Source organism: Patulibacter medicamentivorans (assembly GCF_000240225.1).
GTDB classification, from domain to species: Bacteria; Actinomycetota; Thermoleophilia; order Solirubrobacterales; family Solirubrobacteraceae; genus Patulibacter; species Patulibacter medicamentivorans.
This window is the reverse complement of sequence record NZ_AGUD01000292.1, coordinates 1-52,673: the sequence shown is the minus strand read 5'-3', so window position 1 is coordinate 52,673 and position 52,673 is coordinate 1. Positions and strand designations below refer to the sequence as shown.

67 protein-coding genes are annotated in these 52,673 nt (G+C 73.3%); 7 read left to right on the top strand and 60 right to left on the bottom strand.

All coding sequences use genetic code 11. The features are described from left to right. The 10 genes from PAI11_RS27565 to PAI11_RS24860 form a co-directional block, all read right to left on the bottom strand. On the bottom strand, positions 1 to 613 hold a 613-nt coding region (locus PAI11_RS27565), incomplete at its 3' end, for a hypothetical protein (RefSeq protein ID WP_050897331.1). Then, a complete protein-coding gene (locus tag PAI11_RS20055) occupies positions 610 to 1,866 on the bottom strand; it encodes a tyrosine-type recombinase/integrase (RefSeq protein WP_007578220.1) in 1,257 nt (418 codons plus the stop codon). The genes PAI11_RS27565 and PAI11_RS20055, both read right to left, overlap by 4 nt. Beyond that, positions 1,863 to 2,252, bottom strand: a complete 390-nt coding sequence (locus PAI11_RS20050) for a hypothetical protein (protein ID WP_007578219.1) — start codon at positions 2,250 to 2,252, stop codon at positions 1,863 to 1,865. Before PAI11_RS20050 ends, PAI11_RS20055 begins: the two co-directional genes overlap by 4 nt. 2 nt (positions 2,253 to 2,254) lie before the next feature. Further along, the gene (locus PAI11_RS20045) at positions 2,255 to 2,533 is read right to left on the bottom strand and encodes a hypothetical protein (RefSeq protein WP_007578218.1); all 279 of its coding nucleotides are present in this window, start codon (positions 2,531 to 2,533) and stop codon (positions 2,255 to 2,257) included. Continuing rightward, positions 2,533 to 3,501, bottom strand: a complete 969-nt coding sequence (locus PAI11_RS20040; protein ID WP_007578217.1) for a DUF2303 family protein — start codon at positions 3,499 to 3,501, stop codon at positions 2,533 to 2,535. The genes PAI11_RS20045 and PAI11_RS20040 overlap by 1 nt, the downstream gene beginning before the upstream one ends. Continuing rightward, positions 3,498 to 3,869 (bottom strand): hypothetical protein, encoded by a 372-nt coding sequence (locus tag PAI11_RS20035; protein WP_040601108.1) that lies wholly within the window; start codon positions 3,867 to 3,869, stop codon positions 3,498 to 3,500. The genes PAI11_RS20040 and PAI11_RS20035 overlap by 4 nt, the downstream gene beginning before the upstream one ends. Positions 3,870 to 4,173: 304 nt before the next feature. Next, entirely contained in the window at positions 4,174 to 4,596 is a 423-nt protein-coding gene (locus PAI11_RS20025) for a hypothetical protein (RefSeq protein WP_007578215.1), read from the bottom strand. Further along, entirely contained in the window at positions 4,593 to 5,306 is a 714-nt protein-coding gene (locus tag PAI11_RS24865) for a DUF2786 domain-containing protein (RefSeq protein ID WP_007578214.1), read from the bottom strand. Before PAI11_RS24865 ends, PAI11_RS20025 begins: the two co-directional genes overlap by 4 nt. Next, complete coding sequence (locus PAI11_RS20015) at positions 5,307 to 5,630, bottom strand: hypothetical protein (RefSeq protein ID WP_040601106.1); 324 nt, start codon at positions 5,628 to 5,630, stop codon at positions 5,307 to 5,309. 65 nt (positions 5,631 to 5,695) lie between these two features. Beyond that, positions 5,696 to 5,923 carry a helix-turn-helix transcriptional regulator gene (locus PAI11_RS24860; protein WP_170320763.1) on the bottom strand — a complete coding sequence of 76 codons (228 nt, stop codon included), beginning with the start codon at positions 5,921 to 5,923 and terminating at the stop codon, positions 5,696 to 5,698. Between the two features lie 92 nt (positions 5,924 to 6,015). On the opposite strand from PAI11_RS24860, the gene PAI11_RS20005 reads away from it, so the two are divergent. Both PAI11_RS20005 and PAI11_RS19995 read left to right on the top strand, forming a co-directional pair. Next, the gene (locus PAI11_RS20005) at positions 6,016 to 6,582 is read left to right on the top strand and encodes a helix-turn-helix domain-containing protein (protein WP_040601105.1); all 567 of its coding nucleotides are present in this window, start codon (positions 6,016 to 6,018) and stop codon (positions 6,580 to 6,582) included. Positions 6,583 to 7,047: 465 nt separating this feature from the next. Beyond that, complete coding sequence (locus PAI11_RS19995; protein WP_040601103.1) at positions 7,048 to 7,632, top strand: DUF4352 domain-containing protein; 585 nt, start codon at positions 7,048 to 7,050, stop codon at positions 7,630 to 7,632. Between the two features lie 130 nt (positions 7,633 to 7,762). Here the strand turns inward: PAI11_RS19995 and PAI11_RS19990 are convergent, their stop codons facing one another. From PAI11_RS19990 to PAI11_RS19780, 43 genes are all read right to left on the bottom strand, one after another. After that, entirely contained in the window at positions 7,763 to 8,017 is a 255-nt protein-coding gene (locus PAI11_RS19990) for a hypothetical protein (RefSeq protein WP_007578210.1), read from the bottom strand. A gap of 6 nt (positions 8,018 to 8,023) precedes the next feature. Further along, complete coding sequence (locus PAI11_RS19985; protein ID WP_007578209.1) at positions 8,024 to 8,827, bottom strand: N-acetylmuramoyl-L-alanine amidase; 804 nt, start codon at positions 8,825 to 8,827, stop codon at positions 8,024 to 8,026. A gap of 111 nt (positions 8,828 to 8,938) precedes the next feature. Then, on the bottom strand, positions 8,939 to 9,148 hold the full coding sequence (locus PAI11_RS19980; protein WP_007578208.1) for a hypothetical protein: 210 nt from the start codon (positions 9,146 to 9,148) through the stop codon (positions 8,939 to 8,941). A gap of 85 nt (positions 9,149 to 9,233) precedes the next feature. Further along, positions 9,234 to 9,500 (bottom strand): hypothetical protein, encoded by a 267-nt coding sequence (locus PAI11_RS19975; RefSeq protein ID WP_007578207.1) that lies wholly within the window; start codon positions 9,498 to 9,500, stop codon positions 9,234 to 9,236. Then, entirely contained in the window at positions 9,500 to 11,062 is a 1,563-nt protein-coding gene (locus PAI11_RS19970; protein WP_007578206.1) for a hypothetical protein, read from the bottom strand. The genes PAI11_RS19975 and PAI11_RS19970 overlap by 1 nt, the downstream gene beginning before the upstream one ends. Positions 11,063 to 11,069: 7 nt before the next feature. Then, on the bottom strand, positions 11,070 to 11,450 hold the full coding sequence (locus PAI11_RS19965) for a phage tail fiber protein (RefSeq protein ID WP_007578205.1): 381 nt from the start codon (positions 11,448 to 11,450) through the stop codon (positions 11,070 to 11,072). A 40-nt stretch (positions 11,451 to 11,490) separates the two neighbouring features. Beyond that, positions 11,491 to 11,730 carry a hypothetical protein gene (locus tag PAI11_RS19960; protein WP_007578204.1) on the bottom strand — a complete coding sequence of 80 codons (240 nt, stop codon included), beginning with the start codon at positions 11,728 to 11,730 and terminating at the stop codon, positions 11,491 to 11,493. A gap of 11 nt (positions 11,731 to 11,741) precedes the next feature. After that, positions 11,742 to 12,971 carry a hypothetical protein gene (locus PAI11_RS19955; RefSeq protein ID WP_007578203.1) on the bottom strand — a complete coding sequence of 410 codons (1,230 nt, stop codon included), beginning with the start codon at positions 12,969 to 12,971 and terminating at the stop codon, positions 11,742 to 11,744. Positions 12,972 to 12,980: 9 nt separating this feature from the next. Then, positions 12,981 to 13,595: a hypothetical protein gene (locus PAI11_RS19950; protein WP_007578202.1), complete on the bottom strand. Its 615-nt coding sequence runs from the start codon at positions 13,593 to 13,595 to the stop codon at positions 12,981 to 12,983. Next, entirely contained in the window at positions 13,592 to 14,770 is a 1,179-nt protein-coding gene (locus PAI11_RS19945) for a baseplate J/gp47 family protein (protein ID WP_007578201.1), read from the bottom strand. The genes PAI11_RS19950 and PAI11_RS19945 overlap by 4 nt, the downstream gene beginning before the upstream one ends. Beyond that, positions 14,770 to 15,093, bottom strand: coding sequence for a hypothetical protein (locus tag PAI11_RS19940; protein ID WP_138974444.1), 324 nt, complete (start codon positions 15,091 to 15,093; stop codon positions 14,770 to 14,772). Before PAI11_RS19940 ends, PAI11_RS19945 begins: the two co-directional genes overlap by 1 nt. Beyond that, positions 15,093 to 15,359, bottom strand: coding sequence for a hypothetical protein (locus PAI11_RS19935; protein WP_007578199.1), 267 nt, complete (start codon positions 15,357 to 15,359; stop codon positions 15,093 to 15,095). Before PAI11_RS19935 ends, PAI11_RS19940 begins: the two co-directional genes overlap by 1 nt. Beyond that, positions 15,356 to 17,290: a hypothetical protein gene (locus PAI11_RS19930; protein WP_138974443.1), complete on the bottom strand. Its 1,935-nt coding sequence runs from the start codon at positions 17,288 to 17,290 to the stop codon at positions 15,356 to 15,358. The genes PAI11_RS19935 and PAI11_RS19930 overlap by 4 nt, the downstream gene beginning before the upstream one ends. Further along, positions 17,283 to 18,086: a hypothetical protein gene (locus PAI11_RS19925; RefSeq protein WP_007578197.1), complete on the bottom strand. Its 804-nt coding sequence runs from the start codon at positions 18,084 to 18,086 to the stop codon at positions 17,283 to 17,285. The genes PAI11_RS19930 and PAI11_RS19925 overlap by 8 nt, the downstream gene beginning before the upstream one ends. Further along, a complete protein-coding gene (locus PAI11_RS19920) occupies positions 18,086 to 20,140 on the bottom strand; it encodes a phage tail tape measure protein (protein WP_007578196.1) in 2,055 nt (684 codons plus the stop codon). The genes PAI11_RS19925 and PAI11_RS19920 overlap by 1 nt, the downstream gene beginning before the upstream one ends. 59 nt (positions 20,141 to 20,199) lie before the next feature. Then, entirely contained in the window at positions 20,200 to 20,421 is a 222-nt protein-coding gene (locus tag PAI11_RS19915; RefSeq protein WP_007578195.1) for a hypothetical protein, read from the bottom strand. A 5-nt stretch (positions 20,422 to 20,426) separates the two neighbouring features. Beyond that, positions 20,427 to 21,086 (bottom strand): hypothetical protein, encoded by a 660-nt coding sequence (locus tag PAI11_RS19910; RefSeq protein ID WP_007578194.1) that lies wholly within the window; start codon positions 21,084 to 21,086, stop codon positions 20,427 to 20,429. Continuing rightward, positions 21,083 to 21,499: a hypothetical protein gene (locus tag PAI11_RS19905; protein ID WP_007578193.1), complete on the bottom strand. Its 417-nt coding sequence runs from the start codon at positions 21,497 to 21,499 to the stop codon at positions 21,083 to 21,085. Before PAI11_RS19905 ends, PAI11_RS19910 begins: the two co-directional genes overlap by 4 nt. Before the next feature lie 13 nt (positions 21,500 to 21,512). After that, positions 21,513 to 22,943: a hypothetical protein gene (locus tag PAI11_RS19900; protein WP_007578192.1), complete on the bottom strand. Its 1,431-nt coding sequence runs from the start codon at positions 22,941 to 22,943 to the stop codon at positions 21,513 to 21,515. Between the two features lie 2 nt (positions 22,944 to 22,945). After that, positions 22,946 to 23,242, bottom strand: coding sequence for a hypothetical protein (locus PAI11_RS27560; protein ID WP_007578191.1), 297 nt, complete (start codon positions 23,240 to 23,242; stop codon positions 22,946 to 22,948). Positions 23,243 to 23,250: 8 nt separating this feature from the next. Further along, on the bottom strand, positions 23,251 to 23,889 hold the full coding sequence (locus PAI11_RS19890; RefSeq protein ID WP_007578190.1) for a hypothetical protein: 639 nt from the start codon (positions 23,887 to 23,889) through the stop codon (positions 23,251 to 23,253). After that, a complete protein-coding gene (locus tag PAI11_RS19885) occupies positions 23,886 to 24,452 on the bottom strand; it encodes a hypothetical protein (RefSeq protein WP_007578189.1) in 567 nt (188 codons plus the stop codon). The genes PAI11_RS19890 and PAI11_RS19885 overlap by 4 nt, the downstream gene beginning before the upstream one ends. Continuing rightward, a complete protein-coding gene (locus tag PAI11_RS19880) occupies positions 24,449 to 24,835 on the bottom strand; it encodes a hypothetical protein (RefSeq protein ID WP_007578188.1) in 387 nt (128 codons plus the stop codon). Before PAI11_RS19880 ends, PAI11_RS19885 begins: the two co-directional genes overlap by 4 nt. A 2-nt stretch (positions 24,836 to 24,837) precedes the next feature. Next, a complete protein-coding gene (locus tag PAI11_RS19875; protein ID WP_007578187.1) occupies positions 24,838 to 25,278 on the bottom strand; it encodes a hypothetical protein in 441 nt (146 codons plus the stop codon). Positions 25,279 to 25,362: 84 nt separating this feature from the next. Continuing rightward, a complete protein-coding gene (locus PAI11_RS19870; protein ID WP_007578186.1) occupies positions 25,363 to 25,821 on the bottom strand; it encodes a hypothetical protein in 459 nt (152 codons plus the stop codon). 13 nt (positions 25,822 to 25,834) lie between these two features. After that, positions 25,835 to 26,722 carry a major capsid protein gene (locus PAI11_RS19865; protein WP_007578185.1) on the bottom strand — a complete coding sequence of 296 codons (888 nt, stop codon included), beginning with the start codon at positions 26,720 to 26,722 and terminating at the stop codon, positions 25,835 to 25,837. Positions 26,723 to 26,808: 86 nt separating this feature from the next. After that, positions 26,809 to 27,522 (bottom strand): hypothetical protein, encoded by a 714-nt coding sequence (locus PAI11_RS27915; RefSeq protein WP_007578184.1) that lies wholly within the window; start codon positions 27,520 to 27,522, stop codon positions 26,809 to 26,811. 116 nt (positions 27,523 to 27,638) lie between these two features. Then, positions 27,639 to 27,821, bottom strand: coding sequence for a hypothetical protein (locus PAI11_RS26550; RefSeq protein ID WP_007578183.1), 183 nt, complete (start codon positions 27,819 to 27,821; stop codon positions 27,639 to 27,641). Beyond that, on the bottom strand, positions 27,814 to 29,136 hold the full coding sequence (locus PAI11_RS19850) for a VG15 protein (RefSeq protein WP_007578182.1): 1,323 nt from the start codon (positions 29,134 to 29,136) through the stop codon (positions 27,814 to 27,816). The genes PAI11_RS26550 and PAI11_RS19850 overlap by 8 nt, the downstream gene beginning before the upstream one ends. Beyond that, a complete protein-coding gene (locus PAI11_RS19845; RefSeq protein WP_081488552.1) occupies positions 29,133 to 30,620 on the bottom strand; it encodes a phage portal protein in 1,488 nt (495 codons plus the stop codon). The genes PAI11_RS19850 and PAI11_RS19845 overlap by 4 nt, the downstream gene beginning before the upstream one ends. Then, a complete protein-coding gene (locus PAI11_RS24850) occupies positions 30,617 to 32,323 on the bottom strand; it encodes a hypothetical protein (RefSeq protein ID WP_007578180.1) in 1,707 nt (568 codons plus the stop codon). Before PAI11_RS24850 ends, PAI11_RS19845 begins: the two co-directional genes overlap by 4 nt. Then, positions 32,320 to 32,760, bottom strand: a complete 441-nt coding sequence (locus PAI11_RS19835; protein ID WP_007578179.1) for a phage terminase small subunit — start codon at positions 32,758 to 32,760, stop codon at positions 32,320 to 32,322. The genes PAI11_RS24850 and PAI11_RS19835 overlap by 4 nt, the downstream gene beginning before the upstream one ends. A gap of 250 nt (positions 32,761 to 33,010) precedes the next feature. Next, on the bottom strand, positions 33,011 to 33,298 hold the full coding sequence (locus tag PAI11_RS19830) for a hypothetical protein (RefSeq protein ID WP_007578178.1): 288 nt from the start codon (positions 33,296 to 33,298) through the stop codon (positions 33,011 to 33,013). Positions 33,299 to 33,301: 3 nt separating this feature from the next. Next, entirely contained in the window at positions 33,302 to 33,541 is a 240-nt protein-coding gene (locus tag PAI11_RS19825) for a hypothetical protein (protein ID WP_007578177.1), read from the bottom strand. Beyond that, positions 33,538 to 33,876 (bottom strand): HNH endonuclease, encoded by a 339-nt coding sequence (locus PAI11_RS19820; protein ID WP_007578176.1) that lies wholly within the window; start codon positions 33,874 to 33,876, stop codon positions 33,538 to 33,540. Before PAI11_RS19820 ends, PAI11_RS19825 begins: the two co-directional genes overlap by 4 nt. Before the next feature lie 328 nt (positions 33,877 to 34,204). Further along, positions 34,205 to 34,450, bottom strand: coding sequence for a hypothetical protein (locus tag PAI11_RS25965; protein WP_007578175.1), 246 nt, complete (start codon positions 34,448 to 34,450; stop codon positions 34,205 to 34,207). Next, a complete protein-coding gene (locus tag PAI11_RS19810) occupies positions 34,450 to 35,094 on the bottom strand; it encodes a helix-turn-helix domain-containing protein (protein ID WP_007578174.1) in 645 nt (214 codons plus the stop codon). The genes PAI11_RS25965 and PAI11_RS19810 overlap by 1 nt, the downstream gene beginning before the upstream one ends. Then, complete coding sequence (locus PAI11_RS19805) at positions 35,091 to 35,375, bottom strand: dATP/dGTP diphosphohydrolase domain-containing protein (RefSeq protein ID WP_007578173.1); 285 nt, start codon at positions 35,373 to 35,375, stop codon at positions 35,091 to 35,093. The genes PAI11_RS19810 and PAI11_RS19805 overlap by 4 nt, the downstream gene beginning before the upstream one ends. After that, the gene (locus PAI11_RS19800; RefSeq protein ID WP_007578172.1) at positions 35,372 to 36,535 is read right to left on the bottom strand and encodes a hypothetical protein; all 1,164 of its coding nucleotides are present in this window, start codon (positions 36,533 to 36,535) and stop codon (positions 35,372 to 35,374) included. Before PAI11_RS19800 ends, PAI11_RS19805 begins: the two co-directional genes overlap by 4 nt. Continuing rightward, a complete protein-coding gene (locus tag PAI11_RS19795; protein ID WP_040601101.1) occupies positions 36,535 to 36,786 on the bottom strand; it encodes a hypothetical protein in 252 nt (83 codons plus the stop codon). Before PAI11_RS19795 ends, PAI11_RS19800 begins: the two co-directional genes overlap by 1 nt. After that, positions 36,783 to 37,268, bottom strand: coding sequence for a hypothetical protein (locus PAI11_RS19790; RefSeq protein WP_138974442.1), 486 nt, complete (start codon positions 37,266 to 37,268; stop codon positions 36,783 to 36,785). Before PAI11_RS19790 ends, PAI11_RS19795 begins: the two co-directional genes overlap by 4 nt. Continuing rightward, on the bottom strand, positions 37,265 to 37,648 hold the full coding sequence (locus PAI11_RS19785; RefSeq protein ID WP_040601099.1) for a hypothetical protein: 384 nt from the start codon (positions 37,646 to 37,648) through the stop codon (positions 37,265 to 37,267). The genes PAI11_RS19790 and PAI11_RS19785 overlap by 4 nt, the downstream gene beginning before the upstream one ends. After that, a complete protein-coding gene (locus PAI11_RS19780; protein ID WP_040601098.1) occupies positions 37,641 to 38,108 on the bottom strand; it encodes a hypothetical protein in 468 nt (155 codons plus the stop codon). Before PAI11_RS19780 ends, PAI11_RS19785 begins: the two co-directional genes overlap by 8 nt. A gap of 209 nt (positions 38,109 to 38,317) precedes the next feature. Between PAI11_RS19780 and PAI11_RS25960 the strand changes: the two genes are divergently transcribed. Then, positions 38,318 to 39,055, top strand: coding sequence for an SHOCT domain-containing protein (locus PAI11_RS25960; RefSeq protein WP_007578165.1), 738 nt, complete (start codon positions 38,318 to 38,320; stop codon positions 39,053 to 39,055). A gap of 22 nt (positions 39,056 to 39,077) precedes the next feature. Here PAI11_RS25960 and PAI11_RS19770 read toward each other — a convergent pair whose 3' ends face one another. Then, positions 39,078 to 39,806 (bottom strand): hypothetical protein, encoded by a 729-nt coding sequence (locus tag PAI11_RS19770; protein WP_007578163.1) that lies wholly within the window; start codon positions 39,804 to 39,806, stop codon positions 39,078 to 39,080. 217 nt (positions 39,807 to 40,023) lie between these two features. Here PAI11_RS19770 and PAI11_RS19765 point away from each other — a divergent pair, with 217 nt between their 5' ends. Then, the gene (locus PAI11_RS19765; RefSeq protein ID WP_007578161.1) at positions 40,024 to 42,231 is read left to right on the top strand and encodes an NADP-dependent isocitrate dehydrogenase; all 2,208 of its coding nucleotides are present in this window, start codon (positions 40,024 to 40,026) and stop codon (positions 42,229 to 42,231) included. 26 nt (positions 42,232 to 42,257) lie between these two features. Here PAI11_RS19765 and PAI11_RS19760 read toward each other — a convergent pair whose 3' ends face one another. Beyond that, entirely contained in the window at positions 42,258 to 42,959 is a 702-nt protein-coding gene (locus PAI11_RS19760) for a TetR/AcrR family transcriptional regulator (protein WP_007578159.1), read from the bottom strand. A 146-nt stretch (positions 42,960 to 43,105) separates the two neighbouring features. Here PAI11_RS19760 and PAI11_RS19755 point away from each other — a divergent pair, with 146 nt between their 5' ends. Beyond that, a complete protein-coding gene (locus tag PAI11_RS19755; RefSeq protein WP_007578157.1) occupies positions 43,106 to 44,566 on the top strand; it encodes an MFS transporter in 1,461 nt (486 codons plus the stop codon). Positions 44,567 to 44,663: 97 nt separating this feature from the next. On the opposite strand, the gene PAI11_RS19750 is transcribed toward PAI11_RS19755, so the two are convergent. From PAI11_RS19750 to PAI11_RS19730, 5 genes are all read right to left on the bottom strand, one after another. Further along, on the bottom strand, positions 44,664 to 45,146 hold the full coding sequence (locus tag PAI11_RS19750; protein ID WP_007578156.1) for a limonene-1,2-epoxide hydrolase family protein: 483 nt from the start codon (positions 45,144 to 45,146) through the stop codon (positions 44,664 to 44,666). A 52-nt stretch (positions 45,147 to 45,198) separates the two neighbouring features. Continuing rightward, positions 45,199 to 46,761 carry a metallophosphoesterase family protein gene (locus tag PAI11_RS19745; protein ID WP_007578154.1) on the bottom strand — a complete coding sequence of 521 codons (1,563 nt, stop codon included), beginning with the start codon at positions 46,759 to 46,761 and terminating at the stop codon, positions 45,199 to 45,201. Positions 46,762 to 46,809: 48 nt separating this feature from the next. Beyond that, positions 46,810 to 48,231 carry an FAD-dependent oxidoreductase gene (locus PAI11_RS19740; protein ID WP_007578151.1) on the bottom strand — a complete coding sequence of 474 codons (1,422 nt, stop codon included), beginning with the start codon at positions 48,229 to 48,231 and terminating at the stop codon, positions 46,810 to 46,812. A 269-nt stretch (positions 48,232 to 48,500) separates the two neighbouring features. Then, complete coding sequence (locus PAI11_RS19735; protein WP_040601111.1) at positions 48,501 to 49,427, bottom strand: carbohydrate kinase family protein; 927 nt, start codon at positions 49,425 to 49,427, stop codon at positions 48,501 to 48,503. A gap of 5 nt (positions 49,428 to 49,432) precedes the next feature. Beyond that, positions 49,433 to 50,125: a class II aldolase/adducin family protein gene (locus PAI11_RS19730; RefSeq protein ID WP_040601110.1), complete on the bottom strand. Its 693-nt coding sequence runs from the start codon at positions 50,123 to 50,125 to the stop codon at positions 49,433 to 49,435. 143 nt (positions 50,126 to 50,268) lie between these two features. Here PAI11_RS19730 and PAI11_RS19725 point away from each other — a divergent pair, with 143 nt between their 5' ends. Both PAI11_RS19725 and PAI11_RS19720 read left to right on the top strand, forming a co-directional pair. Next, positions 50,269 to 50,961 (top strand): TetR/AcrR family transcriptional regulator, encoded by a 693-nt coding sequence (locus PAI11_RS19725; protein ID WP_007578143.1) that lies wholly within the window; start codon positions 50,269 to 50,271, stop codon positions 50,959 to 50,961. 20 nt (positions 50,962 to 50,981) lie between these two features. Continuing rightward, positions 50,982 to 52,499: a flavin monoamine oxidase family protein gene (locus tag PAI11_RS19720; RefSeq protein WP_007578142.1), complete on the top strand. Its 1,518-nt coding sequence runs from the start codon at positions 50,982 to 50,984 to the stop codon at positions 52,497 to 52,499. The last annotated feature ends 174 nt before the right edge of the window (positions 52,500 to 52,673 follow it).

Sequence of the window (52,673 nt, the reverse complement as noted above, 5' to 3'; positions counted from 1 at the left end):
CGGCCCAGGCGGCCCCGGCGGCCTCGGCGGCCCCGGCGGCCCAGGCGGCCCCGGCGGCCCAGGCGGCCCAGGCCTTGCGACGCTCCTCGAAGCGGCGCAGGAACTCGGCCTCGAACGTCTCGCGGGCTCGCATGCGCAGCGTCTGGGCGTGGTAGCGCACTTCTTGCGTGAGCGGCCGCGCAGCCGTCGCGGTCTGGTAGTCCACGATCGGCGCCAGGGCCTGGAGCTTGTCCGCGGCCACGTGCAACTCGTGGTCGGTGGTGTCGCGCAGCAGCGCGGGGAGCGCGGTCCGGATGGCCCAGTCGACCGCGAGGTAGGCGCGGCGAGCGGTGAGGTCGCTGGATCCGCGGGTCCCGACCATCAACGGCAGGACGGGGCGAAGGAAGCGGTTGCGGGTCGCGTCATCGGGCATCCGGTCGTTGAGGCCGCGACCGAACGCGGCGATGACCGGGTCGACGCACGCCGGGCTGTCGTTGGTACCCACGCCGCCGGCGAGCCAGTCGACGACCTCGAGCGCGCAGTGGCCGTCGTCCCAGTCGCGGTGGCCGCCGTAGTGCAGGTCGATGGTGTCCAGCGCGGCGAGCCGCGCGGGGTCGATCGTGACGTTGTTCATGAGCTCTTCTCCTTGGCCTTAGCGGCCTTCTGCTTGGCCTCGCGCGCGAGCACGTCGGACGCGAGCGGGATCGCCGCTGTGCGGGCGGCGGTGATGTGTTCGACCAGGTCGACCGGACCGGCGCCGGCGAGGTCGGCGATGATGTGGGAGTAGGTCTTGGCCAGCACCTCGACGGTGTGGCCCATCTCCTGCGCGATCTCCTGGAGCGACAGCCGCTGCTCGGCGAGCCGTAGCGACGCCCACAGGTGGCGCAGGTCGTAGGGGCGGAACAGCTCGGCGTCGAGCTGGGCGCGGGTGCGGGCGCGACGGAACGTCTTGGCGCGCCAGCGGCGGTAGCCGCCCTCAGTCATGTGCGCCCCGCTGGCCTGCGGGAACACGAACGCGCGGCCCGGCGGGGTGCCGTTGGCGTCGCGCCATGCGTCGAGGTCGCCACGGAGCGGAGCGATGATCTCGATCGTGCGCGGCGGCTTGCCCTTGGACTTCTGGCCGCCGATGAGACGGCCGGCCGAGATCCGCTGCTCGACGAGGATCGTCCGCTCGCGCACGTGGCGCCACTGGAGCGCGAGCGCTTCCTGCGGCCGCAGGCCGGCGTAGCCCATCACCGACATCAGCGTCCGCGACCACGCGCCGCCGGCGAGGAGGCGCATCACCTCGAGCTGTGCGGCCGTGGGCGGGTGGACGGCCCGCAGCGACGCGCCGGCGGCCGGCTTCTTGATCGGCTGGACGGCGTTGTAGTCGACGAGCTGCCAGCGCACGGCGTCGGTGAGGACGCTCTGGAGCACCGACATCGCCTTGCGGACCGTCGGGCCGCCGCGGCCGGGGCCGAGGCGCGCGTGGAGCGCGGCGGAGACGTCGGCCTTGAACACACTGATCGTCTTGGGCCGGATCTCGCGGACCTCCATGTCGCCGATCCGCGGCAGGATCTCGTTGTTGAGCATCCGCTGGTAGACCCGCTGCGTCGTCACGGCGAGGTCACCGGCGCGCTGCGGCCACCACGTCGACTCGACGAACACCCGCAGCGTCTCGCGGCCGCGGTCGAGATCGTCGAGCTGGCCACCGCGGCGCTGGAGCCGGATCTGCGCCTTGAAGTCGCGGGCGTCCTGGACGCGATCGAACGTCGCCGAGCGCTTCCGACCGGCGGCGTCGGCATAGCGAACGCGGTGCGTCTTGGTCTGCGTCCCGTCGCTCTTGTAGTAGACGGTCGTCTCGATCCCGCCGCGACTGGACCGCTCGCTGGTGCCCGCGCGACTCATCCGAGCGGGGCGATGATCGGCAGGTTCGCGTCGCCGACGGTGCCGCGGCGACGGCGCCGCGGGGCGCGAGGCGGCCGGTCGGCGATCTCGCGCAGCGGATCGATCACGGCCGCGGGCGGCCGGTGGCTGGTCGGTGGCGCCAGCGTGCCGGCGCCGCGGTCCTGCGCGGAGCAGTCCTCCAGGAACGCGTCGACCCACGAGCGACGGAACCGCCAGACGCCGTGCGCGGGCTTGGAGCAGCGCAGCAGCGGGTAGCCGGTCCGCGGCCGAGTCCACTTCTTGACGGTCGAAATCGCGACGCCGGTGTCGGCGGCGATCTCCTCCAGCCCGATCCACGGATCGAGCGCGGCCGGCGCGCTGCCGGTCGACTGCGTCGGCAGGTACACGGTCAGCCCCCTGACGGGCCGCCGAGGCGGCGTTGCTGGTTGAGGAAGTCCTGGGCCTCCGCGGCGACGTCCGCGCCACGCCGCGCGAGCGCGCGGTCGAGGTCGGCCATCAGGTCGCGGCGCGTGTCGAGGACGAGCTGGTCGTCCTGGTCACGCACCGCGATCCCGATCAGCAGCACGAGGACGGACACGCCCAGCAGACCCCACGGGCCCAGGGCCTGCCCTGCGCCGACCAGCAGGCCGATGCAGGACGCGAGGATGATCAGGCGGCCCGTCGTCATCAGCCGCGAACGTCGTAGGCGCGGACCTTCAGCTGCTCGTCACGCCGAACGGACCGGTCGGACCCGATCGGCGCGCCGCGGTAGACCCGCTCCGCGATCCCGCCGTCGAGCTTCGACAGCAGATCGGCGTGCAGCTTCTCGACGGCCTCCCGGACCGCGTCCTGGGGCCGCTCGAGCTTGTAGCCGATCTCCAGCCCGCCAGCGGACACCCGGTATCGCAGCCGCGCGGTCAGCGGGACGCGGTCGCCGCCGGGGAACACGGCGACCGCGAGCTTGAACCGCTCGGGGATCGTCAGGTTCCCGCGGTTGCCGGCCTTGGCGTCCTGCTGCTCCTTGTAGGCGAACTGGATCTGCCCGTCGGTGGTCCGCTGCGAGCTGGCGAACTCGACGTCGCGGTTGACGCTGATCGTCTGCACCACGTCGAGCAGGTCCGCAGCCGCCGGTTCGATCACCTCGGCGATCCCGTCCTCCAGGTGCTCAGCGAGCGCGAGCTGGTCGACGCGCTTGGCGTCGAGGCTCAGCCAGTGCCGCCACTCCGGGGTCGTGCGCAGCGCGAGCGTCGCGCGGTGCTCGCCCCACCCGGCCGTGCCGTTGACGCCGTCGTGGTCGTCGAGGATCCCGGTGATCGTGCCGATCGGCCGGTCGTCCTTGCCGAGCGCGCCGGCCTCGTGGTGCGTCCAGACCGTCGTGGCCGCCGACGTGTCGGTGTGGTGGGTGTTGACGTAGCGGGTGAACGGCTCCAGCTCGTCGAACGTCGCGGTGCCGCGACGCCGCAGCGGGTGCTCGGCCCAGTCGTCCGGCGCGCGGACGTCGGTCACGACGAGGTCGTGGCCGTACGGGCGCAGGTGCAGCCCGACGCCGTCGGCCAGCTCGACGGGCTCGCGGCTGGTGGCCTGGTAGGCGAGGTCGCGCACCTCGCGGATCGCGGCGGCCTGATCCGTCAGGCCATCGGGGGCGTTGGTGGTCATCGCTGCTGGGTCTCCTCGGGGTTCGCGGCGGCCGGCTGGAGCGCCGGGTCGGTCATCTGGCTGGGGTGATCGCGCGAGAGGCCGCCATCGCGCGTGACGAAGAACGTCGAGGCCGTCGGCTTCGGACGCGGCATCCTGGGAGTCATCTCGGGGACGATCTGGACCATCTCGTCGTTGCCCGCGATCGGCTGGACCGAGAACCGGATGACGATCGCGCCGGCCTTGCCCTGCCGCCGAACGGCGGTCGTGAGGTCGGCCATCGCCTCCGAGAGCTGGCGCAGGAACAGGCCGCTGTGGACGCCTTCGAGGACGTCGATGAACGACGGTGCCGGCGGCCTCGGCGGCGCGTCGGGTTCGGTGGTTTCCATCACGCAGATCTCCTCTGCTGGTGGTAGTGGGACATGACGTAGGGAAGGTCGGTGGCGCGCGGTGCCTCCCGCACCGCGCGCCGGGTGAACAGCACGTCGGACGGCGTCAGCCGGCCCGTCAGCAGCCCAGGCACGAGGTCGCCCTCGCACCGCGGCCGCGGGCGGGCTCTCCTTCTGGGCCACGCTTCGTCCTGACGGCCCCTCCTGACGGACTCACGGCCATCACGGAGGAGACCCAGCAGCCGCCGCCGGTGGTAGACCACGGCGACCAGGAGCAGCACCAGCACCCACGACGCGAGCGGGGTCACGAGACGAGCCCCTCGGACGGGAGGTAGGCGACAGGCGAGCAGGGGCCGTCGTGGCCCTGCGCCCGCCGGCAGATCGGGCCGAAGTCGTGGGCGCCCTGAGGCGTGACTGGCCGGCCGCAGGCCGATCGCGCCCGCTCGACGGGCGCTCCCCAACCGGGGACCCGCTGCCGGCGGCCGTGGTGGAAGAGGTAGAGCAGCAGGCTGAGCCAGCCGGCCTTGCGCTCGAGCGAGCCGTTGCGGCTGGACGCCTCGGCGCACCCGGCGACCTGGAGCACCAGCTCCTCGTCGATCTGTCCGGTCTCGACGAACTCGCGCAGCGGCGCCAGGAGCTCCGTCAGGTCCGGTTTCAGGTAGGTCGGGATGCCGGCCTTGGCGATGTCGAGCGCCTCGGCGTCGGTGATGATCGCCGTCGTCGTCACGAGGTCACCGCCGATCCGGCAGGCAGCGCACCGCGACCGCCGGAGACCTGGCTGTCGCCGAGACCCATCCGGGCACCAGCGCGGTCCCCGGCGGCAGCGGCAGCGGGGTCGACCGAGGCGCGGTAGTGGCCCTTCCGCAGGTTCGGGTGCAGGTCCTCGATCGCTCGGGTGACGGCGTCCTTCACCAGGACGATCGCGTGAGGGTTCGCCGTCTCCCGCTCGACCATCGTGCGACGAGCCTTGAAGCGTTCTTGCAGTCGGTCGACGGCTCCCAGGAGCCACGAGTTGCGCCAGGTGCGGGTCGGGACCCAGAACTCGTCGCGCGTCGCGGCGGCCAGCTTGGACTCGCGGTCGAGGTTGCGCTCCAGGTAGCGGTACAGCTCGACCATGCTCTCGGTCGAGCCGCGCGGCCCGTAGAAGTGCACGTGGGCGCCGGAGAGGTAGGTGATGTCGCCGCCGAGCGACCGCGCGACAGCGCCGGCGAGCGAGCGCCGCCACGGCACGGTGCACCCGGTGTCGCGGACGTAGGTGTCGTCGACGCCGATCTCCTGATCGGCGCTCGCCGCGACGGCCGCGAGGTCGAGGCCGTGCTTGAGGAGCAGCGCCTGGGCCTTCTCGGCGGCTGCGGTGGCCTCGTTCTCGTTCGGCGACTCGCTGAGCGCGAGGAGCTTCCGGATCCGGGCCGTGACGTTGTCGTCGTGGGTCGTCATCTAGCGGCCCGCCGATGCGGTAGCGATCGGTGCCTCGGCGCGCCACGGCGCGACCGGCGCGTGACCGAGCGCGGCCTCGGTCGCTGCGGTCCGGCACGCGCCGACGAACGTGCTCCACGTGCCATACGGGCCGGGGGGCGGGCCGAGCACGACGGCCGCGCGAACGTCCGCGAGACGCGTCAGCCGCGCCGCACGGGACTCGCGGTGCTGCGCGTCCTCGACCTCCGTGAACGCGGCCAGCCGCGCGTCCGCGCTGTAGAGCGCCGTCCGTCGGGCGGGCCTGCTCAGGTCGCCGGGTTCAGGGGTATCGTTGGTGCTGCTCACGGGACTTCTTCTCCTGTGGGTCATGCCCCCGGCCGATGCAACGGCGCGGGGGCGTTTCGTTGGGTTCAGGCCGCCTCGGCGGCGAGCGGGTAGAGGTCCTCAACGCTCGTGGCGAGGACCTGCGCCAGGCGGCGGAGGTGCTTCGCGCGGGGCTCGGTCTCGCCGGCCTCCCACCGCGCGTAGACGCGAACCGCCACGCCAACGCGTCTGGCCACTTCCTCCTGGGCGAGGCCCAGGTCGTCGCGGCGCGCGCGCAGCCTCTCAGGGAAGCGGTCGGCCGGGTCGTCGGTCATGCCGCGCATCTTGACAGGACAAGAATGTCCCGTCAAGAAAGACGGCATGATTTGTCCTGTCGTGATCGTCATGACAGACTGATGCTCGTGACGTGGGACCCAAGGAGACCGAGCGGGACGACCTGCGTGACCTGCTTCGGGGCGCCCGAGGGCGCCTGAAGATCACCCAGGAGGAGGCCGCGCTTCGCGCCGGCGTGACGTTGCGGACCTACGCTCGGTGGGAGCGGGGGAAGAATGTCCCGCAGGGTCAGAACCTTCTGCACCTGGCGAACGGCCTGGGGCTCGACAGCGCCGAGCTTGCGCGGGCGGCGAGTCGCGACGGCGTTCCGGTGGCCGTCCGCGCGGAACAAGCTGAGGAACGCGCGATCGCCGCGGAGGGGGAACTGGTGGCGCTGCGTGAGCAGGTCGCCGATCTCGGTGATGAGGTGCGACGGCTGGCCGGCCTGGTCCGCGCCTACCAGGCCCCGGTGGTCCTGGCGGAGGACGGCGACGGGCTGGTGGTCGGTGTTCGAGCCGCGGACGGGCGGCGCGTCCTCCTCACGGGGAACATCGCGCCGCCCGACATCGCGGAGGACCGCGATCGTCGCCTGTCTGAGCTGCTCGACGACGCGGAGGCCGCGACGGGGTCAGGGGTCGGCGTCGCGGGCAAGGGCCCGTAGTCGCCGCGCCTGGCGGCGGACGCGCGTCCGCAGATCAGGGTCCGCCACGAGCTGCGCGAGACCGCCCTCGGCGTCATCGATCACTGCGGCGAGCGCGAGGGCCGCCTGCGCGAGGGCGGCGACCTCAGGTCCGCCGGGCGAGACGTGCACGTGCCCGCGGGAAGCGGTGCTCGGTTGTTTCGTCCGCGACCCCTGACCGCCCCATGCAGCGACGCTACGAGACGGGCAGCATCCTCGGCGGCCGCTGCGGGATGCCTTGACGGGCAGCCCCTCTGGGGGGATGCAGGGCAATACGCGTTACGCGTGCGACGGCGTAACAGCGGATGTTCGACTTCGCCGGGCTAGGTCGCCCGCCGTCGGTCGCGAGGGAGAAGGACCACCCGCGCGAGTGAGGCCGGTTCGCGTAGGGTTCCGCCCGCGCGCCCCGGCACACACGGGCGTCTCAACCAAGATTCGGGGGAATCGATGCCACGCTTGATCCAGCTTGCCGCGACCGCACTGCTCGCCGCCGCCTTCGCCGGCTGCTCAGCCGACACCAACGACGCCGGCGACAAGGCCGACGCGAAGTCCAGCAGCGAGAAGAAGCCGGCGTCCTGCGGGACGCGGGCCACAAGCGACTGCACGCCACACGTGGCGTTCGGTCGGAAGGTGCGGGTGGACGCCCTCTACTACGACATCGTCAGCGCGAAGGCGGTGGGCTCGATCGGCGACCAGACCTACGGTCTCGGCGAGAAGGCCGACGGCACGTTCGTGGTCGTCAAGGTGAAGGTCCACTCCGACAAGAACGAGTCGGCCACGCTGACCGACAAGGTCTTCCAGCTCGAGGTCCGAGGGAACACGTACGACCCCGACACCCAGGGCACCGTCGCCGCGATCGGCGCGCAGGAGGAGCCGTTCTTCCTGAAGGACATTGGACCTGACGCGACCGTGACCGGAACGGTCGTCTTCGACGTGCCGAAGGCGGCGTTGAAGCGCAAGCCGGAGCTGCGGTTGAACGAGCTCGGGTTCGGGTCGGGCCACGGCTACGTCCGCCTTCCGGACCTGTCGTAGAACGACGAGCGCCCCCGGCGGGTTAGGCCGGGGGCGCAGGTTCGGGGACGGCGCGGCGAGCCGTCGGGCGGGCCGCGGGACGCGCTTCCGCGCGCGCCGTCAGGTGGTAGACCCGCTGGCGGGCCGGGGTTCACCCCCCGAGTTCGTCGGGGCCGGTGCCACCGGCGGCGGGGTCGTTGTCGGCGACCGCGACCGCGGCGTCGAACCGCGGCGTCCAGGCCGAGACCGCGGCGGCGGCGAGGCCGACGATCGCGGCGGCGACCGCCGGCGGCAGGTCGAGTCCGAGCACGCCGGCGAGCCAGACCAGGACGGTCGCGGCGGCCGCGGCGAGGCCGGTCGGGTGGTTGATGGTGGCCGCCTGCGAGGCGGAGCGGATCGTGGGCATGGTGGGTCAGGCCGCCTTGTAGTCGGTCTCGAACGCTCCGGGGCAGGACGTCGGGAACAGGTCGTTGTGGCCCCAGACCGTGAGGTCGCGGAGCCGACGCGGTGCGCGGTGCGAGGCCGGCATCGCGGTGGTGTGGGCGTTGGCCAGCAGCCAGCGCCAGGTCGCGCGCTGCGCCGCGGTCATCCGCTGGCCGGTCGTGCCGTGCACCACGACGCCGATGCGGCCGGTGTTGTGGCCGCCGACGTGGGCGCCCTTCAGCGCGACCGGGCGCAGCAGCGCGAGGGTTCCGGCGGTGGTGATGCCGAGGTGGTAGCCGATGCCGCCCCAGCCCTGCGCGGCGTGCTGGGCGTGGTACTGGCGCCAGAGCGCGAGGGCGTGGCTGTCGCTGGTGTCGCGCGGCCCGGCGGTGTAGTGGCCAACGGTGCCGACGAGCGGACCGAGCGGGCCGAAGAGGTCGCGGATCGTGACGTTGAGGCGCACGATCTTCGGCCGGTCGCCCGCCGACGTGGCGGTCTCGTTCTTGTGCGCGCGGCGCCAGGCGCGCGCGCGGCGCAGCTCCGCTGCGGTCCGCCCTGCGGGGTTGACGACGATCGCGTACCGCCGACGCGCCAGCGCGTCGGTGCCCTCGAAGGCGTGGCCGCCGAGCGCGGTGACGACGCGGCGCCAGAGGTCCCAGGTCAGGCGGCCGAGGATGCCGTCGACGGCGATGTCCCAGTCAGCGACGCGGCCCTTGCCGCGCGCCCGGAGCGCACGCTGCAGGCGGGTGACCTGCTCGCCGGTGGCGCCCTGCTTGAGGATCGGTGTGGCCATGGTCAGTCCCTTGCGGTCGAGGGGTCGAGGGTGAGGATCCGGGCCATCAGAGATGGCCCGCGAGGATCTGGGTGATCAGCCACGAGACGGCGCAGAGCGCCCAGGCGGGGATCACCCGGCCGTAGGCGGTCCGCCGCCACCGACGCCGCTGCGCAGCGGTGGTGCGAGCCGGCCGACGAACAGCGAGAGGATCGCTGGGGCGGACTCGAGCGTCAGCGTCTCGCGGAACGCCAGCAGCACCAGCAGGACGAGAGCCGCCGCGGGGAACGCGATCCGCAGCAGCAGCGCCTCCGTCAGCGCGATGCAGTCCCAGGCGCGCACTCACGTCGCCTGGTGAACGTTGAGGGTGGTCGCGGGCATGGGGGTCCTCCCGTCGGTGCGGGGGTCGGGGGCGATGCGGGCACGGCTAGGCGGTCCCGACGGCGTAGGTCGCGAGGTGCTCGACGCGGACCGGGGCGGTCACGCGCAGGAGGACGGCGACGGTGCCGGCCTCGGCGGAGTAGACGATCGACTCGACGGTGCCGTCGCTCAGCACGGCGGACTCGATCTCGATGACGGCGGCCGGGTTGCCTCGGACGGTCGCCGTGACGGTGTAGGCCGTCGGCGTGACGGTCTCGCCATCGAAGCCCTCAACCACGAATCGGACACGGACGTCGGTGTGGGTGAGCACCATCAGTTGACCCTCGCTGTCACGGTGGGGTGGCCGACCGCGACGCGGGTCGCGATCGACTGGGCGGTCGCGGTCACGAGGAGGTGGGCGATCGAGGCGGTGGCGATACCGACCGGGGCCGGTGCGGCGCCGATGGTCCAGGTGCTGCGGCCGGTCAGCGCAGCGGACAGCCAGAGCGCCGCGGCGACGTTGGCGGTCGCGTCGCCGCTGGCGACGAACTCGGCGGCGAGCGCGAGCGAGAGGAACGGCGTCGCACTGGCGGTCGTGTGACCGTCGAGGGTCGCGGCGAGGTTGCGGCTCGCGGTGCAGGCGGCCGCGACCGACGTCGAGCCAACGGCGGTGCCGGCCAGGGCAGCGGAGATGCTGGCGGCGGCCGTCGCGGTCGCGCTGGCCGTGAGGTGCGCGGGCTCGAGGTAGACGATGTCGGGGACGGCGGCCGACGCGAGTGACTGGGCGACGAACTCGGCGGCCAGCCAGGCGATGGCACCGATCGCGGCGTCAGTCGCCGCCTGCCCGTCGAGGGCGGCGGTCTCGTTGACCGCGGCGGAGAGGTGAGCGGCCAGGTCGCCGGTGCTGGCGGCGTGGGCGTTGAGGCCAGCGGTGGCGCTTGGCGACCCTGTTGCGGTGGACGTGCTCGACGGGCTGGCGGTGAGCACGGCGTGCGCTTCGAGGTGGCCAGCCGCGGCGCTCTGCCCGGACGCCGCTGTCGGTTCGATCGCCACGGTCGGCGTGACCCAGGCGTCGACCTGTGCCGCCCCGGCCAGCGTGGCTGACAGCGCGGCGTGTGCGCCCAGCACGGCGGTCGCGGTCCCGTCCCCGGCGAGGATGGCCGGGGAGAGCGTCGCCACGGCGGTCGCGAGCCCGGTCGCGGTCGACTCGCCGGCGAGGGCCGCGGCGAGCCCGGCGCGTGCCGACAGCGCGCCGACGATGGGGCTCTCGCCGGTGGCCGTCGCGGCGAGCCCGGCGCGCGCCGACAGCGTCGCGGTCGCGGTCGTGTCGCCGGTGGCGGCGGCGGTGAGGTAGGCGTACTGGGGGTCGGGTGCGGCGATCCCGACTTGGTAGAGGCGGACCTGCCGGGTTCCGGATCCGGCGTTGTAGGTCTGCGTCATCCGGAACCGCAGCTCGAGCGCGCCGGCGGTGCCGTAGCCGCCGGCGGCGCGCAGCGTGTCGACCTGGCCGGAGGTCAGCGTGAGCGACGCGGCGAACGGGCCGACGTTGGTGCCGCCCTGCGGGTAGTTGGCCGCGAGGCTGCCCTGTGGTACGACCTCGGTTCCGTTGGCCCACAGCCCAAGGTCGATGTAGACCTGTGAGCCGGCCGAGCTGTTCTTGCCGGTCGACCACGAGATCGCGTGCCCGGTGTTCACACCGGGGTCCTCGAGCTTGCCGAGCAGCAGCGCGAAGGTCTGCGTGATCGTGGCCGTGCCGAACCCGGAGACGATGAAGTCGGCGGTGTCGGCCGACGTCTCGTCGACGTTGACGTAGCGCTGTCCGGCGGTGTTGGTCGGGGACCCCGCCGGGCCGGTGGCGAAGGTGCCGTCTGCGGTCGGCGCGACCTGCTGCGTCATCGCGTCTCTACGAGAGCCCGAACGACAGGTCGCCGATCGCGAACCGCGGCTGGACCGGGGCGGTGATCGCGATCGGCGTCAGGTCGACGCGCCACCGCATCGCCCCGCCGGTCAAGGCGGTCATCGCGGCGGCGGCGACGATGGTGCCCCAGTTGCCGGTCGGGATGGGGTAGACGACCTCCGCGGTGTTCTTCTTTGTGGACGCGCCTGCGACGGTGGCGGCGGCGCCGAGGGTCAGGGCCTGGCGGGCGTAGGCGTTGCCGGACACCTCGGTCCCGCCTGCACCGTCGTCCGCCGGCGCGACGGTGAACAGCGCGAGGTAGACGGTCCCGCCGAGCGAGTCGTCGAGGATGCGACGCTCTTCAGCGTCGGTGATGTTGTCGGCCATCAGGGGGGCTCTTCTCGGATCGGTGGGTGGAGGGGGCCGGCTAGGGCGTGGTGGTCCAGCCGGCGGGGAAGGTCAGTGGGCCTACGCGCCCGTCGGGGTGGGTGGCCTCGAGCGTGACGCCGGTGCCGTGGCCGCGAACGCTGATCTGGACCTGGTCCTGATCGGTCCAGGTGAGGGCGGGGGTGGCGACGCCAGCGTCGGCGGCGAGGGCGAGGCGGCGGCCGGTCTCGTCGAGGGTGGCGAGCAGCCAGGCCCGGGTTAGGACGGGGCTGGTGGGCATGGTTCGGGCCTTTAGACGTAGACGGGTTCGATGGTCCAGGCGACGTCCCAGACGTGGCAGTTGACGCTCGCCGGGTTGTAGATCTGGAGGCTGCGGATGCCGGCCGACAGGCCGACATCGAACGGTCGTCCGGAGCGCCACTGGCCGCGGCTGTCGGATGCGGCGTCGTAGAGCCAGTCGCTGGACGGGGAGATGAGGCGCACGCGACCGTCGGCGTTGGCCTGGTCGGTGTTGACGTGGCCCTGCACGCGGTAGACGCCGCTGACGACGACGTTGATCGGGCAGGTCGTGACGGTCGCGCCGGCGGCGACGTTGATGCCCGAGGCGGCCGCCATCACGGCGCCGCCGGAGTCGTAGACCCAGTTGGTGCCGTTGTAGATGAACCGCCAGACCCGCGGGCTGGTGCCGGAGTTGATCCGCCAGACCATGCCGGGGTAGGGGTTGGTCGGCGGCGTGGAGCTGGTGCTGATCTCGGTGGTCGGGCCTCCGGCGCTGAACGGGGCCGTGACCGCGGCTGCGGCTGCGGCGGTGCTGTCGGGCGTCCAGGGGCCGGGGCGGCCGGCGATGTCGAGGATCACCTCGGCGGTGGCGCCGCTGGCGGCGTAGCCGCGCAGGCGCAGCGAGAGGGCCCCGGCCTGTTCGCGGGCCTCGAGGATCGGCGTGTCGGCGGCCGGACCGGCGACGGAGGTCGGTCGCACGAGCCGCCATCCGGTGTCGGCGGTCGGCACGACGGCAAGGGTGTAGCGGTGCATGCGCTGGCCGCCGGACCACTCGACGCTGACCGCGACGTCGACGACGGCGCCACTATGGGTGAGGGTGCCGACCATCACCGCGTTGGCGGTCGTCGAGGGCATCGTCCGCAGCTCGCGGTGCAGCTGCCGGCGTCCGTCGACGGTATGCAGCTTGAGGTGGGCCGTCTGGATGCGGTGGACCGTCGGGCGTGGCAGGTCGCCCGTGAGGTCGCTGTTGCTCGTGTCGAGCTCTTGCGGCGAGCAGTCGACCCACGACGCCCCGTCGTAGTAGGTCAGCAGCGGGCCGCCGTCGGCCGCGCCGTCGGTGGCGAGGTAGAGCAGGCCGACGAACGGGGTCAGCGACGCGCGGGCGGCGATGGTGCCCTGGGCGTAGCCGGGCATGATCAGCCGCAGCCGCTGGCGGATGACGTTGAGGTCGGAGGGGACGTTGGCGGGGTCGCCGCCGGTCGGGACGACGAGGCCGAGGCGATCATCGGGGGTGGTGGGCATCAGCGGCTCCTAGGCGGCGTCGAGCAGGTCGTCGTAGTCGGCGACGCTGGCGAGCAGGTCGTCGTAGGTGGGGTAGGTCGCCTGGACCTGGTCGTAGTCGGCCTCGTCGGTGATCTCGACGTGACCGATCAACCACGCCGGCACCTGCGCGAGCACGTCGCGCTCCAGCGCATCCTCGTGGCCGGGCAGCACGTCGGCGGCGACAACACGGACCTGGAGATGACCCGGAGCGTCGGTGCCGGCGCCAAGGGCGGGGTCGTAGCGGAGGCGGACCTGGACCCGGGCGAGGCCCTGCATGTGCGCGCGAGCGGTCGTGACGAGCGTGGAGGGGAGTCCTGCGGCCCACCCGGACGGGGTCCGGACCTCGGTCCGGCGCTGGGCGTCGCTCATCGTGGGCGAGAGCCGGCCGCCGACGAGCTCGGCGAGCAGCGCCAGCCACTCGGGCGGCGCGTTGTCGGGGTGCAGCCACTGCGCCGCGCCGGGGTCCTCGGCGATCGACCACAGCGGCACCTCGCCGACGAGCGCCGAGGACAGCAGCCGCGTCAGCAGGTCGGCGGTGGTGGGGTCGCGGGTCAGCGGCTCCAGCTCGGCGAGCGCGCGGAGCGCCGGGGCGGGGACGCTCACGGTCCCGGGGCGGTCGTGGTGAACGCGATCGTGCCCGGCGTGGGCAGCTGTCGCACGGTGAGGGTCACGCGGTCGCTGGACCCGTCGCCGATCTGCGCGTCCTCGACCCAGTCCAGCGAGGGCACGTCGTCGGCGCGCGCGATCAGCTCGTTGACGTGGATCGTGCGGTCGGGCGCGGGGTTCGGTTCGTCGGTGACCTCGCGCGGCCGGGCGTAAGTGCCGGGGCTGAGGAAGTTCTGGAGGTGCTGCTCGACGGCGGTGTCGACGTCGGCGGTGGCGTAGCCGGCACGCGCGACGCCGGTGCCGGTGACGTCGACCGGGACGTAGTCGGGCGAGACGACGTGGACGATGACGTTGTCCAGCGCCTGGGCCTGAAGGTCGGTCTGGAGGTCGGCGAGGATCGGCCCGGGCAATGCCTCGGCCTCCAGGCCAGCCACGACGATCGTGACGTGGAACGGCACGCCGGCGGTGTCGGTCGCGGCGTTGTAGGCGCGGATCGCCCACGCGAACCCGACCGCGGGATGGGACCGTGCGGCCGCGGCCCACTGGTGCGGCAGCACCGGCGAGCGGGCGCCGGCGGCCTGGTGCTCGCGGAACCGCTCGAGGTATTCGTCGTCGTCCCACGGGTCGGTGCCGCCGTCCAGCGGCGCGGTCAGCACGACGCCGTCGACGGTCGCCAGCCAGTCCTTGGCGTCGATCGACAGCTCGCCGTCGGCGCCGTTGGCGGCGGCGCCGAACTCGACCGCCTGGACGGCGACGGTGGCGGTGCTGGAGCCAGCGGGGATGACGGCGTCCTCGACGGTGTACAGCTCGACGTCGCCGAGCATCACCGGCTCGCCGGCCGGCAGGACGTGGCCGAGGGTGTCGACCGCGGTCACGGCCATCGGTGCCTGGGCCGGGGTGCCGGGTGAGCGCGGGAACCCGAAGAGCGCGCCGGCGAGGTCGAGGATGACCTGGCGGAGGCGCTGCTGGAGCGCGTCGCGGCCTTCGGCGGTGACGGTCGCGACGGCGGCCAGGATCGCGGTGTCGAGCGCGGTCGCGATCGGCTGCCAGCCGGGGATCTCCTCGGCCATCCGGTCGCGCAGTTCGTCGGCGATGTCGCCGGCGTCGGTCGAGACGGGAATCCCGAACGCGGTCGTGAGCTGGTCGGGGTCGTCGGTGAGGGGGGTGCTCATCAGCTCGTGAGGATTCGCGGGTGGATGCTGCGCCCGTTGTCGCTGTCGCGGACGTCGACGACGATCGCGGCGCGCGGCTCGAGGTCGGTGAGCGCGGCCTGGATCAGGTCGGCGGCGAGGTCGGGGTCGGTCGAGCCGAGGGGGTCGGGGACGCCGAGGTCGGGGTCCCAGTCGAGCTGGCCGGGCCGCAGCTCGCAGGCCATCGCGAGGCCGCGGCGGATCTCCTCGTCGGAGTCCTGGGCCACGGTCGCGAAGGCGACCGATCCGTCGGGGCGGGTGGAGAGCGCGGGCGGCCAGCGCAGGTGCGTGGGGTCAGGGGGCATCACGTGGTGGTGGTCCAGGCGACGACCCAGAGGCCGCCGCGGTCGTCCTCGATCGCGAGGCACGGGTCGCCACGGCCGGGGTGGGCGAGCGATCCCCCGCCCCCCGGGTGCGGGGTGTACGGGGCGGGGTTGCGGTCATCGCCGCCGTCGATCTGCGCCAGCAGCACCGTGCACGTGTTGGTCGCGGTGTCGACGGTCGCGATCTCGGCGCGGTAGAGCCGGCCTGGCGGGATGCGGTCGTGGAGGTCGTCGTCGGCGGAACTCATCGGACCCGCCGGGCGCCGAAGTGGACGTGGTCGTAGTGGTCGTCGGCGCGGTAGATGAGCTGGAAGCGGTAGCCCCACCGGGTCACGCTGACCAGGCCGGCCCCGGTCCACGGGATGCCGAACACGCGCGCGATCGTGCGGGCGAGGCGGTCCATCTGCGGGGTCGGCGAGCCGCCGTTGGACATGTCCGCCGCCCACGCGACGTTCGGCGGTCCCTGGTGGTCGGAGCGGGTGCCGTTGACGGTCGGGCCGTGCCGGGCGTTCGCCGCGGCCACGGACGCGGCGGTGACGCTGATCCCACACGCTCGCGCGATCGGCAGCACGATCTCCTCGATGACGCCCCGCGGCGACCCGCGCAGCGACGTCAGCGGATCGGTGACGTTGCGGCGGCCCGGTGCGCTGGAGGTCGCCTTGGCCTTGGTCGTGGTGCCCTTCGCCGCGCTGGACGTGGCCGGCGCCGCCTCGACCTTGGTGGTCGGCTGCTGCAGCTGGACGCGGGCGGTCGCCGCGCCGGTGTCGTCGGCCAGGGCGGCGACCTCCCACGGCCCGTCGATCAGGCCCGCGCCGATGAACTCGACAACCGCGCCAGGCGGCGCCAGCCAGGGCGCCTTCAGCACCTCGAGGTCGACCGTGGTGGCGCGCTTGATGCCGTCGAGTCGGATCGACGGCCGGGCGCTCAGCAGCGGGTCGTCGAGGCCGCGCAGGGTGTGATGGGGCTGGGCCTGGATCAGCTGCTGGTCGGAGGCGATGACCAGCCGCGGCTCCGGCGCCCATGGCAGCGCGACGAACCGCCGCCGGCCGAGACGCCGCGCCTCGCGGTCCAGCGCCGTCCACGACGACTCGGCCCCGTCGCTGGTGCCGCGCCGCCACGCCGAGGGCAGCTGCGCCGTCTGCGTCCCGCCCGCGCCCGCTGTGCCTGATCCGCGCCACGCGGCGATGATCCGGTCGGCCTCCTGGCCGTACTGGTCGTAGCGGCTGGGGTAGGCGGAGCCCTGGACGGCCTGGGCGATCCGGCCGGCGCTCCAGCCCGGGTTCTTGCGCGCGAGCGCGATGGCGCCGCCCTTGCCCGTGAAGCCCTTCGTCAGGAACATCTCGACGGAGCGGTCGATCGAGCGGGCGTTGGCCTCGCCCCAGATACCGGTCCGCAGCTGGAGGATGCCCTTGGAGTCGCGGTCGCCGCCGGACATGTTGCGAAACAGCGACTCGACGATGCACGCGGCGACGAGCGCCTTGGTCGCCTTGGCCGGGGCGTTCTTCTCGCGGGCGATCTGGAGCACCTGGGCGGCGTTGCGCAGCTGCTCGGTCGACGCGCGGGCGCCCTTGATCGTCAGACGCGCAGCGGCCCCACCACCGAACCCGGGCGGGGTCGTCTTGGTGCCCTTGCTGCTGGTGGCCGTGGTCTCCTGCGGGATCGCCTGCCCGGGATCGGGGCAGACGACCCGCAGGTCGACGTCGGCGGAGACCTCGCGGGCGAGGTAGCGCACGAACGCGCCGAACGACGTCGTCGACGTCGCGCGGCGCATCGTCTTGGTCTGGCCGCGCAGCGCCGCAGAGGCGATGCACCAGAGCTCCAGCGTGGTCGTGTCGCCGTCGACCGCGACGCTGCCGATGTCGCGGGAACGGTCCATCCGCCAGCGGCCGCCAGCGGCAAGGTTGAGATCGATCTGGCCGGCCAGCAGGTCGGAGCGGAAGATCTCCGCGTCCGGGTCGTGGAGGGCGAGGCGCAGGACGTTGGCCTTGTCGATCGCGAGGTCCCGTCCGATCGAGACGATCGCCTCGACCAGCGCGATGTCGACCTTGGCCCCGTTGAGCGTGGCGCGCGCGAGGACGTCGGCGTCCAGGCCCGCGAGCGCCGGCAGCAGCCGCCGCGTGCGCTTAACGGCCGGCGCGGGCTTGCGCTTGGCCTTCGCCTTCACGGTCCGGCTAGCCACCGCGCACCAAGCTCCCCACACCGGTCGGGCCGAACTCGATCCCCAGCCGCGGGACCACGATCTGCTTGCCGACCGCGACCTTCGTCCACGCCTTCACCGAAGGGTTGGCCTTGCGGATCTCGGCCCGCGCCCACGCGTCGCAGGTGCCGAGGTGACGGCGCGTGAACTTCGCGAGCGTGTCGCCCTTCGTCCACGGCTTGCTGTGCTTCTTCTTCGCCGTCTCGCTGCGGCTGAGCTGCGTCCGCAGGTCCGACGGGCGGTAGGGCTTGAGGGTCACCGTCGCGGTCGCGCGAGCGCAGCGCCCCGCGATCCGCTCCTTGCCTTCCTGGATCTGGAGGTTGTCGACCACCCAGCGCTGTGCTGTCGGGACCGGGATCGCAGGCATGACGCCGATGACGCGCAGCCACGGCGGCCGAGACGGCGCGCCGGGGACCTCGATCGGCATGCCGAGGTAGCGCAGCGTCCGCAGCTCCTCGTCGATGGAGCGCTGCTCGAGCCAGCCGTCGATCAGTAGCGGCAGTTCGACCTGGAGCGGCTGCGGGCCGACCCAGTTCGTCAGCGGCGGCAGCCGGGGGCGGCGGACGTCCTCCCACGCGCCGGACGCCGCCGTCTCGGCGGTGACCTGCGGCGCGGCGCTGTAGCGCACGATCAGGGTGATCGCCGCCTCCGGTGCCCAGAGCGTGACGCGGCCCCGGATCGCGGCCGGCGCGACCGGATCGGCCGGCGTGGTGGCCGCCTTCGCCGCGCTCGGTGGACCAAGCGGCCGCAGCGAGAGGGCAGGCTTCTTGGTGGCCATCAGCCGCCCTTCCGCGCGCGGTCGTTCAGCCGGACGCGGTCCAGGCCACGACCGACCTCGCGACCGTCGAGGTCGACCCGGATCTCCGCGAACAGCGTCGGCAGCTCAGCCAGCGACCCGTCCAGCGACGTGCCGAAGTCGGGGGCGCTCACGGTGTTCAGCGGCCGGGTGCGCGCGAGCGCCATCGAGCTGTTGTGGTCCAGCACGCCGGCGCCGGCCGGGAGGTTCACCAGCTCCTTGCCGTGCTCGCCCGTCCAAACCAGACCGGCGCGCTCGAGGAAGCCGCCGCCGGCTGCGCCCGGCGCCCGCTTGACACCCTTGCCGATCTTGCCGACGGTGCCGAGGACGCTGCCGAGGAGGCCGTCCCCGCCGCCGCTGCCGCCGACGTGGCCGATCTTGCCGATCGTGAGGTCGACGCCGACGGCCTTCGCGATGCCGCTGATGCTGTTGTAGGCACCGATCAGGTCGTTGAGCCTGTCGATCACCCAGTTGACCGCAGCGACGACGCCGGACTTGACCCCGCTCGCGATGGCCTCGCCGACGCCCTTCGCGGCGCCGCCGATCTTGCCGGGGAGCCCGGTGATGAACGACACGATCTGGTCGAAGTGGCGGACGATGAAGATCGTCGCGGCCCCGATCGGCCCCGTGAGGATCGACAGGACGAGCGGCCAGTGGTCCTTGACCCAGTTGAACCCCGTCTTGAGGCTGCTCCAGACGGTGTCGACGGCGTTGCGGAACCACGCAAAACGGCGGTAGGCGTAGACGACACCGACGGCGAGGGCGGCGATGGCGGACACCACGAGCAGGATCGGGTTGGCGCGCATCACCAGGTTGAGCGCCACGGTCGCGACCTTCCAGGCGGTGAACGCTGCGACCACGCCGAGGATCACGGGGCGCAGCAGCCCCACGCGCTGCAGCTCGGTAGCGACGGTGCCGATCACCGTGGCAGCGGTTCCGAACGTCGCGCCGATCGCCTGGCCGAGCGTTCGCAGCGTGCCGCTGTCAACGATCGCCTGGAGGGCCGGGGCGATCTGCTCGATCGCGGTCTGAACGCCCGGGAGCGCGCCGTGGCCGAGCTGGACGAAGCCGGCCAGGATGGCGCCGATGATGGTGCCGAGCGGGCCTGCGACGTGGTCCAGGGTGGTGGCGAGGTCGGCGGCGGCCGGCAGCAGTTCGGGGCCGAGGGTGTCCGCGATCGCGGTGACGAAGCGGCTGATGCCGTCGAACGCCGTGTGGATCGTGCTGAGCGCCCCGTCGACGCGGGCATCGGTCAGGCTGTCGACCCACTTGCCCGTGACGTCGTCGAGCCACTGGACGCCGTCGATCAGCAGCGGCATCCCGACGTTCGCCAAGCGCAAGAACAGGTCCATGGCGGTCGCGGCGAGGTCGCCGAGCGGGCCGATCGCCTGCGGGATCTGGCGTAGCAGCGCCCCGATCTCCGGGCCGGCGGCGACGAAGCGGTCGGCGAACGTGGCGAACGCGTCGCCGCCCGCGGCGCCGATCGCGGTGAACTCGTTCGTGAACTCGCTGATCAGCGGGTTAGCGGTCCGCAGTCCGCGGGCGATGCCGAGGAACAGCTGGTCGGCGCCCTTCGCTGTTGCGGCGCCGAACGTGTCCTTGAGCGTGCCCGCGGTCGCCTTCAGGTCCGCCGCGGCGCTGCCGGCCGCGTCGGAGGTTTCCTTGAACCGCAGCACCGCACCGGCGGCCATCAGGCCGATCCCGGCGCCGAGGCCGACGATCGCGCCGAGCATCACGACGCTCGCGAGCGTCGCCGCGCCCAGCGTGGAGACGACGAGCGGCATCGCCATCACGCCGAGCGCGAGCGTCGTGATCAGCAGCGCGCGCATCGCGCCGTTCTGCTGGCGGATGGTGGCGGTGGCCACGACCTCCGACGCCGCGAACTCGCGCATCTGCCGGGTCAGCCGCTTGAACGCGGCGTAGGCGCCGAGGGCGGAGCGGGTCGACTCGTCGACCTCGTCGTCGAGGTCCTCGACGGACTCCTTGACGGCGTCGACCTCCGCGGCCGCCTTGAGGCCACCACGGATGGAGATCACGATGGATGCGCGCTTGACGGCCACGAGAGCGAGGAGGGAGAGGGGGTGGTGTGGGGCGGCTACCTGCCGCCCTTCTTGCCGGCCTTGGTGGCCTTGGCGAGGTTGTTGACGACCGCGGCGGCGGTCGCCTGGGCCTGGACGTCGATCTCCTGCTGCCGGAGATCGGTTGCGCGGTTCAGCGCGCGGATGCGGATCTCCACCGCGATCCGGTCGGGATCGTTGAGGTGGAGGTCGGGGTTGACGCCACGCAGCAGCAGGTGGGCCGCCTGGTCGACGGCCACCGTGGCTAGTTCCCCTCCAGCGTCTCCGTGATCGCGCGGCTGGACGCGGTCGACATCCACATGTCGAGCAGCCGGCCGGTGGTGCGGACCGCGGCGTAGGTGCCGGACCAGAGGTGCATGCGCTTGACGACCTCGATCGAGGACGGCTTGCCGCCGCTCTCGCCGGTGAACCCGGGCAGGATCAGGGCCGCGAGTTCGGCGTTGAACCGCAGCGGCCCGTCGGGGGCGATGTTGCGGTCCAGCTCGTCGTCGGCGACGGCGAGCGCTTCGTGCAGCGGCTGGTAGTTGCCGTTCGCGTCGAGGACGCCGACGTCGATGCAGGCGGTCGCGATCAGCAGCGCGTGGACCTCGGTCTCGCGCTCGAGGTCGCGCAGCTGCTCGCCGGTGATCTTCTCGCGGAGCTTGATCTGCTGCTTGGCGGTCTGCTCCAGGCTCTGGCGCTCGTGGTCGCGCAGGACGCGGTAGCGGGCGTGGAGGTCCTGCTTGCCGATCCGCAGGACCTTCTCGTCGGCGTCGGCGACCTGCTCTGCCGTCTGGACCAGGCTGCCGAGCAGCGACCCGGCCGCCGGCCGGTCCGCGTCCGCGTCCGCGGACGGCTCGGTGGTGGCGGCCGGCGGGAGGTCGATCGTCTCGCCGTCGAGGACGACCTTGACGTGCTCGCTCATCGGGCCGCCACCTGGACCCCCACCTTGAAGCGGGCGGTCTCGCTGCTGCCGCGCCCGCCGGCGGGCTTGGTGACCGCGCCGAGGATGCCCGTCAGGACGTCGAGCGGGGTGCTGGAGACGGGCTGGCGGGCACCGTCGACCTCGTGGACGTTGATCACCACCTTGGCGATGCCGCGCTGCGGCACCAGCTCGTGGTACGCCGGGGTGTCGCGCGCCGAGAACCACGGGCGGTTCATCTCGACGTCGCCGCCGGTCGGGATGCCGCCGGTCGGGACGTTGCCGTACTCGGGGTCATCGACCGAGGACGCGTCGACGCCCCACTCCAGCTCGTCGCAGTCGAAGAACCCGAAGCTCTTCCCCTCTACGACGAGTTCGTGCGCGACGTTGTTCTCGCTCAGGTTGCCGTTGGCCATGGTGCTCGTCTCCTCAGACGGTCTCGGTCGGGCGGATCGAGCCGACGAGGACGTCGATCCAGTGCGTGCTGCCGGTCGGCCGGAAGCGGATGCGGCCGTGCAGCTCGCGGGCGGCCATCGTGGTGGTGGTGTTCAGCTCGTCGACGATCACGCGGTAGCCGACGTCGCCGATGTCGTTGAACGCCCCGGCCGCGCGGAACTCCTCGCAGAGCCCGATCAGCGAGCCGTGGAGCGAGCCGAGCGTCTGCCGGGTGACCGGCTTGCCGATGAACGTCCGGGCGCGCGTCTCGGCCTGCCACGCCAGCCGCATCCGGGTGTCGGCGACGTGCAGGTCCTCGTAGACCGGGTCGGGGTCCAGCGTCCGGTAGCCCTCGGCGGCGATCGTGACGCCGTCGTCGAGCGCGACGTTGACCTGGCCGGCGTAGAGCCGCTGCGCCTCGCCGGGCGGGTTGTAGCCCGTCGACCACTCGCGGAACAGCCGACTCTCGATCGCGCTGGTGCCCAGCTCGTGGCCGAACGGCGCGGCGCCGATCCCGTTGACCTGCTCGACCCGCGACGCGATCCCGGACTGCACCGCCGAGCGCGGCAGCAGCCGCTCGGGCTCGCCCGCGACGGGGGTGACGTAGGACCAGGACGCCCAGAGCCCGGCGCGCTTGATGGTCGCGGGGTGGTCGGCCTGCACCGCGAGGGCGTGCGCGAGGGCGTCGCCCTCGGTCACCGTCGGGGTGAGGTCGAGGTGCGGGTTGCGGTTATTGATCTCGCCGTGCTCGAGCAGCAGCCCGTGGACGTCGGGGTCGCTGACGCCCGGCGCGAGGATGTGGCCCGGCCCCCAGCGGCGGTCGAGCTTCGCGAGCGCGACGCCGTAGTCGGCCGGTCCGATGTTGGCGCGGTCGTCGGTGCCGCCGGCGAGGTTCGCCGCGGCGGTCACGGCCGGCAGGCCGGGCGCGACGGTCTCGACCGTCACGACGTCGTTGGCGTCGCTCCAGGCGATCAGGCCGGCCTGGTCCGGCGACGCCGGCGAGGTCGCGACCGGCAGGTCGTTCTCGCGGATCACGATCCGACGGCTGCCGGCGACGTCGACGATCGCGGCGTCGAGACCGCCAGTGGCGCCGTTGGCCCACTCGCCGGCGCTCTTGGCGGTGATCTTGATCTTGGCGTCGAGCGTGACGGTCGCGGCGGTCGCGGCGGGCCCGACGACGCGGGCGATCGAGACGGTGCGCACGCCGAGCGCGAGCAGCACGGCGACGGCGTCCGGGGCGCTGCTGTAGTTGACGTGGCCGCCGAACATCTTGCGGGCGGCCGACAGGTCGCTGACCTGGCCGACGTCGCCGCGGTCGAACGTGCCGACGATGAAGCGGTTGGAGGTGTGGGGCGGGGAGAAGCGGGCCGGGGCGCTGTCCTCGAACGCGACAGCGGCCCCGGGCGGTGCCGGAACAAGGGGCATGGTCAGTCCTTCTTGGTGGTGCGGGCGGGCCGCTTGCGGGGCGGCGGGGTCGCGGCGGGCTCCTGGCCCTCCTGCTCGGCGGCTGGGCGCTCCAGGCGCTCGGCGGGGTCCTCGTCGGCGGGTGCCGGCGGATCAGGCGCCGGGTCGGGCGTCGGGTCGGGGTAGGCGACGAGGTCGCCGCGGGCGACGAACGGGGCGGCGATCTCGGGGTGCAGGCCGGTCACGGTCTCGCCGGGCGCGCAGGGGCGCCCGGCGGGCGTGATCGGGACACCCGACGCCACGAAGTACGTGGTGTGCATGGGGGACCTCAGTCGGGGTCGGAGGGGTGCGCCGACTGTTCGACGCTCGTGTGATCGGTCTCGAACAGCTCGACCGGTGGCCACGGCGGCCGTGGGTCCTCGCGCGGGTCGGCGTCCAGTGGCGGGCCGGCGCCGACCTGGCCGAGGAAGACGTCGGGTGCCTCGTAGGCGATCGTCGCGCCGGCGCGGGTGCGGCCGCGGTCCTCGGGGTCGATCGTCGTCAGGTCCGTGTCGATCTCCCGCAGGCCCGTGGTCAGGCCGCCGAGGCCGCCGCGGTGCAGCAGGATCGACCGTGCCGCGGCGACGTAGAGGTGCAGGTTGCGGGCCGTCAGCTCCTCGTTGCTGCCGCCGGCGCAGACCAGCACGCCGAGCTGCAGCGTGCCCGTCTGGTTGCCGCTGTCGGGGTCGATCTCGTAGTCCACGACACCGCTGGGCCACACGACGCTGACGGGCAGCTTCTCGCCGCGACGCCAGATCCCGGCGTGACGGACGATCGCCGCGCTCGGCGTCGGGACCGCGCCCAGCTCGAGGCCGCGCTGGCGCTCCAGCGCTCGCAGATACTCCGGCATCCAGGCGTCCAGCTCGGCCGCGACGGCCATCGGCACGTCGAGCAGCGACGGCAACGGTCCGTAGCGATCGGGGGTCACGTGTCGCTCCCGAAGTTCTCGATGAGGTAGTCGACGACATCGCCGGCGGCGTCCTGGTGCGCGATCTCGTCGAAGACGACGACCTCGCGCTTCGGGCGGCTGCCGGCGCCCTCCTCGTTCATGACGCCATGGAACAGCGGCCCGTTCGCGCGCAGCCCGACGGTCAGGTCCAGCCCGCCGGGGCGGGTCCGCGTCTCGCTGGTGCCGTCCTTCTTCTTGACCACGTGCGACGAGGACACCGCGCCGGTGCGATCCATCGTGCCCAGCGCGTGCTCGGTCGTCAGCGACCGCTCCAGCAGACCGGTGAAGTGCATCACGCCACCCTCCACGTGGTGCAGCTGCTCGTCGGCGCTGTGGCGCACCCGGTAGCGGTAGCGCGCGAGCGTCGAGGCCGCGCGGGCCGGCCACGGCCGAACCTCGAACAGCCGCCGCTCGGCCTCGACCCAGCGCCGGCGCAGCCGCCAGCCCATCGGGGCGAGGTCGCTCGCGCGCTGCGACAGCACCTCGACGGCATGGGCGAGCTCGGCCAGGCCGTCCTCGTCGATGTCCAGCTCGACGCTCACTTGGAGCGCTTGGCCTTCGGCTTCGTGCCGACGCGGGTCTTCGCCTTGCCCTTGTTCGCCGCGGCAGCGGCGCGGATCTTGCGCCCGGCGCCGACGGCGCGCCGCTTGTTCGCGCCGCGGACGACGACCTCGGTGCCGTCGGCGTAGACGTGAGCGACCTGGCCCTTGGCGTTGGTCGTCGTCGTGAACTTGCGGCCGGCGCGCGGGTTGCCGCGCTGGCGGTTGGTGCCGGACCCGCTGTAGACGCGGGTGTGGTCCTCACCGCGGACGCCCGTCTTGCGCCGAACCTCGGTGCCCGACTTGACGTAGATCTCGACGACCTGGCCCTTGCGGGGGCCGCGGGTGATCTGCTTGGTGGTGGTCTGGGCCTTCTGGCGGGGCATGGTCACGCTCCGGAGGTGCGGCGGTTGGCGGAGACGATTCGGATGCTGCGGATCCGCTCGCCGCCGATCTGGTTGTCGCGGGCGGTCGTCTTCAGCGAGTCGAGTTCCTCGCGGGCGATCCGGCCGAGCTGGTCGGCGATGTCGTTGTCGGGGCGGCTGCCGTCGGCGTAGTAGCTCGTCTCGATCAGGAGTGCCGCGCGCGAGGCGACGGCGTCCTTGGCGTCCTCCAGGAGGTCGCCGTCCCACGTCGTGCCGGGCTTGCCCAGTTCGCGGGCGACGTATCGCGCGGCCGTGTCGATGCACGTGCGCGCTTCGGCGTCGGTCGGTCGGGTGTCGCCTGTGAACGTGCCCAGCTCGCGTCCGAGGGAGTCGAGCGTGCGGTTACGGATGCGGCCGCCGACAGCGTTCAGCTCCGGTGTGATCGCGGCAGGGGTGATGGCCATGGGGAAGCGGGGGCCGAGGCGCTGCGGGGGCAGCGCCTCGGCCGGTGTTGGCGGTGAGCCCCGGTCAGGGGCCGGCGCCGTTGGTCAGGCGGCGGCGTCGCGGCGGATCGTGAGGATCGCGTCGCGGACGGCGTCGATGTTCGGGAGCTTCTCGGGCTCCTCCACGCCTTCTTCGGCGGCGATCTGGTCCAGCTCGCTGCGCTTGAGGCCGTCGGTGTCGGCGAGCAGCTCGTCGTCGGACGGGCCGGCCACGGGCGGCGTGGTCCGCGCGAGAGCGATCAGCTCCAGGATCTCGCGGATCTTGTCCTCGAACGCATCGACGTCGTCGGGGGCCGCGGCCGCCAGGAGCCGGTGCAGCTCGTCGAGGTCGGGGTCGAAGGACTCGAGGTCGATGACGCCGTGGCCGGGGCCCGGGTCGCGGTGTCGGGCGCCCTGCACCAGCGTCCACTCGGGATCGCGGTGCAGGACGTCGTCGAGCGTGGACCCGGCCTCGGTCGCCTGGGTGTGTCCCAGGTCGTGCTCGTAGGTGAGGGTGTCGGACATGTCGGTGCTCTCCTTACGCCGGGTTGGCGACGTCGGCGATGCCGTAGGACTCGGGCTCGATGACCTTCGCGCCGAACACGTTCAGGCCCTTGACCGCGTCACCGAACTCGCCCTGGAGATCCTCGGCGGCGGTCTTGACGACCTGATCGGCCCACGTCAGCGCGTAGTTGCCGTCGCCGTAGACGACCTTGTGGTTGGGGACCGGCGCGCCGCCGGAGCCCGGGGAGGCGGGCAGCGCCTCGGTCGTCAAGATGTCGAACCCGGCGACCGACCCGATCTGGCCGGAGCGGGTGACCTCGCGGTTGGCCGTCTCGATGTACTGCGGGTCGAGCAGGAACTGAGCCTCGAGGTCCGCGTTGATGACCATCCAGCGGTCGTCGCCGGGCGTGGACTGCTTCTGGAGGCGCTTGCGCGCCTCGACAGCGAACTGGTACGGGGTGAAGTCGCCGGTCCCATCGGCCTTGATCGTCACCGGCGTGGCGTCGGTGCCGATGCGGTTGGCCGGGATCGCGGCGGCGACGAACTTCGCCGCGGCGAAGCTGTCGAGCGTCACGGCCAGGTTGCGGGCGGTGCGCTGCGCAAAGCCGTCCATCAGCCGGATGTTGGCCTGGGCCTCGTCGACGTTGTCGACGGCGATGTAGAACGCCTTCTGCTGGTCGACGACCAGCGTCAGCGTCTCGCCGTCGGGGCGGTCGGGCGGGGCCATCGGCGTGTTCCGCGTGTAGGTGCGGATCGTGCCGCCGGCGCCGGGGCGGTTGATGTGGACGGTGTCGCCCGCGTCGCGGATCTCGCCCTCCCAGTCGCGGTTCATGACCGTCGGCTGAGCGAGGACGAGGCGGGGATCGAGGAAGCGGCGGAGTCGGGCGGACCAGAACTCCGGCACGAAGACGTCAACGGACATGGCCGTCGGTCCTTTCTGCTTGGTGGTCGGGGTGCGGGAGCCGGGCCGCCCGCTCCTGGCGGGATCGGCTGGCTGTGGTGGCCGGGCTACTTGCCGGCCAACGCGGAGGCGGGGATCTCCCCGGCCTCGTACTTGCGGTTGAACTCCGCGGGGTTGGTCTCGGCGAGGCGTCGGGCCTCGTCGTGGGTCATCGCTCCGGAGCCGCCGGCGGGCCCCTGCGGGCCACCGGGCACGGCCGGTGCTGGCGTCGGCGGCGCGGGGGCCGCCGGGGGCTGGCCGATGCCGAGGGCGGCGAGCTTCTGCGCGTCGGCGATCAGTTCCTCCTCGGTGGTGCCCTGGAGTCGGTCGGCGATCTCGTCGGGCAGGCCGTGGCGGTGGGCGACGTTCTGGCGCAGCAGCTGCCCGGCGCGGGCCTCGGCGGCCTCGGCGCGCGACGTGGCGCGCTCGGCGTCCGTCTTGTCCTTGTCGGCGATCTCCTGGAGCCGCGTCTCGGCGTCGCGAGCCGCGGTGCGGTAGCCGGCGTTCTCGCGACGCAACCCCTCGACGTACTCCCGAGAGAAGCTCTCCGGGCCGCCGGGCGCCGCCGGGTCCGGCGCCGGAGCAGGAGCCGCGGCCGGGTCGGGCGTCGGCGGAGCGGGTGCCGGCGCGGCCGGGGTGGGCGCCGGGGTCGGCGGTGCCGGCGGTTCGGTGTTGAGGGGGACGCCGGTGTGGTGCAGCGCGGTGATGCGGGCGGGCCAGGTGGCGCGCTCGATCGCCGCCAGCTCGTGGACGAGGGCGTTCGTGGTGGCCGTCGGGGCCATGCTGACCTCCTGGGTCAGGTCGAGGGTCGCCAGCGGCCCCGGGGTGGGGGTCGTGCGGCGGTTGGGCGAGGGGGCCGCCGACGGGGCGGCGGGGCGGGAAGCCTGGTGGCCGCGGCCTACGCGGCGTTGCGGTCGGCGCGCTGGCGCAGACGGCGGCGGGTGGCGTCGGCGAGCTGCTGCTCGTCGGCGCTGAGCGGCCGCGGGCGATGCTCGGAGTCGTGGCCGAGCCGCAGACCCTCGACGCTGGCCCACTTGCGGGCCGCGGCGTCAGGGTCGGTGGTGGTGGGGCGGTCAGCCATCGAAGTAGAACGTTGCTCGAGCGAACACCGGTGAGATCGTGGGATCGACCTCGTCGAGGACGATACGCCCGCCGCGCGCGAGGAGCAACTCCTGCTCCTCGGGGGCGCCGGAGACCGGTGCGACCCACGCGACCGGCGTTCCGGCGGGGATGTGGAGCTGGATCAGCAGCGCATCGTGGTCGCCGGCGAACGCCTCGGAGATCTCGGCCGCCAGCGACACGGAGGTGAACCCGGGGTCGTCGAGGATGTCGCCGGGCTGCATCTCGGCGGCCGGAACCAGCCATCGACCGACCGTCGCAAGCCCGCGGAACACGCCGCCGACTGGTCGTTGCAGCGGGGTCATAGCCCGGTCGAGGTCGGCGATCAGGCCGGCGGCCTCGTCGCTGAGCGGCACGAGGTCGCGGAGCGCGTCGTTGACCGGGGCCGCCAGCGCCGGGGTCGAGTAGCGGCGCAGCGCGTCGGCGTCGTCGCCGGTCGGGGCATGGTGCTGGTCGAGGTAGCGGGTGATCGCGTCGTGGCGCACGAGCGGGACGCGGCGGGCGAGCGCGGCGAGGGTCGTCTCCTCGACGAGCGGCTGCTGCACGTTGACGTTGCGGTCGCGGAAGGTGACGAGTTCGGCGAGCGGGAGGCCGCTGCGGATCGCGTCGGCCTTCGCGGCCCCGCCGTGCCCGGCGAACATCGCGTCTTGCTCCGTTGTGGTCATCGCGTCCCAGCGCTGCTGTGGTGTCGCGCGGCCCGCGTCGTGCTCGTTGACGTCGCGGACGACGGGCTCCTTGATGCAGCGGCAGTGGGGGTGGCGCGGGAACCGCTCGTCGAGCGCGCGGACACGGGTGTCGGCGAGGACGAGGCACGCGCCGCAGCACCCGGCGCGCGAGACGCGTCGCCAGCCGGTGACGGCGGGGTCGGCGTCCATCGCGCTGTCCATCCCGTCGCGCCACGCGTCGGAGAGGCTGAGATCGATGATCCGCCGCAGCGCCGCCTCGCGGGCCGCAGCGGGGTCGGCCGCGCTGTCGGCGGCCAGCCAGTCGCGCGCGATCGTCCGGTTGAGGTTCCGCGGCGGCCGGACGCTGACCGTCGGCACGTCGGGCACGGGGTCCACGCCAGCGGCGCGCACGATCTGCGAGACCGCGACGGCACCGCGTTGCGCGGCGGTGCGGGTCTGCTGCTCGAGCATCCGCGAGAGCGCCGCGTAGGCGTCCTCGCGTCGGTCGCTCTGGGCGATCTCGCGTGCCCATCGCGCGGTCACGCGTCCGACGTCGCGGTCCCAGGCTGCCTGGGCGGCGTCGGTGGCGCGCCGCAGCGCCGGGCCGCTCACGCGGCGATCGGCTCAGGCAACGGCTCCGGCGCGGCCGGTTCGACCGCCGGGCCGTTCGGGGTCAGGCCGAGCGCGTAGCCGCCGGCGATCTGCTCCTCGATCCGCTCGGCCTTCCACCGCTCGATCATCGTCGGGGTGGCGCCCCACATCTCCCAGAGCGCGACCTTTGGCACCTCGAGCGTGGAGAGCTTTGTGAGCGCGTCGACGCGGACCGCCTCGGACGTGGTCTCGTGGTCGCGCCAGACGACCTCGGCGGTCATCGCCATCTCCTCGAGCCCCAGCACGTGGAACGCCAGACGGAGCGTGGCCTTCCACGATTCGCCGAAGAGCTTGAGCTTGCGCGCGACGCGGAAGTAGAGCCCGGACTCGGCGGCCTTCAGGGCGTCGCCGCTGATGTTGACCATCGAGCCGAGGAGGTACTGCGGCGGGGTCCAGGTGAGCGCGGCGACGTCGTTCTTCAGCGACTCCAGGACGCCGGTGTAGTTCGACAGGTCCGACGCCTCCAGCTCCTTGATCTCGCCGCCCTCTTCGAGCGTCAAGAGCCGCTGGATGCCGAACTCGGCCTGCGTGATCGGCTGCTTCGTCGTCGGGTCGATCGGCGTTTCGCCGCCGATCAGGACCCGCTGGCGGTAGGCGGTGAACTCGGACGCGATCAGGAGATCGGCGAACGTCTTGTCGAGCGCGTCCTGGAGCGGTTCGACGGGCTCGAGGTCGGAGTGGCCCTGCCAGTGGATGTCGGGGTTGTTGATGAACTCGACGATCGGGACGCGACCGAGCGGGTTGTCCTCACCCTTGGTGACGGTCCACTGCTGCGGCGGGATCGCGGTCCGCTCGTCGGAGCCGTCGATGCCACCGACGAGCGTCCAGACGGTGTCGGGGGTGAAGAGCAGCGCGTGCCAGCGGCCGACGAGGTCGCGCCACGACTTCAGGCCCGCGAGGATCCGGCGGCGGTCGGCCGGGTCGCGCATCACGATCGTCTCGAGCGGGTCCTCGACGGTGATCCGCGGGTCGTCGTGCTCGTCGGGCCAGGTGAGGGTGTAGCCCCAGCCGGTGACGATCGTGTCGAGGTGCAGCTGGGCGGCGTGGAGGTCCAGGCCGTTGGCCTGGAAGATCTCCCAGGCGTCGCGGTCGGGATTCGGGTCGCGGGGATCCAGCCGGAAGCCCTGGAGGTCGATGCGAGCCACGGCGGTCTCGGCGACCAGCGGCATCCAGTTGTTGCGGGCGCACCCGAAGCTGTCGCCGAACGCGTCGGTCCAGTTCTTGGACCCGAGCCGCATCGGCTGCTCCCCGGCGAAGTAGGCGCGATGCCGGCGGATCGACGGCTCGCGCTGGGACAGCCGTCGCGACAGCTCGCGCGTCCACGCCGCGGCGCGGGCATTGCCGTCGGCGTAGGCGTCGGGGTCGACGTCGAACGGCGTGAACCGCGGCGGGCCGCCATCGGGCAGCATGAACGGCGTGTCCTGTGGGGTGGTCGGTTCGGTCATCGGATGAAGCCCAAGCGGGCCTTGCGGCCACGGATCCGGGCGGAGCGGAACTCGTTCTTGGCCAGCGCGTCGGTGCGGGCCGTCCAGCCCAGGACCATCGCCATGGCGAGATCGATCTTGTGGGGGGAGCCCTTGCGCTCCTTGCTGAGGATGTGACCGAGGCGGCCCTTGTCGTCCAGCACGACGGGGACCTCGATCGTGTGCGCGTTGCCGACGTGGGTCGTCAACGGCGTCTTGGCGGACGCGTGTCGCAGACGAGCGACGGTCGGGTCGGCGCCCTGCGCGGCACGCACGTCGACCTCGAACGCGTCCAGCGCGAGGGCCATCTTGCGCTGCTCGTTGGTCTTCCACGTCCGGACGGCCGGGCCGTGGTCGCGGGCCCACCGCGCCATGTCGGCGGTCCAATAGAACGGGTCGCCGTAGAACCGCGCGACGGGGTGCGTCTGGAAGAGCTCGTCGACGCCGCCGTCGACTTCGGCCTCGTCGACCTCCCAGTCGTCGCCAGCGTCGGCGGGCTTCTCCCACCAGCGCCAGGGGACGATCAGACCGTCTTCGGTGACGACGATGATGCCGGTGGAGTCGTCGAAGCGGGAGCCGTCGAACCCGGCCGCGACCGGGGTGCCGGGCTCCAGCCGCTCGCTGGTCTCCAGCGCTCGCCAACGAGCCAGGTCCAGCCACGAGCCGGTGCCCTGCGCGACCTGGTTCAGCCAGGCGCGGCGGGCGTCGGACTCCTCGGTCTCGGGGTCGCGGATGTCGGTCAGGATCCGGACGACGTCCAGCCAAGCCGAGGCGGGACCGTAGACGTCGCGGATCGCGCGGCGGACCTTCCGGTCGTCGCCGAAGTCCTTGCCGACCAGCGGGTCGGTGGGCTCGCGCCAGTCGATCAGGACGCCGGCGCGAACCATCGCCTCCAGCGACCCGAGCCGCAGCGCGTACTCGTAGGCCCGCTCGAGCACCGACCCCTGGCCGGGCTTGTGCGCGTTCGACGTCTCGTACATCCACCCCTCGGCCGCTTTGCGCTTGGCCAAGTTGCGGGTGACCATCCGGTGCTGGTCGCGGTGCTTCTTGGTGCGCCAGAGATAGGTCTCGTCGGCGACGCCGAAACTCTCCTTGCCGCCCTCCTTGGAGTCGGCACCGGAGGTCGACGGGGTGATCTCGCCGCCGGCCGGAAGGTTCGTGCGGGTCAGGCCGACGTCGAGGCCGGGCCAGGTCTCGCGAACCTCGGGCCCGCGCAGCATCTCGTACGTGTTGTCGTACGTGTTGCCGGTCTGGTCCTCCTCCGTCGCCAGCGCCCGGATGAACGGGGTCAAGAGCGGTCGGCCGACGGGCTCGCCCTCGCGGTACGGGTAGCCCCACCAGGAGACCTCGCCGGCGGCTGCCCAGTGGCTGAAGCGGCAGGGGCCGATCGCCTCGACGACGACGAGGCCGCCCGCGATCTCGGACTTCCGGCGGCCCTTCGGCGCGACGCGCACGACGCGGTGGAAGACGCGGCGGCCGTGGCCGTTGAGGCGGTAGCACCAGCAGAGGTGCCGGATCTCCTCGTCGTCGAGCGCGAGGCCGGGCTCGTCGCCGGGAAGCCAACGCTCGCCGATGACGTCGCCCGGACCGTGACGCAGGAACGTCTCCCACCAGTCGACGATCTGGAAGCCGAGCGTCGGGAAGTTGACCGGGCCGAGCTGGGGGAGCCGACCCTTGCCGGTCACGTCCCGGTGCCCTCCATCCGGCCCCGCCGCTCGTCGCGGCGGCGCTGGAGTTCGTCGGTCCGCTGCGGGTCGTGCGCGGTTCCGGGCCCGCCGACGCGGTCGATCTCCCACTGGAGACGGCGGCGCGCCCAGGGCGAGAGGCCGTACATCTGCTCGAGCTGACGAAGCTCGCCCAGCTCGACGCCGTTGATCTTCCCCTGCTCGGCCTTGGAGTGCAGGCGGCACAGGCGCGCGATGCCGAAGTGGTCGACGTCGTGCAGGATCCCGCCGATCGGCGAGGTGAAGATCGCGGTCCAGTAGACGAGCGCGGCAACCGACGGCTTGCGGCCCGGGAACTCCGGGACCTCGTCGGGGACATCGTCGTCGGTGAGGGTGGTCCAGTTGGGCTGGTCGAGGTTCCGTCGTCGGGTCTGGCCGGGCGGCTTGGGCAGCGCCACGGGTGGCCTCCTGGGCCGATGTCGCGACCGCGGTCCGGGCATCTGGCCCAGACCGGATCGTCAGTGGCGGCGCGCGGTTGCGCCTGGGTGAAGTGAGTGCCGGGCTAGGGGTTCGCGACCCTGAGATCCGTACAGATCGCGAGAAGCCACCCCGGGCGGTTCCTAGCCCCCTCGGGAGGGGGCCACCCCCCACCCTTGCACCGTGCAAGCAGCCCGCCTGGGGCACGCATGCACGGCGCACGGGTGAGGGTCAGCCCAGCTGGTGCGCTGCGGCCCGCATGATCGACAGCTCCACGTGGGGCGGTGCCGACTCGAACGCGACCACGCTCCGGGCACGAACGAAGGTCGTGACCTGGGTGAACGTGGGGTCGTCGCTCAACGCGTCGAAGTCCGACGCCTCAGGGTCGCGGTACCGGATCGACAGCATCGGCAGGAACTCTCGATCGCAGTCCTCGAGGAGGCGTGCGACCTCGTCTCGCTCGTGCGCGACGCAGAACTCGTCGGTGCTGTCGAGGTAGATCCAGGTGTGACTGCTCACGGGTCAGGTCTCGTCATCGGGCTGGTCGACGTCGGTGATCGGACGGCCTCCGGTGCGCTCGCCGATGTCGCGGTGCGCGATCACCGGGATCGCATACGCCTGGCCGGTCTCGGGGTTAGCCGTCTCGACGGTCGGCTGGCACCAGCACCAAGCCGCGAGCACGTGGCCGTCCTCGTAGTCAGGGACCAGCGCGACGTGGGTCGCCATCTCCAGCACGTGCCAGCTGTTGCGGGTGGCGGTCATCGTCGGGCGCCGGTGTCGCGGTCGGCCACGAGGTGGCAGGCCGTGCAGAGCATGCGGCCGTTCGGCTGGACGATCGCTCCGCCCTGGCTGATCGGGTGGTGGTGGTGCAGCTGGAGGTCGTCGCTCGGCTCGCCGCACTCCTCGCACCGTCCCGCCGCGCGGCGGGCAGCGGCGCGGCGGGCGCGGCGGTGGGCCGCTCGGCCTGCGCCGTTGAGGGCGATGCTGGACGGGGAGCGGTTGGCCCACGCCCGGCGTTGGTGCTCTGCGCAGCGTCCACTGCCGGTGGCGTCCTCGGGGCAGCCGGGCTGCGAGCAGATGGACGGCGCGCGGGACATGGTGGTGGCGCGAACGGGCCGCGGTCGACGGTGACGCGGGCGCTGGGCGCGCGCTGCCGCCCCGGCCCGGCGTAGGAGTCGCGCGGGGTCTGTGCATGGCTCGCCGCGGGGCGAGAGGGGCGCATCGATCGACCGCGACCCGGTCACGGGGATGCGGGGGAGGAGACGGGCGAGTTGCCCTGGTAGGGCGGGGCCTAGAACGCGAAACGGCGCCTGTGCCGTAGGCGCCGCGTTCGGATTCTGGACGCAGTTCGTCCGTCGGTAAAAAGCGTACCTGGACCACTCGTCGGATGTCAACTCGCGCCTGTGACCGAGCGCCGAGCGGTGGTCACCGGAGGGTCACCGTCACATCGACGAACGCTGATGTCGCTCTCGCGGCGGCGACGGCGGAGTCCGGTCCGGCCTCGATCCGGAACAACGACGATCCATCGGCGAAGTTGACGGAGATGCGGTCGTGGGACCAGCCGATTCGCTCGACCGTGCTGACGCGACCATTGATCCTGATCGTCGCTCCGGGGTACAGGCCACCGGAGCGGATCAGGTCGTCGAGCAGGACGAAGGCGTGCTTCGGCATCAGCTGGCCTTGCTGAGGTGTTCGTCGAGGATCCGTTGGACGGTCGTCTTGCTGGCGCCTACCTCTTGGGCGATCGAGCGCTGCGACCGGCCGGCGGCGTTGAGCGCGATGACCTCGGCGATGCGGTGCTGGCCGACGGGGACCGGGACGCCGGTCTCGGGGTGCCGTGCGGAGCTGCGGCGGGCGCGGCGGACCCAGAGCGCGTCGCAGCGGGAGCCGATCGCGGTCTCGACGGCGGCGACCTCCTCGGGAGCCCAGCCGGGGTAGCAGTCGATGACGCGGTCGAGGACGAGGTCGGCGTCGTGCTGGACCGAGAACCCGGCGTCGGTCAGCAAGTGCTCGCGCGCCCAGCTGTCGAGCTGCCCTAGCTGGCGGGCGTAGACGGCGCCGCAGACGAGGACGTCGGTTCGCAGCCCGACGACGTCGTCCCACGATGCGTGGAACCGGGTGAGCCACGTCGCTTCGAGGGTGTCGCCGCGCGGCCCGGTCGGCGGGCGGCTCTCGGGCTTGCCAGCGCTGACGCGGCCGCCGATGCTCTGGCCGGATGCCTCGGTGACCTGGGTCGCGATCCGGCCGAGCAGCCGCCATGCCTCGCGGCGGCAGCCCTCCAGCGTCAGCAGGTCGTGGCGGACGACGAGCGTCACGACTGGGCCTCCTCTCGGTCGAGGGCCATCAGCAGTCGGGTCGCGGCGTGCGCAAGGTGGCTGTGGCCGCTGTGGTCGACGCGGTCGCCAGCGAGCCACCGCAGCAGGTGTCGCAGCCCACAGCTGACGTGGTGGCGGGCGGTCCGGCTGCGCCACCGCTCGCCGTGCTCGTCGGCGCCGTCGGCCATGACCTGGCCGCAGGTCAGCAGCGCGGCGGCCGGCAGGAGGTCCGGCCGGGGCTTCGCCGCTCGGGCGATCACCCGGTCGATGTTGCTGCTCATGCGGTCGCCGCCGTGGCGGTCGCGACGTGTTCGGGCCGGACGAATCGCAGCTCGTAGCCGGTGCGGGTCGCCGCGGCCTCCAGCGTCGGGACGAGGCGGTCGGCGATCCACGACGCGGCGTGGCTGGGGCAGGTGACCGTGACGACGTCGGCGTCGACCGCGATCGGTCGCATGACGGACAGCCAGGTGTCCCAGGCGGCGTCGCCGATTCGGGCCCTGGCGTCGGCCAGGATCGCCGGCCAGAAGCCGGCCGCCGCCGCAGCCTCGGCCGGCAGCGCAACCGCCTTGGGCTGCCCGGTGGTGGCGGGGCGGCTGGTGCGGCGCCGGTCGCCGGCGAACGGCGGGCGTCTCTGGCCGAGGCCGAACCGCAGCGCCTCGAGCGGCGTGATCGCCTGGCACGTCCCGTCGGCGATCAGCTGCTCGAGCTGCTCGCCGAGGCGTCCCCAGTCGATCGGCGGCCGGTCGCGGTCGCCCTCCTTGCGCAGCTCGTCGCAGATCCCACGGCGGTGCTGCTCGATCGAGTCGGAGGGCCAGCACCGAGCGAGGGCCTGCCGGGCAGGGGCCCAGGCCATCGGGACCGGGAGGTCGCCGCCACCGCCGCCGGGCGGCGGATCGCCGGCCGCCTCGTGCGCGTCCGCGTGCGAGGCGGCGGCGGTAGCCGCCCTACTCGGGTCGGGTCGGGTCGGGTCGGGACCACTGGACTCCGGTCGGACGTCCGGCGGAGTCCGCGGCCTGTCCGGATCGTGTCCGGCCGGAGTCCCGCCGGACGGGTCGTCGTGTCCGCCTGGACTGGTGCCGCGGCGGCCCTTCTTCTGGGCGTCGCGGCCGCGGGCCTTGCGGTCGGCTTCGGCCGCGCGGCGCTGCTGCTCCTTCTCGCGCGAGGGCTGATAGTCGAGGTAGTCGTGGACCTGCAGGGTCTCCTCGTCGAGCTGCTCGAGGAACCCGACGTCGACCAGTGCGGCGATCGTGGCGTCGGCGTCGAGCTGGGCGAGGATGCAGTGCTCCTCGAACCAGTCGCGGTCGATGACACCGTCGGTCTCGTGCGCGGCGCTGTAGGTGATCGCCATCGTCAGGAGCCCGACGGCGGCCGGCGCGGTGCGCCACAAACGCCGCGTCTTGCGGTGCTCGGAGAACCTGTCGTCGAACTTGGCCCAGCCCATCAGAGTCCTTCTCTCAGCCGGACGCGGCCGGCGGTCGTGAGTACGTAGCGGCCGTCGGACTGACGGCGGTGGATCAGGCACCGGCGGCCGAGGCCGTCGAGCGTCTTCGTGGTGGCCTTGCGGCCGGCTGCGGTGTGGTGGCTGGCGGCGACGAGGAGCGTTGCCTCGTCCCAGGCCGCGCCGCGGCCGTCGCGCTCGTCGAGGTCACGCACGCCGAGCATCACGGCGCGCGCGGTGGCGGGGAGGCTCATGCGGCGCTCCTGGCGTGGTCGGGGATCGGGAACAGCCAGCGGGTCGGCCAGCGCTCCTCGCGGGTGGCGTCCGGCTCGCGGCCGTCGCGGCAGCGCTGCCGGAGCCGGATCGCGGAGATGCCGCGCCGCCGTGCGGCGGCCTCGACGTCCTCGAAGCCGTCCGGGATCGCCGGGCGCGCGTGGAGCATCGAGTTGGACGCCGCGTGGCCGCCCTGGCCGAGGCGCCAGCGGACCTGGCTGGGGGAGATGCCCAGCACGCGGGCGGCCCTCGCAGTGCCCAGGTCGCGCTCCAGCGCGACGGTGCGGCGGTACTCCTCCTGCGACAGCGGCGGGGTACCACCCGTGCCGCCGCGCGGCCGGATCCGCACGCCAGCGGCGCGGAGCCGGTCCCGCACGACGCCCTCGTGGAGGAACGCGTCCGCGCCGATCGAGGCGGACGACTCGCCCGCCTCGTACCGGCAGACCATCTCAGCGATCGTCATGCGCTCTCGCCTCCGTCGGACGCACCGCTCGGCGCGGCGATGCCACTAACGGCGACGCGCTTGGTCCAGCGACGACCGCTCGCGTGGCCGAAGCTCAGATCGACGTAGTGCCCGACGACCTCGAACGCGTCGGCGGTCCCAGGAAGGGCGCGTGCGACGACCGCCCCGGGCGCGCCGACAGTGTCGCTTCCGGTAACGATGACGAGCTCGAAGCTCTGGAGCAGCGTTCCGACTGCGAAGTTCGAGGCCGGCGTGTCCTTCGTCAACGCGGCGACGACCTCGCGGGCTGTGGTCTCGTCGTCCCGGCCGGCCTGGCGCGCCGCGGCGACCGCGCTGGTCGCCTGCCCCATCGCCTCCGGGCTCCAGCGGAACTCAGGCATCGCCCCGGCCCTCCTGGACGGCGGCGAGGGGTCGGCCGGCGAGGGCGTTGTTGAGGACGTCGAGGGCGGCCTGGGCGCCGGGGTGCTCGTCGACCGCGGCGGTAGCGAGGTCGCCGTCGATGTAGCGGCCGCCCGTCAGCTCGTCGCGCGCCAGCTCGATCGCGTCGTGGTAGCGCCGGTCGACGTCCGTGGCGGCGACGGACGTCACGACGCCGGACGCGTCGAAGCGGTGCAGCGCCTGGGCCAACTGCCGGTTGGCCGCGGCGGCCGATCGGGCGGCTTGCGCGACCGACAGCAGGTCGATCGGCTCCGGTCCGTTTCCGGTCCCTGCGGTCTGGTTGCGGGGCGATTCGGCGGGTTGCGGCGGGTCGTCGTCGCTGTCGCCGTTCGGCTTGTTTGCAGGCGTTTCGTCGCTGCCGGCGCCCTCCCCGACACCCTCCGGTTCTTCCTGGCGAACCATGGTAAGGAAGGGGTCGCCGGTTCGAGTCCGGCAGAGGGCTTGCGAGCGTCGGGGACACGGGATCCGTGTCCTCGGCGCTTTCGTCGTTCTGCACGATCTCCTCCGGTCGTGGGGCGGTCGTGGGGCAGGGCTCACCGGTAGTTCGCACGGACCCCGGCCCGCGCCGCGTACGGTTGGCGGGCGGTGCCGCCGGGCCTAGGGTCGGTCCGATGAGGGGCACGCGACAGCTGATGGCAGCCACCGCCGGGTCGCCGATCGCGGTCGGCGACCGTCGCTGGCGCCCCGGGGCCGTCCGGCTGGCGATCCGGGTCGCGGTGGTGGTCGTCCTCGCCGCCCTCGCCGTCGCACCGCGTGCGAGCGCGGCCACCGAGGCGCAGCAGGGCGCGCAGCTGCTCGCCCGCGTGCAGGACGGCAGGGCGACGTGCTCGTCGCTGACGACCGACGACTTCGACCGGATCGGCGAGTACGTGATGGAGCGGATGCTTGGGTCCGCGGCCTCGCACGAGGCGATGAACCGCCAGATGCGGGCGATGATGGGCAGCGCCGGCGAGCAGCGGGCGCACGTCTACATGGGCCGGCGCTTCGCCGGCTGCGCCACCGGCCGTGCGCCGGCGGGACTCGGCGCGGCGATCGGGATGATGGGCGTGGGCATGATGGGCGCCTCCGGTGACGGCTCCCGCGGGACGATGATGGGCGGGAGCTACGGCCCCGGACGGATGTGGGGGCACCGCGCGGGCGGCGACGGCTGGGATGGGCGCGGCACCGCGATGGCGATCTTCATGGGCCTGCTCGTCCTGATCGCGGTGGTCGCCGTCGTGCTGTGGCGCCCGTGGCGCCCGCGCAGCGCCGCCACGCCGCTCGAGATCCTCCAGCAGCGGTTCGCGCGCGGCGAGCTCGATCAGGAGGAGTTCGAGCAGCGCCGCTCGCTGCTCGACGGGACGCGGTGACCGCCCCGCCGGCTCGTTCGGCTCAGCGCCTGCGCTTCTTCCCCGCCGGGTACAGCGTCACGCGCCAGTCGGTGACCGTGGTGCAGGTGACGCCGGGCGTCGGGTCGGGCTCGTCCTCGCAGCGGGCCTCGTCGCGGCCGACGAGGGTCAGGGAGGACTTGGAGCTGGCCAGGCGCTTGGGGTCGAACCTGCCCGTGCCGACGTTCAGCAGGACGTTGCCGGTCCGCACGGTCATCCCGTCCCAGACCCAGCGGCAGTCGGGGTAGAGCTGCGACGTGCCCAGCACGGTGTCGTCGCTGAAGGTCGTCCGGCGGCCGGTCAGGAACTGGACCGATGCCTGGGCGTCGAAGGTGCGCCGGCCGACGCAGCCGCCGCTGGTGTCCGGCCGGTCCTCGCCGCAGACGACGGTGACGCCGCCGCCCTGGCGATCGATCGTGCCCGAGATCGGCAGGGTCGAGGTCTGGCGGCCGCGCTTGTCGCGGACCCACAGGCCCCAGCTGCTGCCGGAGCCGACGATCGTGCCCTTGAGCGCGCGGGCGTGCGAGAACGAGATCGTCTCGGTGCCGCTGCCGCGCTCGCCGCCGAGCTTGTTCTGGCAGCCCGGGTCGGCGACCGGGACGGCCTTCCAGGTCGTCTTCTGGGATCCGGAGACCTTGAAGGTGACTGGGCGGTTGGCGAAGGTCGCGGCCGCGGCCGGCTGGGCGACGGCCGCGGCGCCGACGAGCGACGCGAGCAGGAGCAGGCTTCTCATGCACCCAGGCTCCCCGCTCGGCGCATCCCCTACATCGGGGAGCGGCCCGCGAGTGCACCCCAAAGAGATCGCCGCTCGACGGGCGCTCCCGCCGCGTGCACCGCGACCGGCGGACCGCAGCAGATAGCGTGTCGCTCGCGCATCGGACCCTGCTCGCCGGAACGCGGCTGGCCGGGCCGGTCGCTCCTACCACGAAGCGAAGCAGGCCGACAGCCACATGAAGGTCATCTACACCTACACCGACGAGGCGCCCGCACTCGCGACGCACTCGTTCCTGCCGATCGTCGAGGCGTTCGCCGGGGCGGCCGGCGTCGACGTCGAGACGCGGGACATCTCGCTGGCCGGGCGGATCCTCGCCCAGTTCCCCGACCGCCTGAGCGAGCAGCAGCGCGTCCCCGACGCCCTCGCCGAGCTCGGCGAGCTGGCCAAGACGCCGGACGCGAACATCATCAAGCTGCCGAACGTCAGCGCGTCGATCCCGCAGCTGAAGGCCGCGATCAAGGAGCTGCAGGACGACGGCTACGCGGTCCCGGACTACCCCGAGGACCCGCAGACCGACGAGCAGAAGGCCGCCCGCGCCGCCTACGACGCGGTCAAGGGCAGCGCCGTCAACCCGGTCCTCCGCCAGGGCAACTCCGACCGCCGCGCCCCCGCGTCCGTCAAGGCCTACGCGAAGAAGCACCCGCACGTGAACAAGCCGTTCGCCGATGGGTCGAAGACCGTGGTCACCAGCCTCGGCGACCACGACTTCCGCCACAACGAGAAGTCGGTCGTGCTCGCCGCCGACGACACGCTGCGGATCGAGCTCGTCACCGCCGACGGCGAGACGCAGGTCCTGAAGCCGTCGCTGCCGGTGCTCGCCGGCGAGATCGTCGACGGCACGGTGCTCGAGGTCGCGGCGCTGCAGGCGTTCCTGAAAGAGACCGTCGCCGCGGCCAAGGCCGAGGGCGTGCTCTGGTCGATCCACCTGAAGGCGACGATGATGAAGGTCTCCGACCCGATCATCTTCGGCCACGCGGTCAAGGCGTTCTTCGCCGACGTCTTCGCGCGCTACGGGGACGACCTCGCGGCGGCCGGCCTGTCGGCCAACGACGGCCTCGGCACGATCCTGCCCGGCCTCGACGCGCTGCCCAACGGCGCCGAGATCAAGGCCGCCTTCGAGCAGGCGATCGCCGACGGCCCGCGGCTCTCCTACGTCAACTCCGACAAGGGGATCACGAACCTCCACGTCCCCAGCGACGTGATCGTCGACGCCTCGCTGCCTGCCCTGATCCGCAACGGCGGCCGCCTCTGGGGTCCGCAGGGCGAGGAGGACGACACGCTGATCGTGATCCCCGACTCCTCCTACGCGGGCGTCTACGAGACGGTCGTCGAGGACGTCAAGGCCAACGGCCCGCTCGACCCGGCCACGATCGGCACCGTTCCGAACGTCGGCCTGATGGCCCAGGCCGCGCAGGAGTACGGCAGCCACGACAAGACCTTCGAGATCCCCGCCGCGGGCACGGTCCGGGTCGTGAACGCCGCTGGCGAGACGCTGCTCGAGCACGAGGTCGCCGCCGGCGACATCTGGCGCGGCACGCAGACCAAGGACGTGCCGATCCGCGACTGGGTCAAGCTGGCCGTCACCCGCGCCCGTGCGAGCGGCGACCCGGCGATCTTCTGGCTCGACCGCGCCCGCGCGCACGACACCGAGCTGATCGCGAAGGTCGAGGCCTACCTGGGCGACCACGACACCGACGGCCTCGACATCCGGATCCTCGCCCCGGCCGACGCCACCGCGCTCTCGCTGGAGCGGCTGCGCCAGGGCCTGAACACGATCTCGGTCACCGGCAACGTCCTGCGCGACTACAACACCGACCTCTTCCCGATCCTCGAGGTCGGCACGAGCGCCAAGATGCTCTCGATCGTCCCGCTGATCGCCGGCGGCGGCCTGTTCGAGACCGGCGCCGGCGGGTCGGCGCCCAAGCACGTTCAGCAGCTGGTCCAGGAGGGCTACCTGCGCTGGGACAGCCTCGGCGAGTTCTTCGCCCTGGTGCCGGCGCTCGAGAAGTACGCCGAGCAGGCGGGCCGGCCGGGGGCGAAGGTGCTCGCCGACGCGCTCGACCGCGCGACCGCGACGTTCCTCGACCAGGATCGCTCGCCGGGCCGCAAGCTGGGCACGATCGACAACCGCGGCAGCCACTTCTACCTGGCGCTCTACTGGGCGCAGGAGCTGGCGGCGCAGACCGAGGACCCGGCCCTGGCCGCCCGCTTCGCGCCGCTGGCCGAGACGCTGGCCGCGGCCGAGGAGCAGATCGTGGCCGAGCTGAACGGGGTCCAGGGCCAGCCGGTCGACCTCGGCGGCTACTACTTCGTCGACCGCGCCAAGGCGGACGCGGCGATGCGGCCGAGCGCCACGCTGAACGCGGCGATCGCGGCGCTCTAGCCGGCTGCGGGTCCGGTCGGCGCGACTCAGCGCCGGCCGGACTTCCAGCAGGCCATCGACTGGTCGAGTTGCTCGAAGGTCAGCGGCTCGGCCGGAAGCGGCGTGCCGACCTCCGGCTGGACGCGCAGGCCGTCGAGCACGATCGCCAGCAGCCGGCGCCACGCGTCGGGGTGCGACTCGCGGGTGTAGTCGACGAGGCTGCCGAGCGTCATGCCGATCATCGGCACGTCGGTCGGGGCGACGTCCGCGCGGATCACGCCCGCCTGCTGCGCGCGGGTGAAGAGCTGGATCGCGATCGGGGCGATCCTCGACCGCGCCGCGGTCACGCGGTTGCTGCCGTGGCCGTGGCTGATCAGCAGCTCCTTGAGCCCCCGGTCGGCGGCCTGCAGCTCGAGCTGGCCGCGCAGGAAGTGCACGAAGCCCTCCCACGGATCCTCGATCGTCAGTCCCTCCTCGGCGAGCGCGACGATCTCCGAGACCCGCTCCTCGAAGAGCGCGTCGATCAGCTCGCCCTTCTCCGGGAAGCGGCGGTAGACGGTCCCGACGCCGACGCCGGCGTGCTTGGCGATGTCGTCCATCGTCACGCCGAGCCCCTGCTCGGTGAAGACCTCGCGGGCCGCCTGGAGGATCCGCCGGCGGTTGCGCTCGGCGTCCGCGCGCAGGGGCCGCTCGGCTGGCGCACCCGCGGTCGCGGGCGGCTCGGTGGCGGGATCGCCGAGGTCGGTCATGACCGGATCATACAAAACGGAGGAAGGCTCTCCATTTGTGTGCTACGGTGCCGAAAGAAAAGTTGAGGAACGTCCTCCACTTATGTGCGCGGCGCCACAGACGCCGCACGCGAGCACCTCGACACCAGTCCTCCCGGAGCACCAACATGCCTGCCACCCAAGATCCGCACCACGCGCGGCGCTGGCTGATCCTCGCCGTCATCGGGATCGCCCAGCTGATGGTCGTCCTCGACGCGACGATCGTGAACATCGCCCTGCCCTCCGCCCAGCACGACCTGGGCTTCTCCGACGACTCGCGCCAGTGGGTCGTCACCGCCTACGCGCTGGCGTTCGGCAGCCTGCTGCTGCTCGGCGGCCGCCTCGGCGACCTGATCGGCCGCAAGCGGATCTTCATCGTCGGCCTGCTCGGCTTCGCGCTGGCCTCGGCCGTCGGCGGCGCCGCCGGCAGCTTCGGCGTGCTCGTCGCCGCTCGCGCCGCCCAGGGCCTCTTCGGCGCGCTGCTCGCGCCCGCGGCCCTCGGCCTGCTGTCGACGACCTTCACCGACCCCGACGAGCGCGGCAAGGCGTTCGGCGTCTTCGGCGCGATCGCCGGATCCGGCGCCGCGATCGGCATGCTGCTCGGCGGCGTGCTGACCGAGTGGCTGTCGTGGCGCTGGAGCCTCTACGTGAACCTGCTCTTCGCCGTGCCGGCCGCGATCGCCGCCTTCCGGCTGCTGCACGAGCAGACCCCCGCGGAGCGCCCGCGCCTGGACATCCCCGGCACCGTGGCGGCGTCGGCCGGCCTGTTCTCGCTCGTCTACGGGTTCTCGCACGCCGAGACCGACGGCTGGGGCAACGGCGGCACGATCGCCTTCCTGGCCGCCGGCGTCGCGCTGCTCGCCGGCTTCGTCCTGATCGAGCTGCGCAGCAAGCACCCGCTGCTGCCGATGCGCGTGGTCCTGGATCGCTCGCGCGGCGCGTCGTACCTGGCCTTCGGCCTGGCGAGCGTGGCGATGTTCGGCGTCTTCCTGTTCCTCACCTACTACCTGCAGCAGACGCTGGGCTTCTCGCCGATCGAGACCGGCCTGGCGTTCCTGCCGATCAGCGCGGCGATCATGGTCACGGCGACGACCGTCAGCACCAAGGTCTTCCCGCGTACCGGCGCCCGCCCGCTGGTCCCGACCGGGATGCTGCTCGGCGCCGCCGGGATGATCTACTTCACCGGCCTCGGGACCGACAGCTCCTACGCCGCGCACGTCCTGCCCGGGCTGCTGGTGATGGGCGTCGGGATGGGCCTGATCTTCGCCCCGGCGATGGCGACCGCGACCCTCGGCGTCGACCGCTCCGACGCCGGCGTGGCCTCGGCGATGGTCAACACCGCCCAGCAGGTCGGCGGCTCGGTCGGCACGGCGCTGCTCAGCACGCTGGCGGCGAGCGCGACGACGAGCTTCGCCGAGGGCCGTGCCCGCACCCCGCAGGTGATGGCCGAGGCCGCCGTCCACGGCTACACGACGGCCTTCTGGTGGTCGGCGGGGATCTTCCTCGTCGGCGCGATCGTGACCGGGACCCTGCTCCGCGGCGGCGCCCCCGCGATCGACCCGGCCGTCGAGCCGGCGATGGCCCACTGATCCCCTGATCCCACAGCCGCCCGCCGCACGGCGGGCGGCGCGCCTCGCAGCACGCGCGGCCCGGCGTCGTCCGGGCCGCGCGCTCGTCCCGCGGCGGTCAGCGGCCCTCGGGGGCGCCGGCCCGCAGCCCGGGGAGGACCGCCCCGAGCACGCCGCGGAGCGCCGCCCCGGTCACGTTCAGCCAGTCGAAGTGGTCGCGCCAGAGGGTGATCTGGCCGTGGTGGACCTCGAACGTGCCGCAGACCCAGAACGACACGCGCAGACGGCCGACCTCGATCACGTCGGTGCGCTCGGTCAGGACCACCGGGCCGTTGGCGGCCAGGCGGTGGGTGTGGGCCTCGAAGCCGGTGGCCACCCGGGTGAAGGTCGTCAGCGCGCGCTGGAGGCCGCGGCGGCCGTGGATCGTCGGCAGCGAGACGTTCTCGTAGACGAGGTCCGGGGCCACCAGGCCGGTGGCGCGATCGACGTCGAGCAGCTCGAGCGACGCGAGGAAGGCCCGGACCACGGTCGCCTCGGGCGAGTCGGCCGTGGTCGGACCGCCGATCGGGTTGCGGGCCGAGCCGGATCCAGGAGTGCCCATGCGCAACGACGCTACTGGCTCGCCGCGGGCTCCGGAAGGGGCGACCGGCCCGTCACCGCCCCGGCGGCGCCGGCCCCGCCGTGGTCGCGGTCCGGCCCCTCGCGCCCGCCGGGCCCTTGCGCGCGCCCGCCGCGGGCACGTCGAGCCGCTCGCGACGCGCGGTCGAGGAGCCGCTGCCGGGATCGACCGAGACCAGGTCGACGGCCAGCGGCTGGAAGCGGTCGCCGGTGGTCCGGTAGAGCAGGCGGGCGATCCCGATCGCGGTCGGGTCGCCGGCCAGGTTGCCGGTCCCGCCGGCGCCGACGCTGCCGCCGTTGACCACCGTCACGCCGCCCTGGCGGGTCAGCTCGGCCCGGTGGGTGTGGCCGACGACGAAGACCAGCGGCCGCCGCGGCGGATGGTCGCGGAGGTCGCGCAGGGCCACGCCGAGCAGCGCCGGCTCGTGGACCATCACGATGTCGACGCCGCCGATCAGCGGCCGCAGCCAGGTGGCGAACGCCTCCTGATCGGCGATCGTCGGCCCGGCGTCGACGTAGCGGTCGCGGTAGCCCTGGGAGCGCAGGCGCACGAACGGGTCGCCGTAGCCGGCCACCCGCAGCCCGGCCACCCGCGCGACCAGCCGCCGCGGCCGTAGCGGTCGCCCGTCGCCGCCGAGCTGGCCGTCGCGGCCGAGCACGATCGCGCCGCGCCGGGCCAGCGAGCGGGCGAGGCTGTCGGAGTCGTGGTTGCCGGTCACGAACACCAACGGCCGCCCCGCGTGGACCACCCGCTCCAGCAGCCGGGCCTCGAGCGGCGAGCCGCGATCGGTCAGGTCGCCGGGGAACAGCACCGGCCCGCCGGCGGCGACGCGGCTCAGGATCGGCAGCGCCAGCACGTTGTTGTGCAGGTCCGAGGCGATCGTGACCAGCGGCGCGTCGGTCAGCGGCCGCCGCGCCGCGGGATCGGTCACCAGCCGCGCCAGCCCGACCAGCTGCGCGTCCAGCTCCTGGTCGAGCACGCCCGACGAGCGCTGGGCGTCCTCGAGCGCCGCCAGCGCCCGCGGGATGTCCGGCCCGAAGGCGTAGTACTGCGGTCGGTCGAGCTGGCCGCGCGGCGGCAGCAGCACGACCAGCAGGACCCCGCCCAGGGCCGCCGCGGCGACCGCCGTAGCGGCGGTCCAGCGCAGGCGCGGGCCGTTGCGGGAGCGGACGGCGAGCGCGACCAGCAGCCCGCCGGCCGCGGCGGCCAGCACGGCGATCGCGATCAGCGCGCGCAGGTAGCCGGCGATCGCGTCGCGGGCCTCGGACCGGACGGCGTGGGCGTCGATCCTCCCGCCCTCGGCGACGCGCTGGGCGGCCTGGCGATCGACGGTCCGCAGGTCGATCCGCAGCCGCGCCGGCAGCCGGATCGCGTCGTAGCGGACGCCCCAGTCGACGAGCGGCACGAAGAGGTCGAGCGCGCCGCGGTGACCGGGGTCGACCGACAGCCGCACGTCGCCGACCGACAGCCGCACCGTGCGGTCGTAGCCGGCCAGCGCGCCGGCGCCGGCCGCCACCGTCGCCAGCAGCACGGCCAGCACGCTGACGGCGCGCCGCAGCAGGCGATCGGCGCCGCGCGCCCGGTCGCCCCGCAGCACCCGGCGGGCAGCGGCGAGCGGGCGGCGCGCGATGCGGTCCCGCTCCCCTCAGGTGCGCTCGCCGACCGCGCCGGCGGCGGTCGCGACGTCGACCATCTCCGAGATCCGGGTCAGCTTGACCCGCGGGCGGCCCTGGGGCTCGCCGAGGGCCTGCTCGTGGGCGTCGATCCGCGACCAGGCGGACCAGTCGACGTGGTCGGGCTTGCGCTCGGCGACCAGCTCCGGGAGGTCGTCCTCGGTCACGGTCGGCTCGGGCAGCTGGCCGCTCTCGAGATCCTCCAGCAGCGCGTCGACGGTCCCCTGGGCGCACTTCTTGTTGGTGCCGATGATCCCGGACGGGCCGCGCTTGATCCAGCCGGCCGTGTAGACGCCGGGGACCTGCTCGTCGTCGTTCTCGTCGATCACGCGGCCGCCGACGTTGCGGATCGTGGCCCGCTGGTCGTCGAACGGGACGTCGTGGAGCTTGGTGCCGCGGTAGCCGATCGAGCGCAGGACGAGGCCGCACTCGATGACCTCGGTCTCCTCGGTCGGGCGGGCCGAGAGCCAGCCGTCGTCGTCGGCGACCAGCTCGTTCCTGACGATCTCGATCCCCTCGACCCGGTCCTCGCCGAGGATCCGCACGGGGGAGGCGAGGAAGCGCAGGACGATCCGCCGCTTCTTGCCCTCGGGCGTGCGGGTCGAGTACTCGGTGGCGATCTCGACGTTGCGCTTCTCGCGGACGTCGGCGTCGTCGCGCTCCAGCCAGCGGGCCGAGTGCTCGTCGAGCGCGACCTCGGCGGGGTCGACGACGATGTCGCAGTCGGCCATCTCGCCGAGCTCGCGCAGCTCGGGGTTGGTGAACGCGGCCTGGGCCAGGCCGCGGCGGCCGAGCATCACGATCTCCTCGACCTCGGACGCGATCAGCGCCTCGATCGCGTGGTCGGCGGTGTCGGTCTCGCGCAGCTCGCCGGCGTCGAGGCCGAGCATCCGGGCGACGTCGACCGCGACGTTGCCGTTGCCGATCACGACCGCGCGCTTGGCGGAGAGGTCGAACTCCAGGTCGCGGGCCTCGGGGTGGCCGTTGTACCAGGCGACGAACTCGGTCGCGGGGTGCGAACCGGGGAGGTCCTCGCCGGGGATCCCGAGCCGCCGGTCGTGCGAGGCGCCGGTCGCGTAGAGCACCGCGTGGTGGCGCTCCAGCAGCTCGGCGTGGGTGATGTCCTTGCCGACCTCGACGTTGCCGAAGAAGCGGAAGCCCGGCTTCTGGGCGATCTTCTCGTAGACCCGGGTCACCGACTTGATCTTCGGGTGGTCCGGGGCGACGCCGAAGCGGACCAGGCCGTACGGCGTCGGCAGCTTGTCGAAGAGGTCGACCTCGGCGGCCACGCCCTTGGCGGCCAGCAGCTGGCCGGCGGCGTAGAACCCGGCCGGGCCGGCGCCGACGATGGCGACCTTGAGCGGGCGGGCGGGGGTCTCGGGCTGATCGGACACGGAGCCTCGGCGGATCGGGTGAGCGGCGGAAGGCCGGTTCGGGGCGGTGCGCCCGTCGACCTCCGACTTCCATGGTACGAATTGCGCTTCCCCGGCCGAGTGGTGGGTGGCGACGTCCCGACATCCGGGCGGTGTCGCGTCCTCACCGTCGGCAGCGGCGGGCGCTGCCGGGGATTCTAGTCACACAGCGTGACTGGACATCATGTCCGGTGGCCGCGGGTCGGAGGCGCGGGCCGCGCCGGGCGGCGAGCCGGCCGCCCGCGACCGGCTCAGCGGGTCGGCGTCGTGGCCGCGAAGGCGTCCGCCGCCGCCAGGTCGAAGGCGCCGTGGTCGCTGCCGAGGCCCTGGGCGACCAGCGCCGCGGTCGCGCTGCCGAGGACCGCGCACGCCCGCAGGTCGCGGCCGAGCGAGAGGCCGCGCAGGTACCCCGCCGAGAACGCGTCGCCGCAGCCCGAGGTGTCGACGACGTCGATCGCGAAGGCGGGGACCTCGATCACCTGCTCGGCGGTCACGACCACGGCGCCGTCGCCGCCGCGGGTCGCCGCCACGGTCCCGACCCCGCGCGCGACCAGCGCCCGGCAGCCGGCGATCAGGTCGTCCTCCTCGGTGAAGCCGGCGACCTGGGCGTCGTTGGGCAGCAGGTGGTCCAGCTGCGGGAAGGCCGGGGCGATCCACTCGAGCAGGCCGGGGTTGCCGTCGGCCAGCACGTCGGCCGAGGTCACGGCGCCGTGCTCGTGGGCCAGCGCCAGCAGCTCGCCGGCCGCCTCGCCGCCGAGGAACTCGGGCCCGCCGAGGTGCAGGTGCGTGGCCTGCGCGATCGCCTCGCGCGGGGCGTCGGCCAGGCCGTAGGTGCCGTTGGCGCCGATCACGTGCAGGGCGGGACGATCGCCGTTGGGGCGGATCGGCAGCACGCTGGCCGAGGTCTGGACGCCCTTGCGGCGCAGCAGCAGGCCGGTGTCGACGCCGTGCTCGGCGAGCAGCTCGACGAGCAGCCCGCCGAGCGCGTCGTCGCCGATCGCGCCCGCGGTGCGGACCGCGGCGCCGAGCTTGGCCAGCGTCACCGCGGTTCCGCCCGCGGTCCCCGCCGGGGCGGCCCGGATCTCGTCGAGCAGCTGCGATCCCTGGCCGTCGGGGATCCCCTCGACGGGCCGGGCCAGCACGTCGAGGACGTGGACGCCGAGGGTCAGGGCGCGCATCTCGGTCACTGCGGGGCTCCGGGGTCAGCCGCTTGGTCGTCGGCGGCGTGGGTCTGGCCGTAGCGGCGGGCGACGGCGGCGTCGATCACCGCCTGCTGCTGGGCGGCGTCGAGGGTCCGCGGGCCGCCGGCGCCAGCGGCCGGCGCCGCCCGCAGGTAGACCTCGCAGAGCCACTCCAGCAAGTGCGTGTGGGCGACCGCCGCGTCGAGGTCGTGGCCGACGGTGACGGCGCCGTGGTTGGCCAGCAGCGCGGCCTGGCGGCCGTCGGCGAGGGCGTCCGCGACCAGCTCCGCCAGCTCCGGGGTCCCGAAGGGCGCGAACGGCGCGACCCGCACCGGGCCGCCGAGCAGCAGCATCTCGTAGTGGATCAGCGGCAGCTCGAGGTCGAGCACGGTGCCGACCGCGGTCGCCGCCGTGGCGTGGCTGTGGACGACCGCTCCGCAGCCGTGGCGGCGGTAGGCGGACAGGTGCAGGTCCAGCTCCGACGTCGCCTGCAGCGGCCCGTGGACGTGGCGCCCCGCGAGGTCGACGACCGCGATCTGCTCGGCGCGCAGCAGCGCCAGCTGGCCGCCGGTCGGCGTCACGGCGACGTGGTCGCCGGCGCGCAGGCTGACGTTGCCGCTGGTGCCGCGGACGAGGCCGGTCGCTGCCAGGTCGCGGGCGGCGGCGGCCACCCGCTCGCGCTCAGCGGCGAGCACGGCCGGCACCCGCCCGGTGGGCGAACGGGGAGGGGGGACGGTTGGATATCTCGGAGTGGACTGTACGCAGAATTCGGTCTATGGTGAAACCGTCTTCAGATTTCACCCCTGAAACCACCGTCGGCGACGTCCGACGGCCCGCCGTGCCGACCCCGCCTCCCGACCAGCCGCCGATCGCTCGCCTCCGCCGCGAGCCGCAGCAGGAGCGCAGCCGCGAGCGGCTGCAGCGAGCGCTCGACGCCGCCGACCGGCTGCTGGCCAGCGAGGGCCTCGAGGCCCTGACGACGACCCGGATCGCACGCGAGGCCGGGATCTCGGTCGGGTCGCTCTACCAGTACGTGCCCGACCGCGAGGCGATCATCGACGCGCTCGCGACCCGCTACCTGGCGGAGTTCGACGGGCTCGTGGAGGAGCTGGTCGCCGTCGCCCTCAGCGAGCACTGGGACGACCCGACGGCCAACGTCGTGTGGGCGTTCGCCAGCCGCTGGCGGGCCCAGCCCGGCTACCGCGCGCTGTGGCTCGGCAGCCACCTGACGCCCGAGCTCGAGAAGGCCGACCGCCAGAACAAGCGGATCATCGCCGAGGCGGCGCGGCGCGTCCTCGTCGCCCAGGGGCACGCCACCGACAGCGAGGCGCTCGCGCGCAAGTGCTGGATCGGGGTGCTCGCCTGCGACGCGCTCCTGCGCGAGGCGTTCCGGATCGATCCGGACGGCGATCCGGCGACGCTCGAGGAGACGATCGCGATGCTCCGCGCCTACATCGCCACCGCACCGGCCGCGGACGCCGACCAGACCCCTGCATTCGACGTGCGCCCAGCGACGCACGCCACCGGCTGACACCCCCCCCGAGGAGACCCATGACGACCGATCACCCACTCACCCGTCGCCGCCTGGTCGGTGCCGGTGCCGGTGCCGCCGCCGGTGCCCTCGCTGCCGGCGTCGCCGCCCAGGACGCCGATGCGGCCAAGCGCAGGAAGCACAAGCGCAAGCCGAAGCCGCCGACGGTCCGCAAGGTCGACGTCGTGGTCGTCGGCGGGGGGATCTCCGGCCTGACCGCCGCCCGCAGGGTGGCCGCGGCGGGCAAGTCGGTCGTCGTGCTCGAGGCCCGCGACCGGGTCGGCGGGCGGACGCTCAACCACGACGTCGCCCCCGGCCGCCCGGTCGAGGCCGGCGGCGAGTACGTCGGGCCGACGCAGAACCACATCATCGCGCTCTGCAAGGAGCTGAAGATCGGGATCTACGAGGCGTACACCGCGGGCGACAACTCGTACATCGCCGACGGCCGCGTCCAGCGCTACACCGGCGACATCCCGCCCGAGGTCGGCTCGCTGCTGGGGCTCAACGACCTGCTGACGACGATCGACGACATCGGCCACTCGCTGAACCCGAACTCGCCCTGGGACGCGCCCAGGGCCGCCGACTGGGAGAGCGACACCGTCGCCTCGTTCCTGCGCTCGCGCGGGCCGCTGGTCAGCGAGCGCGTCCACCAGCTGGCGGAGTGCCTGATCGAGCCGAGCTTCGGGGCCGGCAACCGCGAGGTCACCCTGCTGCTGTTCGCCCGCTTCGTGGCCGGCGCCGGCGACGAGAACAACATCGGCACCGTCGAGCGGATGCTCGGCAGCAAGGGCGGCGCCCAGGACTCGCGGATCCTCGGCGGCAGCCAGCTGGTCTCGCTGGCGATGGCCAACCAGCTCGGCAGCGGCCGGGTCGTGCTGAACGCGCCGGTCCGGCGGATCACCCAGGCCGGCGGCACGATCACCGTCCTCTCCGACCAGGGCAGCTGGCAGGCGAAGAAGGCGATCATCGCCGTCCCGCCGCCGCTCGCCGCCGCGATCGACTTCCAGCCCGGGCTGCCGCCCGAGCACCGGATCCTGCTGCAGCGCTCGCCGATGGGCGTGCTGATGAAGTGCGAGGCCGTCTACGACAAGCCGTTCTGGCGCGAGCAGGGACTGAGCGGGATGGCGGTCGCCGCCGGCACCGACGGGCCGATGAAGGCGATGTTCGACAACACGCCGCCGCAGGGCGGTCCCGGCGTGCTCTTCGGCTTCTGCGGCGGCGACAGCTGGCGGCGGTTCAGCGGGATGCGGCCGGCCGACCGGCGCGCCGCGGTCCTGCAGCAGTTCGCGACCTACGTCGGCCCCCAGGCGCTGAAGCCGAAGGCCTACTTCGACAAGGACTGGGGCCGCGAGCCGTGGTCGGCCGGCGGACCGGTCGCGCTGCCCGCGCCGGGCACCCTGAGCGGCTTCGGCCGCTGGCTGCGCCAGCCGCATCGCGACGTCCACTGGGCGGGCACCGAGACCTCGGACTACTGGGCCGGGTTCATGGACGGCGCGGTCCGCGCCGGCAAGCGCGCCGCCCGCGAGGTGCTCGCGTGAGCGGCGGTCCAGGGCTCGTGCCGCGGCTGATCCCGCTGGCGCTCGGCCTGGCGCTGCTCGGCGCGCCGGCCACCGCGGCCGCGCACAGCGAGGCCGAGGCGACCGCCGAGGACCGCTACGCCGCCACCCACCGCGAGCAGCCACGGGCGGTCGCGCCCGGGTCGGGCGAGCTGC

Excerpts from the sequence above, each read along its gene's own strand:
- PAI11_RS24865 (WP_007578214.1), bottom strand. The coding sequence starts at position 5,306 with ATGACGACCCACGACGACAACGTCACGGCCCGGATCCGGAAGCTCCTC.
- PAI11_RS19975 (WP_007578207.1), bottom strand. The coding sequence starts at position 9,500 with ATGGTGCTCACCCACACCGACGTCCGTGTCCGATTCGTGGTTGAGGGC.
- PAI11_RS19925 (WP_007578197.1), bottom strand. The coding sequence starts at position 18,086 with ATGGCCACCAAGAAGCCTGCCCTCTCGCTGCGGCCGCTTGGTCCACCG.
- PAI11_RS19965 (WP_007578205.1), bottom strand. The coding sequence starts at position 11,450 with ATGGCCGACAACATCACCGACGCTGAAGAGCGTCGCATCCTCGACGAC.
- PAI11_RS19935 (WP_007578199.1), bottom strand. The coding sequence starts at position 15,359 with ATGAGTTCCGCCGACGACGACCTCCACGACCGCATCCCGCCAGGCCGG.
- PAI11_RS19910 (WP_007578194.1), bottom strand. The coding sequence starts at position 21,086 with ATGAGCGAGCACGTCAAGGTCGTCCTCGACGGCGAGACGATCGACCTC.
- PAI11_RS27915 (WP_007578184.1), bottom strand. The coding sequence starts at position 27,522 with ATGGCCCCGACGGCCACCACGAACGCCCTCGTCCACGAGCTGGCGGCG.
- PAI11_RS27560 (WP_007578191.1), bottom strand. The coding sequence starts at position 23,242 with ATGCACACCACGTACTTCGTGGCGTCGGGTGTCCCGATCACGCCCGCC.
- PAI11_RS19825 (WP_007578177.1), bottom strand. The coding sequence starts at position 33,541 with ATGACCGCCACCCGCAACAGCTGGCACGTGCTGGAGATGGCGACCCAC.
- PAI11_RS19735 (WP_040601111.1), bottom strand. The coding sequence starts at position 49,427 with ATGCGCGCCCTGACCCTCGGCGTCCACGTCCTCGACGTGCTGGCCCGG.
- PAI11_RS19995 (WP_040601103.1), top strand. The coding sequence starts at position 7,048 with ATGCCACGCTTGATCCAGCTTGCCGCGACCGCACTGCTCGCCGCCGCC.
- PAI11_RS19955 (WP_007578203.1), bottom strand. The coding sequence starts at position 12,971 with ATGCCCACCACCCCCGATGATCGCCTCGGCCTCGTCGTCCCGACCGGC.
- PAI11_RS24860 (WP_170320763.1), bottom strand. The coding sequence starts at position 5,923 with ATGACCGACGACCCGGCCGACCGCTTCCCTGAGAGGCTGCGCGCGCGC.
- PAI11_RS26550 (WP_007578183.1), bottom strand. The coding sequence starts at position 27,821 with ATGGCTGACCGCCCCACCACCACCGACCCTGACGCCGCGGCCCGCAAG.
- PAI11_RS19820 (WP_007578176.1), bottom strand. The coding sequence starts at position 33,876 with ATGTCCCGCGCGCCGTCCATCTGCTCGCAGCCCGGCTGCCCCGAGGAC.
- PAI11_RS20055 (WP_007578220.1), bottom strand. The coding sequence starts at position 1,866 with ATGAGTCGCGCGGGCACCAGCGAGCGGTCCAGTCGCGGCGGGATCGAG.
- PAI11_RS19940 (WP_138974444.1), bottom strand. The coding sequence starts at position 15,093 with ATGCCCCCTGACCCCACGCACCTGCGCTGGCCGCCCGCGCTCTCCACC.
- PAI11_RS20045 (WP_007578218.1), bottom strand. The coding sequence starts at position 2,533 with ATGACGACGGGCCGCCTGATCATCCTCGCGTCCTGCATCGGCCTGCTG.
- PAI11_RS19985 (WP_007578209.1), bottom strand. The coding sequence starts at position 8,827 with ATGGCCACACCGATCCTCAAGCAGGGCGCCACCGGCGAGCAGGTCACC.
- PAI11_RS19970 (WP_007578206.1), bottom strand. The coding sequence starts at position 11,062 with ATGACGCAGCAGGTCGCGCCGACCGCAGACGGCACCTTCGCCACCGGC.
- PAI11_RS19865 (WP_007578185.1), bottom strand. The coding sequence starts at position 26,722 with ATGTCCGTTGACGTCTTCGTGCCGGAGTTCTGGTCCGCCCGACTCCGC.
- PAI11_RS19905 (WP_007578193.1), bottom strand. The coding sequence starts at position 21,499 with ATGGCCAACGGCAACCTGAGCGAGAACAACGTCGCGCACGAACTCGTC.
- PAI11_RS19760 (WP_007578159.1), bottom strand. The coding sequence starts at position 42,959 with ATGACCGACCTCGGCGATCCCGCCACCGAGCCGCCCGCGACCGCGGGT.
- PAI11_RS19780 (WP_040601098.1), bottom strand. The coding sequence starts at position 38,108 with ATGGTTCGCCAGGAAGAACCGGAGGGTGTCGGGGAGGGCGCCGGCAGC.
- PAI11_RS19765 (WP_007578161.1), top strand. The coding sequence starts at position 40,024 with ATGAAGGTCATCTACACCTACACCGACGAGGCGCCCGCACTCGCGACG.
- PAI11_RS19845 (WP_081488552.1), bottom strand. The coding sequence starts at position 30,620 with ATGACCGAACCGACCACCCCACAGGACACGCCGTTCATGCTGCCCGAT.
- PAI11_RS19770 (WP_007578163.1), bottom strand. The coding sequence starts at position 39,806 with ATGAGAAGCCTGCTCCTGCTCGCGTCGCTCGTCGGCGCCGCGGCCGTC.
- PAI11_RS19795 (WP_040601101.1), bottom strand. The coding sequence starts at position 36,786 with ATGAGCCTCCCCGCCACCGCGCGCGCCGTGATGCTCGGCGTGCGTGAC.
- PAI11_RS19870 (WP_007578186.1), bottom strand. The coding sequence starts at position 25,821 with ATGTCCGACACCCTCACCTACGAGCACGACCTGGGACACACCCAGGCG.
- PAI11_RS19945 (WP_007578201.1), bottom strand. The coding sequence starts at position 14,770 with ATGAGCACCCCCCTCACCGACGACCCCGACCAGCTCACGACCGCGTTC.
- PAI11_RS19755 (WP_007578157.1), top strand. The coding sequence starts at position 43,106 with ATGCCTGCCACCCAAGATCCGCACCACGCGCGGCGCTGGCTGATCCTC.
- PAI11_RS19880 (WP_007578188.1), bottom strand. The coding sequence starts at position 24,835 with ATGCCCCGCCAGAAGGCCCAGACCACCACCAAGCAGATCACCCGCGGC.
- PAI11_RS19805 (WP_007578173.1), bottom strand. The coding sequence starts at position 35,375 with ATGAGCAGCAACATCGACCGGGTGATCGCCCGAGCGGCGAAGCCCCGG.
- PAI11_RS20040 (WP_007578217.1), bottom strand. The coding sequence starts at position 3,501 with ATGACCACCAACGCCCCCGATGGCCTGACGGATCAGGCCGCCGCGATC.
- PAI11_RS25965 (WP_007578175.1), bottom strand. The coding sequence starts at position 34,450 with ATGCCGAAGCACGCCTTCGTCCTGCTCGACGACCTGATCCGCTCCGGT.
- PAI11_RS20035 (WP_040601108.1), bottom strand. The coding sequence starts at position 3,869 with ATGGAAACCACCGAACCCGACGCGCCGCCGAGGCCGCCGGCACCGTCG.
- PAI11_RS19990 (WP_007578210.1), bottom strand. The coding sequence starts at position 8,017 with ATGCCCACGATCCGCTCCGCCTCGCAGGCGGCCACCATCAACCACCCG.
- PAI11_RS19750 (WP_007578156.1), bottom strand. The coding sequence starts at position 45,146 with ATGGGCACTCCTGGATCCGGCTCGGCCCGCAACCCGATCGGCGGTCCG.
- PAI11_RS19900 (WP_007578192.1), bottom strand. The coding sequence starts at position 22,943 with ATGCCCCTTGTTCCGGCACCGCCCGGGGCCGCTGTCGCGTTCGAGGAC.
- PAI11_RS19800 (WP_007578172.1), bottom strand. The coding sequence starts at position 36,535 with ATGGGCTGGGCCAAGTTCGACGACAGGTTCTCCGAGCACCGCAAGACG.
- PAI11_RS19785 (WP_040601099.1), bottom strand. The coding sequence starts at position 37,648 with ATGCCTGAGTTCCGCTGGAGCCCGGAGGCGATGGGGCAGGCGACCAGC.
- PAI11_RS25960 (WP_007578165.1), top strand. The coding sequence starts at position 38,318 with ATGAGGGGCACGCGACAGCTGATGGCAGCCACCGCCGGGTCGCCGATC.
- PAI11_RS19790 (WP_138974442.1), bottom strand. The coding sequence starts at position 37,268 with ATGACGATCGCTGAGATGGTCTGCCGGTACGAGGCGGGCGAGTCGTCC.
- PAI11_RS19875 (WP_007578187.1), bottom strand. The coding sequence starts at position 25,278 with ATGGCCATCACCCCTGCCGCGATCACACCGGAGCTGAACGCTGTCGGC.
- PAI11_RS19720 (WP_007578142.1), top strand. The coding sequence starts at position 50,982 with ATGACGACCGATCACCCACTCACCCGTCGCCGCCTGGTCGGTGCCGGT.
- PAI11_RS19960 (WP_007578204.1), bottom strand. The coding sequence starts at position 11,730 with ATGCCCACCAGCCCCGTCCTAACCCGGGCCTGGCTGCTCGCCACCCTC.